45 protein-coding genes and 1 tRNA gene are annotated in these 50338 nt (G+C 33.2%); 20 read left to right on the top strand and 26 right to left on the bottom strand.

What is annotated here, in order from left to right:
• A partial coding sequence (locus LF845_RS09445) for a lytic murein transglycosylase (protein WP_242820769.1) occupies nt 1-268 on the top strand: 268 nt, incomplete at its 5' end.
• A 44-nt stretch (nt 269-312) separates the two neighbouring features.
• Here the strand turns inward: LF845_RS09445 and LF845_RS09440 are convergent.
• Nucleotides 313-2304 carry a S8 family serine peptidase gene (locus LF845_RS09440; RefSeq protein ID WP_242820768.1) on the bottom strand — a complete coding sequence of 664 codons (1992 nt, stop codon included), beginning with the start codon at nt 2302-2304 and terminating at the stop codon, nt 313-315.
• Nucleotides 2305-2578: 274 nt separating this feature from the next.
• On the opposite strand from LF845_RS09440, the gene LF845_RS09435 reads away from it, so the two are divergent.
• On the top strand, nt 2579-3289 hold the full coding sequence (locus tag LF845_RS09435) for a polysaccharide deacetylase family protein (RefSeq protein ID WP_242820767.1): 711 nt from the start codon (nt 2579-2581) through the stop codon (nt 3287-3289).
• Here the strand turns inward: LF845_RS09435 and LF845_RS09430 are convergent.
• From LF845_RS09430 to LF845_RS09410, 5 genes are read right to left on the bottom strand one after another with little or no spacing between them, the layout of a single operon-like run.
• Entirely contained in the window at nt 3286-4077 is a 792-nt protein-coding gene (locus LF845_RS09430; RefSeq protein WP_242820766.1) for an amidohydrolase family protein, read from the bottom strand. The two genes, LF845_RS09435 and LF845_RS09430, sit on opposite strands and share 4 nt — an antisense overlap.
• Nucleotides 4078-4079: 2 nt before the next feature.
• Complete coding sequence (locus LF845_RS09425) at nt 4080-5444, bottom strand: efflux transporter outer membrane subunit (protein WP_242820765.1); 1365 nt, start codon at nt 5442-5444, stop codon at nt 4080-4082.
• Nucleotides 5445-5448: 4 nt separating this feature from the next.
• The gene (locus tag LF845_RS09420) at nt 5449-8559 is read right to left on the bottom strand and encodes an efflux RND transporter permease subunit (RefSeq protein ID WP_242820764.1); all 3111 of its coding nucleotides are present in this window, start codon (nt 8557-8559) and stop codon (nt 5449-5451) included.
• 2 nt (nt 8560-8561) lie between these two features.
• Nucleotides 8562-9638: an efflux RND transporter periplasmic adaptor subunit gene (locus LF845_RS09415; RefSeq protein ID WP_242820763.1), complete on the bottom strand. Its 1077-nt coding sequence runs from the start codon at nt 9636-9638 to the stop codon at nt 8562-8564.
• Nucleotides 9639-9651: 13 nt separating this feature from the next.
• Complete coding sequence (locus tag LF845_RS09410) at nt 9652-10221, bottom strand: TetR/AcrR family transcriptional regulator (RefSeq protein WP_242820762.1); 570 nt, start codon at nt 10219-10221, stop codon at nt 9652-9654.
• 150 nt (nt 10222-10371) lie between these two features.
• Here LF845_RS09410 and LF845_RS09405 point away from each other — a divergent pair, with 150 nt between their 5' ends.
• Genes LF845_RS09405 through rsmI form a run of 13 tightly spaced genes read left to right on the top strand, consistent with a single transcriptional unit; the run spans nt 10372 to nt 20351 of the window.
• Entirely contained in the window at nt 10372-10557 is a 186-nt protein-coding gene (locus tag LF845_RS09405; RefSeq protein ID WP_242820761.1) for a Trm112 family protein, read from the top strand.
• 1 nt (nt 10558) lies between these two features.
• Nucleotides 10559-11542, top strand: coding sequence for a D-glycero-beta-D-manno-heptose-7-phosphate kinase (rfaE1, locus tag LF845_RS09400; protein WP_242820760.1), 984 nt, complete (start codon nt 10559-10561; stop codon nt 11540-11542).
• The gene (locus LF845_RS09395; RefSeq protein ID WP_242820759.1) at nt 11543-13048 is read left to right on the top strand and encodes an NAD(P)H-hydrate dehydratase; all 1506 of its coding nucleotides are present in this window, start codon (nt 11543-11545) and stop codon (nt 13046-13048) included.
• Nucleotides 13035-13463, top strand: a complete 429-nt coding sequence (gene tsaE, locus LF845_RS09390; protein ID WP_242820758.1) for a tRNA (adenosine(37)-N6)-threonylcarbamoyltransferase complex ATPase subunit type 1 TsaE — start codon at nt 13035-13037, stop codon at nt 13461-13463. The genes LF845_RS09395 and tsaE overlap by 14 nt, the downstream gene beginning before the upstream one ends.
• A gap of 11 nt (nt 13464-13474) precedes the next feature.
• The gene (locus LF845_RS09385; RefSeq protein ID WP_242820757.1) at nt 13475-13669 is read left to right on the top strand and encodes a hypothetical protein; all 195 of its coding nucleotides are present in this window, start codon (nt 13475-13477) and stop codon (nt 13667-13669) included.
• Between the two features lie 11 nt (nt 13670-13680).
• Nucleotides 13681-13917, top strand: a complete 237-nt coding sequence (locus tag LF845_RS09380; protein ID WP_242820756.1) for a hypothetical protein — start codon at nt 13681-13683, stop codon at nt 13915-13917.
• 12 nt (nt 13918-13929) lie between these two features.
• A complete protein-coding gene (locus LF845_RS09375) occupies nt 13930-16563 on the top strand; it encodes a valine--tRNA ligase (RefSeq protein WP_242820755.1) in 2634 nt (877 codons plus the stop codon).
• On the top strand, nt 16557-17408 hold the full coding sequence (gene nadC / locus LF845_RS09370; protein WP_242820754.1) for a carboxylating nicotinate-nucleotide diphosphorylase: 852 nt from the start codon (nt 16557-16559) through the stop codon (nt 17406-17408). The genes LF845_RS09375 and nadC overlap by 7 nt, the downstream gene beginning before the upstream one ends.
• The gene (locus LF845_RS09365; RefSeq protein ID WP_242820753.1) at nt 17395-17658 is read left to right on the top strand and encodes a hypothetical protein; all 264 of its coding nucleotides are present in this window, start codon (nt 17395-17397) and stop codon (nt 17656-17658) included. The genes nadC and LF845_RS09365 overlap by 14 nt, the downstream gene beginning before the upstream one ends.
• 9 nt (nt 17659-17667) lie before the next feature.
• Nucleotides 17668-18186 carry a TlpA family protein disulfide reductase gene (locus tag LF845_RS09360; protein WP_242820752.1) on the top strand — a complete coding sequence of 173 codons (519 nt, stop codon included), beginning with the start codon at nt 17668-17670 and terminating at the stop codon, nt 18184-18186.
• A complete protein-coding gene (gene trxB, locus LF845_RS09355; protein ID WP_242820751.1) occupies nt 18186-19136 on the top strand; it encodes a thioredoxin-disulfide reductase in 951 nt (316 codons plus the stop codon). Before LF845_RS09360 ends, trxB begins: the two co-directional genes overlap by 1 nt.
• Nucleotides 19137-19147: 11 nt before the next feature.
• On the top strand, nt 19148-19525 hold the full coding sequence (locus tag LF845_RS09350; protein WP_242820750.1) for a DUF2914 domain-containing protein: 378 nt from the start codon (nt 19148-19150) through the stop codon (nt 19523-19525).
• 7 nt (nt 19526-19532) lie between these two features.
• Entirely contained in the window at nt 19533-20351 is an 819-nt protein-coding gene (gene rsmI / locus LF845_RS09345) for a 16S rRNA (cytidine(1402)-2'-O)-methyltransferase (protein WP_242820749.1), read from the top strand.
• Here rsmI and LF845_RS09340 read toward each other — a convergent pair.
• From LF845_RS09340 to LF845_RS09295, 10 genes are all read right to left on the bottom strand, one after another.
• Nucleotides 20341-20856: a hypothetical protein gene (locus LF845_RS09340; RefSeq protein ID WP_242820748.1), complete on the bottom strand. Its 516-nt coding sequence runs from the start codon at nt 20854-20856 to the stop codon at nt 20341-20343. The two genes, rsmI and LF845_RS09340, sit on opposite strands and share 11 nt — an antisense overlap.
• Nucleotides 20843-23581, bottom strand: a complete 2739-nt coding sequence (locus tag LF845_RS09335; RefSeq protein WP_242820747.1) for a tetratricopeptide repeat protein — start codon at nt 23579-23581, stop codon at nt 20843-20845. Before LF845_RS09335 ends, LF845_RS09340 begins: the two co-directional genes overlap by 14 nt.
• Before the next feature lie 35 nt (nt 23582-23616).
• The gene (locus tag LF845_RS09330) at nt 23617-24897 is read right to left on the bottom strand and encodes a GAF domain-containing protein (RefSeq protein ID WP_242820746.1); all 1281 of its coding nucleotides are present in this window, start codon (nt 24895-24897) and stop codon (nt 23617-23619) included.
• Nucleotides 24898-25296 carry a ribonuclease HI family protein gene (locus LF845_RS09325; RefSeq protein WP_242820745.1) on the bottom strand — a complete coding sequence of 133 codons (399 nt, stop codon included), beginning with the start codon at nt 25294-25296 and terminating at the stop codon, nt 24898-24900.
• Nucleotides 25297-25298: 2 nt separating this feature from the next.
• The gene (locus tag LF845_RS09320) at nt 25299-26012 is read right to left on the bottom strand and encodes a zinc ribbon domain-containing protein (RefSeq protein ID WP_242820744.1); all 714 of its coding nucleotides are present in this window, start codon (nt 26010-26012) and stop codon (nt 25299-25301) included.
• Nucleotides 26013-26014: 2 nt separating this feature from the next.
• Entirely contained in the window at nt 26015-27118 is a 1104-nt protein-coding gene (locus LF845_RS09315; RefSeq protein WP_242820743.1) for a Nif3-like dinuclear metal center hexameric protein, read from the bottom strand.
• Between the two features lie 41 nt (nt 27119-27159).
• Nucleotides 27160-27233 (bottom strand) — tRNA-Ile (locus tag LF845_RS09310).
• A gap of 100 nt (nt 27234-27333) precedes the next feature.
• Nucleotides 27334-29136 (bottom strand): RNA polymerase sigma factor RpoD, encoded by a 1803-nt coding sequence (gene rpoD / locus LF845_RS09305; protein WP_242820742.1) that lies wholly within the window; start codon nt 29134-29136, stop codon nt 27334-27336.
• Nucleotides 29137-29139: 3 nt separating this feature from the next.
• Nucleotides 29140-30843 (bottom strand): DNA primase, encoded by a 1704-nt coding sequence (gene dnaG / locus LF845_RS09300; protein ID WP_242820741.1) that lies wholly within the window; start codon nt 30841-30843, stop codon nt 29140-29142.
• Nucleotides 30840-31385 carry a hypothetical protein gene (locus LF845_RS09295; protein ID WP_242820740.1) on the bottom strand — a complete coding sequence of 182 codons (546 nt, stop codon included), beginning with the start codon at nt 31383-31385 and terminating at the stop codon, nt 30840-30842. The genes dnaG and LF845_RS09295 overlap by 4 nt, the downstream gene beginning before the upstream one ends.
• 50 nt (nt 31386-31435) lie before the next feature.
• Here LF845_RS09295 and LF845_RS09290 point away from each other — a divergent pair, with 50 nt between their 5' ends.
• Nucleotides 31436-32380 carry an ABC transporter ATP-binding protein gene (locus tag LF845_RS09290; protein ID WP_242820739.1) on the top strand — a complete coding sequence of 315 codons (945 nt, stop codon included), beginning with the start codon at nt 31436-31438 and terminating at the stop codon, nt 32378-32380.
• Here LF845_RS09290 and LF845_RS09285 read toward each other — a convergent pair.
• Nucleotides 32361-33467, bottom strand: coding sequence for a YihY/virulence factor BrkB family protein (locus LF845_RS09285; RefSeq protein WP_242820738.1), 1107 nt, complete (start codon nt 33465-33467; stop codon nt 32361-32363). The genes LF845_RS09290 and LF845_RS09285 overlap by 20 nt on opposite strands.
• 172 nt (nt 33468-33639) lie before the next feature.
• Here LF845_RS09285 and LF845_RS09280 point away from each other — a divergent pair, with 172 nt between their 5' ends.
• Nucleotides 33640-34491 carry a DUF4405 domain-containing protein gene (locus tag LF845_RS09280; protein ID WP_242820737.1) on the top strand — a complete coding sequence of 284 codons (852 nt, stop codon included), beginning with the start codon at nt 33640-33642 and terminating at the stop codon, nt 34489-34491.
• 11 nt (nt 34492-34502) lie between these two features.
• On the opposite strand, the gene LF845_RS09275 is transcribed toward LF845_RS09280, so the two are convergent.
• Nucleotides 34503-35126 (bottom strand): hypothetical protein, encoded by a 624-nt coding sequence (locus LF845_RS09275; protein WP_242820736.1) that lies wholly within the window; start codon nt 35124-35126, stop codon nt 34503-34505.
• 187 nt (nt 35127-35313) lie between these two features.
• Between LF845_RS09275 and LF845_RS09270 the strand changes: the two genes are divergently transcribed.
• Nucleotides 35314-36141 carry a class I SAM-dependent methyltransferase gene (locus LF845_RS09270; protein WP_242820735.1) on the top strand — a complete coding sequence of 276 codons (828 nt, stop codon included), beginning with the start codon at nt 35314-35316 and terminating at the stop codon, nt 36139-36141.
• Entirely contained in the window at nt 36138-36809 is a 672-nt protein-coding gene (locus LF845_RS09265) for an RluA family pseudouridine synthase (RefSeq protein ID WP_242820734.1), read from the top strand. The genes LF845_RS09270 and LF845_RS09265 overlap by 4 nt, the downstream gene beginning before the upstream one ends.
• Here the strand turns inward: LF845_RS09265 and LF845_RS09260 are convergent.
• Nucleotides 36806-37903: a hypothetical protein gene (locus tag LF845_RS09260; RefSeq protein ID WP_242820733.1), complete on the bottom strand. Its 1098-nt coding sequence runs from the start codon at nt 37901-37903 to the stop codon at nt 36806-36808. The genes LF845_RS09265 and LF845_RS09260 overlap by 4 nt on opposite strands.
• On the bottom strand, nt 37903-39180 hold the full coding sequence (locus LF845_RS09255; RefSeq protein ID WP_242820732.1) for a cytochrome ubiquinol oxidase subunit I: 1278 nt from the start codon (nt 39178-39180) through the stop codon (nt 37903-37905). The genes LF845_RS09260 and LF845_RS09255 overlap by 1 nt, the downstream gene beginning before the upstream one ends.
• 264 nt (nt 39181-39444) lie before the next feature.
• Between LF845_RS09255 and LF845_RS09250 the strand changes: the two genes are divergently transcribed.
• Nucleotides 39445-40230: an IclR family transcriptional regulator gene (locus LF845_RS09250; protein ID WP_242820731.1), complete on the top strand. Its 786-nt coding sequence runs from the start codon at nt 39445-39447 to the stop codon at nt 40228-40230.
• On the opposite strand, the gene LF845_RS09245 is transcribed toward LF845_RS09250, so the two are convergent.
• From LF845_RS09245 to LF845_RS09220, 6 genes are all read right to left on the bottom strand, one after another.
• On the bottom strand, nt 40227-40781 hold the full coding sequence (locus LF845_RS09245; RefSeq protein WP_242820730.1) for a thiamine phosphate synthase: 555 nt from the start codon (nt 40779-40781) through the stop codon (nt 40227-40229). The genes LF845_RS09250 and LF845_RS09245 overlap by 4 nt on opposite strands.
• 2 nt (nt 40782-40783) lie before the next feature.
• Nucleotides 40784-43597 (bottom strand): bifunctional [glutamate--ammonia ligase]-adenylyl-L-tyrosine phosphorylase/[glutamate--ammonia-ligase] adenylyltransferase, encoded by a 2814-nt coding sequence (gene glnE, locus LF845_RS09240; RefSeq protein ID WP_242820729.1) that lies wholly within the window; start codon nt 43595-43597, stop codon nt 40784-40786.
• The gene (locus LF845_RS09235; protein ID WP_242820728.1) at nt 43567-44697 is read right to left on the bottom strand and encodes a two-component system sensor histidine kinase NtrB; all 1131 of its coding nucleotides are present in this window, start codon (nt 44695-44697) and stop codon (nt 43567-43569) included. The genes glnE and LF845_RS09235 overlap by 31 nt, the downstream gene beginning before the upstream one ends.
• A 91-nt stretch (nt 44698-44788) precedes the next feature.
• Nucleotides 44789-47296 (bottom strand): ATP-binding protein, encoded by a 2508-nt coding sequence (locus tag LF845_RS09230; protein WP_242820727.1) that lies wholly within the window; start codon nt 47294-47296, stop codon nt 44789-44791.
• 115 nt (nt 47297-47411) lie between these two features.
• Nucleotides 47412-49547 carry an L-lactate dehydrogenase (quinone) large subunit LdhH gene (gene ldhH, locus LF845_RS09225; protein ID WP_242820726.1) on the bottom strand — a complete coding sequence of 712 codons (2136 nt, stop codon included), beginning with the start codon at nt 49545-49547 and terminating at the stop codon, nt 47412-47414.
• Between the two features lie 12 nt (nt 49548-49559).
• Nucleotides 49560-50051: a LutC/YkgG family protein gene (locus tag LF845_RS09220; RefSeq protein ID WP_242820725.1), complete on the bottom strand. Its 492-nt coding sequence runs from the start codon at nt 50049-50051 to the stop codon at nt 49560-49562.
• Nucleotides 50052-50338 lie beyond the last annotated feature (287 nt).

The following is a 50338-nucleotide window of genomic DNA, read 5'->3' as shown; positions in this document are numbered from 1 at the left end:
TTTAAGTAAAAATGGCTGGGATTATGGCAAACCTAAGGCTGTTGTGGTGAAAAATGTAAACAGCGCTATTACTACTTATACAAAAATATCGTTTTTAAGAAAAAGAGGTGTGATTTTTCCTTTTAATATCAAACGGGGTGAGGTTAAAATAAACAAAATCGGTCAGGATTATTGGGCAACTTTTAAAAATTTTGACGTGCTTAGAAAGTATAATCCAAGTGACAATTATGCGCTATCTGTCTTACTGCTTTCTAAAATGGTAAAGTGATGACATCTTGAAAGTCATTTTAATCAAGATTCTATCTAAAGAAGTTATCTATTTAACTTAAAAAGTCTTTGATATTTCATCCTCAAAATAAAAGATACCAAAACTGCAAGTGCAAATATAATTGTATATATAGGATATTTTATGGCCAAAACAATAGGGGTCAATATCAAGATAGATATAAATTTTAATGTACTGTTACTTCTTATTATATTGGCATATTTTGGAGAATATTTGTAATAAATTTTCACAAGTTTTTTACCTATTTCATATTTGAGCAAGAAATTATCTCTAAATTGTCTTAAGACTACAACTTCAGGGGCTAAGTAACTACCATAAGTAGCTGTTGCGATAAAGCATCCGCCACCTCCTCCACCTGAGTCATTATTTGAAGGTATATTTTGTGGAGTGTTGACTCTCAATAATGAATACAAATTGAGTTTTTTTATCTCACCTGCTTTTATGTCATATAATGCATCGCCTGACTTTGACAAATCTTCGGGGTCAAAAAATCCGTTATCAAGATAAGATAGTGCGGCAGCAGCTGTTACAAAGGGGGTAGCCATCGATGTCCCTGATTCAAATAAAAATGCATCCGGTGTATCGCTTAGACTTACTCTTATGGCATCCACAAAAGCTTTATCCCCAGTATTTCCTTCAAAGCAAAATTTAAATGATATATTATCTGAATTTAATAGTTGAGAAGGTAGTGTGGATTCAAAGTAAAAATAATCTGAATTATTAAAGCCGGATTGATTAGTCATAATGTTCCAATCGACGCCATCATCTGACCAATAAATATTTAGTTTGCTCCCGCTTGAAGGTAGATTTATTCTCGTAACAAATTTATTATACCTGTAAATTTTATCAGGGGTAGTCTTAAATGGAGTAGTGATAAAAGTATTTTTTGTAGAAGAAGTTGCGCAACTACTTGTGTTATCAAGTGTGATTGAAAAGCTTCCACTGTCAAAGCTCCATGAACTTGAAAATTGAATTTTGCTTAAATCTTCTAAACCGTTAAACTCATTTCTATAAAAATCCAGATAGTTATCTAAAAGGTTTAAACTTTCAGGTTTTGCCAGATAATCGTTGTATGTGGAGATAATATATTCTCCCGGCGCGTAGATATCTACCCAATCACCAAAGTTGCTGAAATCTGAAAGTTGTCCGTCCATGCTTACCGCACCGACTGATACTACATTGTTTAATGCGGCCGGGTAATTTTTTTCATTTACTCCATCATTGCCAGCAGCTGCGAATACAAATACACCCTTATTTATTAATTCTTGTATGGCTACATACTCCTCACTATCGTAATATGTGCCTCCAAAGCTCATATTGACAAATTTGATATTGTAGCCTTTATTCACGAGCTCTAAAATTTTTGATATTGCTCTTAATTCAGGGATATAATCGACAGTTTCTTCATTGCTGCAGGTAACTTTTAGATTTAATATTTTTACTCTGTTATCTGTGATGCCTGCAATTCCAAAATTATTATCGGTAAGAGCAGAAATAATCCCCGCTACATGTGTGCCATGGTCCACATAGTCATATGTATCAGTGATATTATCAGAAGGGCAAAAGTTAAACCCATAATTGCCGAAATCTCCTCCTGTCAAAATATTCCCTTTCAAATCCGGATGATTCCATGCAACACCTGTATCAAGTATTGCCACAATAACATCTTCAGGAGATATTGAATTATAAATATCTATTGCTTCCGGCCAATCTATATCAAAATCTGTTACGTAGCCATACTGCCCCGTGTTATTGAGCCCCCACTGCTCATCAAAAAAAGTGTCATTTGGAATATAAAAAATACTTCGCTTAAACGGGGTAATTTTTTTAACTGAAGAATTATTATCAAGGTAATTGTCTTTGCTGTATAGATATGTTTTTTTACCTATTGTGAATGTGCTCAAGTTATTGTTGGATGCAAATATTTTTGTTTGATTATCTAATATATAAAGATTGTCGGCAAAAGCTATACTGCTAAAAAATAATATTGCCAAGAATATATGTATAATTTTTAACATATCAAATTCTATCAAATTTATAAAAATTGTAAACTTGAACTTGAAATTTATTTTTTTTTGTGGGTAAATGCTAAAATTGAATGAAATGCTAAGGAGTCATCTTGTTTAACTACAACTTATTCATTTTTATTTTCGCCATCTGTTATAGTGTATTTTTTACAATACTGACTATTTTTTTAAGAAATACAAAATATAAAAAGATACTGAGATATGCCTCAATTGTGTATAAAGGTTATGACTACTACACAGTGAAAGGGATATTGAAGGGGGCAGCTTGGGCGTTTGTAGATGGCATTATTACAGGGGTAGTAATAGCATTTATTTTGCGATTTTTACATTCGTAATAATTTTGGGTTTCCCTTTATTTTTGAATGCTGAAGTAATAAAAAAATTTAATAGCGCTGATGCGGTAGCGCTTACTTTTGATGCGTGTGAAACAAAAACCCCTGCTTATTTTGATGAAGAAATATTAAATTTTATAATAAAAAATAAGATACCTGTTACAATCTTTGTAAACAAAAAATTTGCCGAAAGAAATATAGACAGGCTGAAAGAGATTAGTAAATATGACTTTATAGAAATAGAAAACCATTCCGCAAATCATTATCAATATATGCAAAAACTTGATAATCAAACTATTGTAAATGAAGTAAAGGATAATGAAAAATATCTTATAGAAATTTTGGGAGTAAAAACAAAGTTTTTTAGATTTCCGGGTTTTAATTATGACAATAGAAGCCTAACGGTTGTAGAAAGTATTGGCTATAAAGTTGTTCATGCAAATTTAATTAGTGGCGACCCTGACAAAAATGTTTCGGCTGAAAAGATGTATAAGTATATATCAAAGAAAGTAAGACCCGGCGATATTATTATATTTCACATTAACGGCAGAGGGTACAATACGCATGAAGCCTTGCCTAAAATATATGAGTCATTAAAAAATAAGGGTTTAAGGCCTGCACTCTTAAGTGAGTTAATAAATTAAATTTTTAAGAGTTCTTTTGCATTCTTATAAAATATCTTTTCCTTATCTTCTTCTTTTAGAAAATTAAAAGATGATAGTATGTTGACATACTCTTTCTGGCTACACCAGGGTGAGTCTGTGGCAAAGAGGAAACGCTCAATAGGGTGTTTTTTGAAAAATTTTTCCATTAAGTTTAGCGGCATTTTATCAAGACAATATGCAGTGTCAAAATATATATCTTCTCCAAACAGGTATTCTTCAACTTCATCATACATTTCATAACTTCCCATGTGTGCTGCAATAATTTTTAATTTTGGAAAATTATCCATGACCTTTTTTATCCTTTCAGGTGTTGCGCGGTAGGGTGGCGGGTAGCCGATATCAACACCTGCATGAAAGAGTATAAAAATGTCAAGCTCACTACATATTTCATAAATCTTATAGACATTTTTATCATCTATATAAAAATTTTGATAGTCAGGGTGAAGTTTTAGCCCTTTTACCCCTTCAGATTTATATTTCTTTAAGTATTCTTCGATATTTTCAGACTCTGGGTGAATACTTCCAAGCGGCAGTATTTTGTCCGACCTGATTTTTTTACAAAAATTAAAAATGTTGTCAGATTGTTTTGGGTTTGTAGCAATGTTGCAAATTACTGAGACATCCACACCTGATTTTTCCATTGATTCCAAAAGACCATTTAATGTCCCGTCGGTGAAAGGAGATATCTTCCCTTTTTCAGACAGGAAGTTAAGAGCATTTTCAGCCAAATGATCAGGGAAAATATGAGTGTGGAAGTCTATAATCATACTTAGTTTATCCCCATAGCTTTATATAAAAAGACCTGCTGTTTGAGATATTCTTTATTCAAGTTTATTATCTCAATATTTAAGTTCTCAATATTTCTTTCGGCATCAATTACATTTATGTAATCAATAAGGCCGTTTTCATATTGACTTTTTGCAATATTTAAAATTTCGTAGTAATCCTGAAGCAATCTTTTTTGTATCTGAATTTTTTTGCTTATATTTTCAAGCTGTATAAATGCTTCATGGATTTCCTTAAATGCATTTTTTACTGTATAAATGTAGTTTATTAATGCCTGTTTTTGCCTGGAGTTTGCTACCTTGACATTTGCCTTTATTCTGCCAAAGTCAAATATTGGAGCTGTTAGACTGCCTCCAATATTCCAGAATTTTGCCGAGGACTGCATGAGATTTGAAAGCTCGTAACTTTCAAGACCTAAAGAGCCGGTGAGAGAAATTGAGGGGAAATATGCTGCTTTTGCCACACCTATTTCAAAGTTTGTTGACTTCAAATTTTCCTCAGCGCTGATAATATCAGGTCTGTTTTGAATGATTTCCGATGGCAACATTGGTGGAAGTTGTATCGGGGAAGGTAAATTTGAACAGCTTATTTCCTTTGAATTGAATATTTCATCAGGCTGTTTGCCTGTAATAAATGAGATGGTGTTTTCAAGCACTTTTTTGCTTCCGAGAATATTTTCAAGTGTGAGGTAGGAGCTATTTAATTTTGCTTCTTCCTGCTTGAGAATGAGGTTGCTTACAATTCCATTTCTAAACTGTTTTTGTCTGTATTCATAACTTTTTTTGTAATTATCAACTATACTGTTAAGTTTGTTTATCTGCAGGTTTAATGCACATATTTCAAGATACGTGGAGATGGTATCGGAAATAAGTTTAAGTTTTACTGTATCAGCATAACTTTTTTGAGCAAGAAGCAGTGATAACTGAGATTTGCTTTTATTTTTTAGCTTTCCAAATATGTCTACTTCAAAGACAGCAGATGCTGAAAGTTTGTAATCGTTTGTGTTTAATCCTTTTCCGGTCACGGATGCCTCATCACTTGTCTGAAATCTGCTTACGGAGCCACTGCCATTTATTGACGGGTAGAGATTTGCTTTTGATAGATTAAAGGCTGCTTCAAGCTCATTTATCTTTTCATAGGCAATTAAAAGATTATCATTATTTTTCAGCGATTCTTCTACAAGTTTTTCAAGATTTTTATCTTTAAAATCTTCCCACCATTTTTTATTAATCATTGTATTCGTTTTGTTGTCTGCTTCAGGCAGATTTATTACGGGCCTTGAATATTTCGGCGCAAAAGAACAGGATATTATTGTAAGTGATAATATTATAATTGAGATTCTTTTCATCATATTACTTCCTTTTAAATATCATTTTTGTTTTTATTACAAGGTAGTAAAGCAGAGGAATGAAAAATGTGCCAATGAATGTTGCTGCTACCATCCCCCACACTACTGTATGACCGATAATGTGTCTGCTGTTGGCACCGGCGCCACTGCTTAAAATGAGCGGTACAGTCCCTGCAATAAATGCAAATGATGTCATCACAATAGGTCTGAATCTGATTTTTGATGCTTCAATAACTGCATCTAAAATATTCATTCCCATCTTTTTGTATCTTTCTTCGGCAAACTCTACAATTAGAATTGCATTTTTAGCTGCAAGCCCGATAAGTGTAATAATACCTACCTGCAGATAGATATCATTTTCCAATCTAAACAAAAATACACCAAGCAGTGCTCCAAAAATAGCAAATGGGATAGATAGTATAATGGAAAGAGGTGCCATCCAACTTTCATAAAGTGCTACCAATATTAAAAGTACAAATATGACAGAAAATATATAAGCAGTGCTGCCTGACTGTTTTACCCTTACCTCTTGAAAAGAAGTCCCTGCCCAGGCAGTAGTGTAGCCTTCAGGCAACACCTCATTTGCAACTTCTTGGATAGCTCTCATAGCATCTCCGGAAGAAAACCCTGGCTTTGGGTCACCTAAAATTTTTGCAGCGGGAAACATATTAAATCTTTCCACTACTGATGCAGAGACTATTCTTTTTAACGATATGAGTGAGCTTAGAGGGACAAGTTTACCTGTGTTTGATCTTACAAAAATATTTCTGTAATCGTCAATATTATCTCTAAACTCTTCGCTTGCTTGAATATTAACGTGGTATGTCTTTCCAAAAAGGTTGTAGTCATTTACATACCCTTTTGCAAAAGTCAGCTGTATTGTAGAGTAAATGTCAGAAATAGAAACACCGAGTGCTTTTGCCTTTTCTCTGTCTACTTCTATCTTGTATTGAGGTACATTAGTATTTAGCGTAGAACGTACCCCCATTAACTCTTTTCGCTGATTGGCTTTTGCAACAATTTCCTGAACATATTTATTTAATACTTGTATGTCAGCACCTGTTCTATCCTGGACATAAAGCTCAAACCCACCTGTCATACTCATCCCTATTATCGGGGGAGGGTTTACTGTAAAGATTAAAGCTTCTTTACTTGCAGAAAACTGCCTCATAAAATTTGCTGCAAGTGCCATTGACGATTCATCTTTATTTTTCCTTTCGCTCCAATCTGTCAATTGGGAAAAAGTAATGGCTGCATCTGTCTTGTATGAGAAGGAGGATAAATCAAGACCTACAATAGATACTTCTTCTTTTACATATTTGTTTGCCAAAAGCTGTTTTTCTACCTCATTGTTAATTACATCACTTGTCCTTTTTAGAGAGGAGCCCGGCATAAGATAAGTTAATGTAAATATTGAGCCTTTGTCTTCTATAGGGACAAGACCTGTTGGCAGGAGTTTGTATATTTTATATGAGGCAAAAATAACAATTCCAAAAACAAGTACGTTTATTATTGCCATCTTTATGATGAGTTTTACACCTTTAGTAAATCCATTTGTAGCTTTTTGGAAAAATGCTTGAAACAGCCTGATAGGTAAAATCGGTTTTTTTTCTGTTTCCCTCAAAAACATTGCACAAAGTGCAGGGGTAAGTGTCAAGGCGACAATACCGCTTAATATCATTGATATTGATATAGTGATGGCAAACTGTTTAAACATCTCACCGCTAAACCCTTGTATGAAGGAAGCAGGGATAAAAACAGCAGATAATACGAGCACAATTGCAATTATTGGTGTAGTGATTTCTTCCATTGCCTTAATTGTAGCCTCTTTTCTGCCCAATTTTTCTTCACGCATAACTCGCTCTACGTTTTCGACAACAACAATTGCATCATCCACTACAAGTCCAATAGCAAGAATAAGTCCGAAAAGGGTGAGTAGGTTAATAGAAAAACCGAGAGCGTAAAGTCCTGCAAATGTACCGATAATTGAAACAGGTATCGCAAGGAGAGGGATAAATGTAGCTCTGAAACTACCAAGGAAAATGTAAATTACAAATACTACCAATACTACAGCTATCAAAAGTGTCAAAATTACTTCATGTATGGATTCATTTATAAAAACCGTAGGATCGTAAGGCACATGAAATTTTATATCTGCTGGGAATGATTTTGACAGCTCATTAATTTTTTCATCTACCGCTTTTGCAACCTCAAGAGCATTTGCTCCCGGGGCAAGAAATATACCCATTGGAATAGCCGGTTGATTGTTGTAATAAGCATTTACATAATAGTTTTCAGATTCAAGCTTTATATCTGCCAAATCTTTTAACCTGATAGATGAGCCGTCAGGGTTTGAGCGGATGATGATATTTTCAAAATCTTTTATTGTTTTAAGTCTGCCTTCCCCTTTTACTGTGTAGCTAAATGATGATTCTTTGGATAAAGGCTCTTGAGATATACCTCCTCCTGGATTTTCTTCATTTTGGGATGAAATTGCTTGATATACTTCTAATGGTGTCAGGTTATAAGATGCAAGTTTATCAGGTTTTATCCAAACCCTTACGGCATATTTTTTTTCACCAAATATTACCGCATCGCCGACACCTTTAATCCTTTTGATATCATCAAGAACGTTTATCTGGATATAATTGCTGATTTCCGTATCTGACCTTTTTCCCCCTTCTGACACAAAAGCATATGCTTTCAAAAGGTCAGGCGTCCTTTCTCTTACCTCTATCCCCTGTCTTCTGACCGCTTCAGGCAAAAGGTTTAGCGCCGTTTGAATCCTGTTATTTATGTCAACTTTTGCAATTTCAGGGTCTGTTCCTATTTCAAAGTATGCACTTATCGATAAAATCCCTGAGGATGCAGTACTTGTCATATAAATTAAATCATTAACACCGTTTATAGCCTCTTCAAGGGGGGCAGCAACTGTTTTTGAAATAGTATCGGCATCTGCTCCCGGGTAAATTGCTGAAATATTTATCAGTGGCGGGGTTAGGGTGGGATATTCTTTAACCGGTAGATTTTTCAAAGCTATAAGCCCTAACAAAATTATTGTTATTGCAATAACAGTTGAAAACCTTGGCCTTTCTATAAAAAATTTAGAAAACATAGTTAGTTAACCTCTTTAATTACTTTGTCAATTACGACTTTTGTTCCGGGTTTTACCTTGAAAAAGTTATTTGTAATTACCTTGTCATTCGGTTTGAAAGGACCTTGCACGAAATAAAAATCATCTTTACTTTCTATAATTTGAAGCGGCCTTACCCCTACGACATCATTTTCAACCACAAAGCAGATTGTCCCCATAGGATTTTGCAAAACTGCTTTTTGAGGGATTTTGACAAGATTTTTGGAAGTGACACTTTTAAAGTTTACCCTTACAAATATACCCGGAGTTAATAATTTGTCTTTGTTGTCAATCAAACCTCTGAATTTTACCGTAGATGTAGCTTCATCGACTTTTGAATCCACAAAGGTAATTTTACCGTTTAAGTTTTCAAACCCGGATAATGTTAGATTAACATTAGAAAAATCCCCAAGGTCATTTTTAAGGTTGGAAAAATCTTTGTCGGGTAATGAAAATTCCACATATACCTTTGTGCTGTCCGTAATGGTTACTACAGGTGTCCCCGGTGTGACAAAGTCGCCTATATTTACCATTTTCAGCCCCAAATATCCTTTTTCGGTAGCCAATATGTTGGTATAATCAAGGTTAATTTGAGCTTTTTTAAGCTGGCTGTTTATTAGTGCTATATTTGATTTTGCCTGCTCAAGAGCAAATTTGGCATTGTCAAAATCTTGTTTACTTACAACGTTTTCTTTGAAAGATTGACTTACCCTTTCAAAATCTGCTTTTGCTTTTTCAAGCTGAACTTTTGCAACATCAAGTTGTGATTTGATAATTTCCACATCACTTTTGTAAATTTCATCGTCGATTTTAAAAAGGGGTGCACCCTTTTCAACAAATTCACCCTCTTTGAAGGATTGATTTAAAATAGTGCCTGATACTTTTGCAACGACTGTTGCCACATTATATGCTTTGACTTTTGCGGGGTAAGTAGCCTCAAAAACATATGGCTTAAACCCGCTGATTTCAAAGACATCCACGTGTGGTGCTGGCATCTCTTGTGCGTTTGCAGCCACTAAAAAAAGTAGTAAAAAGCTTGTGATGAATAATTTTTTTAACATATATCCTCCATTTTTATAAAATTCCATTTAGGAAAAAATCTATTTTTCTGTCAAAAATTTTTCTTAATAGGTCAAAGTCTGAAACTTCGTTTTTAATTATTTCATTTTCAAGAAAATAGCCGAAAATTATATACCAAAACATTTTTGTGATTAATTTCATATCTTTGTCTGAATATTTTGTCAGTTTGGACATTAAAAATTTGGTCAAAATTCTGACCATTTCATCCACCATGGCATTATGGCTTTCTCTTACTCTCTCCGGATATCTGTCTACTTCCGAGAAGAAAATTTTTATTGCACCTTTTTTCATAATGAGTTTTTTGATATTTTCAGTTGCTATCTCAAGAAGGGTATCTTTTAAACTGAGATTCTCGAGTTTTGGAATCAAGTTTTTTAAATCCGGCAAAAAGGATTTACTCTGTATGACCTCTTCAAAAATGCTCTCCTTTGAAACAAAATGCCTGAAAAGTGTGACTTCAGAGACACCTGCGTGAAGGGCAATCTCTTTTGTTGTTGTGCCGAGGTAGCCTTTTTGTGAAAAAAGACCAAATGCCGCATCGATTATTTTTTCCTTTGTACTCAAATATACCTCCATAGTGTAAGTAAGCACTTACATACAAAAAACGTGCACAAAAAGTCAAGCTGAAAATCGTATGTATCAAACTTCAAGTATACATTTGACTTATAATAAAAAAATATATATTTTAGGCTCATTAATCAAAAGGGGTGTATTATGTCTGTAAATAAAGAGTTGCTTGATATTTTGGCTTGCCCAAAGTGTAAAGGGGATGTCAGGCTTTCAAAAGACGAGAAATATATTGTCTGTGATTCATGCAAGTTGCTTTATGAGATAAAGGAAGATATCCCGGTTATGCTTATCGACGAAGCAAAAGAGGTAGAAAACAGCCTTGAGTATTAGCATGGACAATTATATTAAAATCATTGAAAGTTTTAAAAATCTCAAAATACTTGTAATTGGCGATTTGATGCTGGATGTTTTTCTCTATGGTGATGTTGAGAGAATATCTCCGGAAGCTCCTGTGCCTGTAGTTAAGGTCTCAAATATGCTTCATGTCCCCGGTGGAGCTGCCAATGTATCTTCAAACTTAAAGTCTCTCGGTGTAGATGTTACATTGTGCGGTGTTGTGGGGGATGATGAAACCGGTAAAAAATTTAGAAATATTATATCTTCTCAAAAGATAAATGCTTTTTTTCTTAATGACGGCAGGCGTACAAGTATTAAGACGAGAGTCATTGCGTCAAATCAGCAGGTTGTCAGATATGATGTAGAAGATAATAAAAAGCTTTCGGGTAAACATATAAAAGAGATTGAAAGTTTTTTAAAAAACAGAATCAAAGAATTTAAAGCAATTATTATCTCTGATTACGGAAAAGGGGTGGTTACCAAGAAATTGATTGAGATGGTGAGTAAACTTGCAAATGAGAATAAAATTCCGTTGACCGTTGACCCGAAGATTGAAAATTTCAAATTTTATAAAGGGGTGACATGTATCACTCCTAATACTAAAGAGGCTTCGGAAGGCTCAGGGGTAAATATAAAAGATAACGTTACTTTGCTTAAGGCTGCAAAGAAAATTATGAATAGGCTTAACCCCGAAACCCTTTTAATTACGAGAGGGAGCAAAGGGATGGCTTTTTTTGATAGTGTTGGCAATGTGGTAAAAGTCCCTGCACTGGCGAAAGAGGTGTTTGATGTTACCGGGGCAGGGGATACGGTTATATCAGTATTTACGGCTGCTATTGCTGCCGGTGCAAACTATATAGATGCTATGAAGCTGTCAAATCTTGCAGGCTCTATTGTTGTAGGCAAAATGGGGACTGCGACCGTAACACCCAATGAGCTGGCCGATAAACTTAATCTTATGGCAGAAATGGAGAGATAGGTGGAAATACTTTTATCCAAACAGATGGAAGCTGCTGATAAACACGCCATAGAGGTGTTAAAGATTCCTTCCATTGTGCTTATGGAAAATGCGGCTATTGCAGTGGCAGAAGAGATTGCCAAAGACCTGGATAGTTCTTTGAAAATATGTGTGGTGTGTGGTTCGGGAAACAATGGCGGGGACGGCTATGCAGTGGCAAGGCAGCTTGTAAACCGAGGATATTTTGTAGATGTTGTTGCATTAAATTCTGATAATTTAAAAGGGGATGCAAAAACAAACTACGAAATACTTTTAAAGTTGCCGGTGAGGATTTATCAAGATGATTTCTTAAGTTTGGAATTTTTAGAATATGATGCAATTATCGATGCTATTTTTGGAACGGGACTTAATAGACGGGTGGAAGGTGAAATTGAAACCCTTATACAAAAAATTAATTCTTCAAATAGACGTATTTATTCCATAGATATTCCGAGTGGACTTAGTGGTAGCTCTTCTGAAATTTTGGGTACAAATATAAATACATTTAAAACAATTACTTTTTGTAGACCCAAGTTGCCACATGTGATGTATCCCGCAAAGTCATATTGTGGAGAAGTAATCGTTAAAAATATATCAATTCCTGACAGCTCTGTTGCTTTCACAAAGCCGGATAATTTTTTACTGAACAAAGAGACAGTCCCAAGAATTTTACCAAGAAAACCTGACTCACATAAAGGGAGTTACGGGCATACCGTTATTATTGCCGGCTCAATCGGTAAAATAGGTGCTGGTATTTTATCTGCGAAGGCCTGTATCAATTCCGGCAGCGGCCTTACTACCGTTGTTACACCAAAAAATTTTATTAATGCGTTTCATGGACATTTACCGGAAGCTATGTGTTTTAATACTGTTTCAGAGGATTTTTTAACATTGAAAGACTTGGATGCCGTAATTGATTTTACGGCTGATAAAAGCTGCCTGGCAATAGGCCCTGGTCTTGGCACAAGAACTGAAACAGCCAAGTTTATAGAAAATATAATTAAGAAGACAAAAAATAAACTTGTCATAGATGCAGACGGTATCAATCTGATTAAGCCTGAATGGTTTGAATATTTGGCATTCAGAACAGTATTAACTCCTCATATCGGTGAGTTTTGCAGACTGATAGGTTTTACAAAGGAAGATTTAATAAAAGACAGATTGAACATTTGTAAAGATTTTGCAATTAGGCATTCCGTTTGTTTGGTGTTAAAAAGTGCTGATACAATAATTACTACCCCTGATGGTAAGTCTTATATATTTAATGAAGGGAGTGCAGCTCTTGCCAAAGGGGGAAGTGGTGATGTGTTGACAGGGTTAATAGCTTCTTTTATTTCCCAAGGTTACAGTGTAGAAGATGCTTGTAAAATAGGTGTTTATATACATGGTAAAACAGGAAAATATATCGAGACCAAATATAACTGTATGTTTCCTAAAGCTTCTGATTTATGCGACAATCTGTGGGTGGCAATGAATGAATTATTGTAAAAAATCTTTAAGCCTTGAAGATACGAAAGAGATTGCAAAATGGGTTTATAACCTTTTGGTTTCAGAAAAAAGGGGTACAATCTTTTTAAATGGGGAGATGGGGGCAGGCAAGACTACTTTTACGAAATATTTGGCTGAATATTTTGGATGTGCTGATGGGTCATCAAGCCCGACATTTACAATACTAAATACTTACGAATCAAAAAAAGGAAAAAGGCTTTTGCACTTTGATTTGTATCGTATTGAAAGCATAGAAGAGTTAGAGCAGACAGGTTTTTTTGAATACATTGAAGATGATGCTATTGCGGTTATAGAGTGGGCTGATAAATTGGATTTGAGAGAGTATTTTGACGATATAGTTGAAATTAAAATAGAAAAAGATAAAAATGCAAGAATTTTTAACGTAATATATTAAATGAGGTAGAGATGGAACCTATTTTTTGCCCGTACTGTGGGAAACAAAGTCTTGAAGAGCTTGAGCCTACTGAACTTATAGTGGATAATGATGTTTGGTATATTATGCACTACGAGTGCAAAGAGTGCTCTGAAATGTTTGACAAAGTACTTTTGAAGGACGTAGATATAGATGAAATTAATGATGATGAAGGGTTTTGGAGTTAATATAAGTGAGAATGGATAACAGTGATGAATTTAAAACTTTGGTTTTAAAGGAAAGTCTTGAAGACATAAATCTATTTGTAGCTGAACTTGAGCATACCATTGAAAAGCTTAGTGAAGATGTGGATGACGAAACATATTTGATGCTTCAATATCGATTACAGGTACTTGAATTTAAAATGGCAGAAATTAATAATTTGCTGTCAAATACGTTAAACTTGGAAAATATAAGTAAAAATACAATTTCATAAAGGAGTAAGTAAATGTGCAATTGTAACAAGGAGATACCTACCAGAATCGATACCAAGGAGTTTGAAAAGGATATTTACTCAAACTGGCTTGAAAAAAAATATTTTCACGCAGACGAGAATTCCAAAAAACCAAAATATTCAATAGTAATACCACCGCCAAATGTTACAGGCTCTCTTCATATGGGGCATGCCTTAAACAATACATTGCAGGATATACTTGCAAGATTTCACAGATTAAAAGGTTTTGAGGTGCTTTGGTTGCCGGGGACTGACCATGCAGGTATTGCTACTCAGAATGTGGTTGAAAAGATGTTGGCAAAAGAGGGCTTAAGCAGACATGACCTTGGAAGAGAAAAGTTTATTGAAAGGGTATGGCAGTGGAGAGAAGAATCAGGCGGCCAGATAATAAATCAGTTAAAAAGGCTTGGGGCAAGTTGTGATTGGGATAGAGAAAGGTTTACCATGGATGAGGGGTTGTCAAAGGCAGTAAGAAAAGTCTTTGTTCAGCTTTATCAGGAAGGACTTATCTACAGGTCTAATTATATAGTAAATTGGTGTCCGAGGTGTCATACTGCGTTAAGTGATTTGGAAGTGGAGCATGAAGAAAAGGATAGTTTTCTTTATCATATACTTTACCCTGTGAAAGGTTCTGAAGAAAAGATATGCATTGCTACCACCAGACCTGAAACTATGCTTGGTGATACTGCAGTTGCTGTTCACCCTGATGATGAAAGGTATAAACATCTTGTGGGCAAGACAGTAATATTGCCGATTTTAAACAGAGAAATTCCAATAATTGCCGATGAGTATGTGCAAATGGATTTTGGGACGGGTGCTCTTAAGGTTACCCCCGCTCACGACCCGAATGACTTTGAGCTGGGTAAGAAACACAACCTTAAAGAGATAAATGTGCTTACCGATTCGGGGAAAATAAATGAAAATGGTGGTAAGTTCAACGGATTCGATAGGTTTGAAGCGAGAAAGAAAATTGTTGAAGAATTGACTAAGCTCGGACTTTTTGAAAAACAAGAGCCTTTAAAGCACAGTGTTGGGAGCTGTTACAGATGTAAATCGGTAGTTGAGCCAAGAATATCTATGCAATGGTTTGTAAAGATAAAACCTTTGGCAGAGAAGGCTATTGAAGCCGTAAAAGAGAAAAGGATTAAAATATTACCTGAAAATTGGGAGAAAACATACTTTGAATGGATGTACAATATCAGAGATTGGTGTATTTCAAGACAGATATGGTGGGGGCATAGGATTCCTGCTTGGTATTGTAATGATTGCGAACATATTACCGTTTCTTTTGAAGATGCGACTAAGTGTGAAAAATGCCACTCAAGGTCGCTAACTCAAGAGACCGATGTCCTCGACACATGGTTTTCATCTGCTCTTTGGCCATTTTCTACTATGGGCTGGCCTGAAAAAACTAAAACTTTGGAAAAATTTTACCCTACATCTTGCCTTGTCACAGGTTTTGATATTCTGTTTTTCTGGGTGGCGAGGATGATAATGATGGGCTTGAAGTTTATGGATGATATTCCATTTGAAGATGTTTATATTCATGCCCTTGTCAGAGACCAATTTGGTCAAAAGATGAGCAAGTCAAAAGGGAATGTTATAGATCCTCTGATTATCATTGATAAATATGGTGCAGATGCCTTTAGGTTTACTTTGGCTGCATTTGCCGCACAGGGGAGAGATATAAAATTATCTGAAGATAGAATAGAAGGTTATTACACATTTATTAATAAAATATGGAATGCATCAAGATTTATTTTGATAAATTCCGAAGAAAAAGAGTACAAAGATATCAGCGATTACAATCTTGAAGATGAAGACAAATGGATATTACAAGAATTGCGCAACACTTCTGAAAATGTTGAAAAATTTATTAAATCTTATGATTTTAACGAAGCTGCCGGAAGCGTTTATCATTTCTTTTGGAATAAATTTTGTGACTGGTATATCGAGTTTATAAAAGACAGAATCTTTAACGATAACAACAAAGAGGCTGCTGTGGCGGTTGCCAGGTATGTTTTGGAAAAATCTTTAATAATTCTTCATCCATTTATGCCGTTTATCACGGAATATATCTACAATTTCGTGGGTAAAAAAGAGAGTATTATGTTAGAGGTTTATCCTGAAGTTAACTTCGTTTTTGAAAATGAATATTATAATATTGAAAAGGTTATTGAGCTGATTTCAAAAGTCAGAAATATTAGGGGGGAATACAATGTCCCACCTTCTAAAGAGCTTGATTTATCTGTTAAAGTTGTTGAGAGCAATCTAAAAAAACTTTTTGATGATAATAAAAACTTGATAAAGAGGATAGCCAGGGTAACTGATATTCAATTTATTGAAAATGATATGGATAATGCTGCAATGAATGTTGCAAAAGATTACACTGTATTTATACCTCTTGGCGGCCTTGTGGATATTTCTGCCGAGATTAAAAGGCTGGAAAAAGAAAAGGCTGCTTTGGAAAAAGATTATAAAATTTATGGCGGAAAACTGCAAAATGAAAACTATCTGAAAAAAGCTCCGGCAGAAGTTGTCGAAAAAGATAAACAAAAATTTGAAGAAATTGTGGTAAAATTGAAAGAGATAGAAAACTCAATAAAGAGATTGGAAAAGTTATGCTAAATTTTTTGATACTCGATGATTTGATAAGATTGGCTTTGAAGGAAGACTTAGGGCATGGAGATATTACCACTGAAGCTATATCTGAGTTTTTGGGTAACGGTGAATACTACTTTTTGGCAAAAGATAATTTTATCCTTTGCGGTACTGAAATTGTCAAAAGGGTTTTTTGGCATTTTAATCAAGATATAGAAGTAGATTTTGTCAAGAAGGATGGCGACTTTGTTAAAAAAGGGGAAAAGTTTGGATTTGTAAGGGGTGATTCCAAATATATTTTGTCAGGCGAAAGGGTTTCTTTAAATTTTTTGCAAAGGCTTTCGGCTATAGCTACCGAGACAAACAGATATGTTAAAAAGCTTGAAGGCTCAAAAATTAAAATTTTGGACACGAGAAAAACTACTCCCGGGCACAGGGTTTTGGAAAAATATGCGGTTAAGATTGGCGGAGGGAGCAACCATAGGTTTGGGCTTTTTGACGGGGTTATGCTTAAGGATAATCATATAGATGCGGCAGGGGGAATAAAAAATGCCGTTGAAACTGTCAGAAGTAAAATTCCCTCAACTATTAAAATTGAGGTTGAGACAAGGAATCTAAAAGAGGTAGCTGAGGCGGCTGCTGCTGAAGTAGATATCATAATGCTTGATAATTTTGAAATTGATGATATCCCCAAGGCAAGAGAAATTGCAGGCAAAAAGATTAAGCTTGAGGTATCCGGAGGGGTAACGCTTAAAAATATTGATAACTATATAAATTATGATATTGATTACATTTCTGTAGGTAGTCTTACTCATGGGATTAAAAGTGTAGATATAAGCCTTAAATATGGGGGTAAATATGAAAATAAATGATATTGAAAGGGCCAAGAGACTTGCAAGGACTATAGCTACCGATATTTTTTTGTATAATCAGGAAAAGGTAAAAGAAGGGATTGAGAATGACAATTTGTTTGAAGTGTTGGAGGAAGAGATTGAAAACGGGAGAAAACTTTTTTTGGAAAAGGTAGATACTTCAATCATAAAACCCAAAATTTTTGATATCACTGTAAACGATATATTAGTGGCTAAATACTGCAAGGATATCGAATCAGATATATGGTAATTGACTGCAATGTCTAGGCCTAGACTTTTTGGCGGGAAAAACTTACTGGTTTATCTTATAGTTGGATACCTTTTTTATTTTTTGTATTCTTATAGGTTAAATAATCCGTTACCTGTATCGGTTATTATCCCTGAAACAAAATTGTACACTTTGGATGGGAAAGAGTTTTTATTAAACGACTATAAGAATAGTAAATTTCTTATTTTTTTTGACAAAGGGAGTGTTTATTCCCCCTATTATTTAAAGATTATTCCGGACTTAAAGTTAATTGCTCAACACATGGGTATTGAAATATTTGTTTTGATTAAGAAGCCAAAAAGTGTAGAAGAATTGAAACAACTTTTTACAAAGAGTAAATATAAATTACTTGAAAATATAACTTATAGTGCTAATATAAATGGGGTTGCCAAAAGCTATGGGATAAGAAGTTGGCCTCATTTTTATATGATTGACGCATCCAACAGGGTGATTTACGAGGCTAAAATCCCTTCGGTAAGAAAGATTAATGAGATTTTAAGGAGATTTTGATGGAGCAGTTTTTTAATTATGACGATTTGAAAGAAGTTTACGATATAGTTATTATAGGAGGAGGGCCTGCAGGGCTTACTGCTGGCATCTATGCGGCTCGCGATAATCTTGACACATTGGTTATAGAGAAAAATTTCCCCGGTGGTCAGGTTGGAATTACAGAGATGGTAGAAAATTACCCTGGTTTTCCTGACGGCATTTTGGGTGGGGATTTATCTGAAAAAATGTTTCAACACGCCAGAAAATTTGGAGTTCAGGTAAAAAATGGCATTTGCAGCAAAATTGAATCTGACGGGAAGTATAAAATAGTTTCATTTAACGATATGCAAATTAAAGCAAAAGCGGTTATTATGGCAAGTGGGGCAAAGCCTTTACATTTAAATGTGCCTGGTGAGAATAAATTTTTGGGTAGAGGGATATCATTTTGTGCAACCTGTGATGGTGCTTTTTATAAGGATAAAGTAGTAGCAGTCATTGGCGGGGGTGACTCTGCTGTTGAAGAAGGGCATTACCTGACAAAATTTGCAAAAAAGGTTTATGTAGTCCATAGAAGAGATAAGCTTAGAGCTGCAAAAATATTGCAGGAGAGAGCTTTTGCAAATCCAAAAATGGAGTTTGTTTATAATTGTGTGGTAAAAGAAGTTAAAGGTGAACAAAAGATAGAGGCAATAACTCTTTATAATAAGGTAGAGGATAAAGAGTTTGATTTGACTGTGGATGGTGTATTTGTCTTTATCGGTTGGACAGCTGATACTGAGATTTTGAAGGGTATTGTTGAAATGGATGATTCAGGTTTTATAAAGACAGATGAGCATATGGCTACAAATATTCCCGGTATATTTTCTGCGGGTGACAATAGATTGAAAGAACTAAGGCAGATTGTAACGGCAGTTGCAGATGGTGCTATAGCTGCAAAATCAGCTGAAAAATATATTGAAGATAATTTTTAGAGGGGGTTTGTATGAAGAGAATAATTTTTACTGTATTAATGCTTATAGTGGCATTAAATTTATTTGCAGAAACTACCATAAGCAGAATGGCAATTGCTACGGATATAGTTGACAGAGAGCCTGTTGGTGTATCCGAAACTTTTTCAGCAAATATTGGTAAACTATACTGTTTTACCGAAGTACAGACAGATAAATTCCCTACCAAAGTTGTACATATATGGCTATATGACAATAATATAATCGCCGAAGTACCACTTGAGGTAAACAGTAACAAATGGAGGACTTACAGCTCAAAGAGGATTCTTCCTAATTGGGAAGGGGATTGGAAAGTTGAGATTTATGCTGAAGATGGGAAATTGATAGGTTCAAAAAGCTTTACCGTAAAGTAGCAGCAGCTTGGAAAACAAAGGTACTATATATTTTGTCCCGACACCAATAGGTAATCTTGGGGATATAACTTTAAGGGCACTTGATGTTCTTAAAGGAGTAGATGTTATATTTTCCGAAGATACCCGTTCAACGCTTAAGCTGTTGACACATTACGGTATTAAGAATCAGGTCAAGTCTTTTCATAAAGATAATGAGAAAAAGAGTGTTGATGTTGTCTTAAAACTTTTTTTCGAAGGTAAAAGTATTGCAGTGGTAAGTGAGGCAGGTATGCCTTGCATATCTGACCCAGGCTCAATGTTAGTGAGAAGGTTGTGTGACGAGGGGATAGAATTTCAAGTGCTTCCCGGTGCCACGGCGTCTGTTGTGGCACTTATCAAGTCAGGTTTTCCGGCTGATAATTTTTATTTTAAAGGATTTTTAAGTCATAAAAAGGGTGAGAAGTTAAAAGAGATAAATAAGTTAAAAGATATTAATTCAACTATAGTATTATACGAATCACCTCACAGAATTGTTGATACACTTAGTTTATTAGTTGATAAATTTGAAAAAATATGTGTTGTCAGGGAGCTTACTAAAATTTTTGAAGAGAAAATCTATATAAGTTCACTTAAAGATATTGAAAAAATTACCTTGAAAGGGGAGTTTGTTATAGTAATTGATAATAATTTTGACAAAAACGAATCTGAAAAGTTACCTGAGGTTCAAGATTTGATAAAAAAATTAAAAAATACGAATTTTAACAGTAAACAGATTATGGAAATATTAAAGGTATTAGGATTTAAGAGGAATGAGGTATACCCTCTCTTAAGTAAATCTAATGAGTAAAAAGGTTATAAATTGAAGCCAACAGTAAAAAAAGATTTGCCATTAGCATAAATATTACAAAGACCAATTTCCTTGATTTAAAATCTTTTTCGGTGATGCTTGACAACTTTTCTCGTATTTCACTGTTTGCTTTTTCTTTAATAATCTGAAATATTTCTTGAAAATTATCAAACATTGAGGATAAAAATCCGTACTTCTCATTATCTGCTATTATAAAGATATAGCGACCTTTAAGTTTTAACGGGGTGATATCTTCAATTTTCGCGAAGTTAAGTTTACGAACGCCGGTAAGTGATTTGATACTAATAAATTCATCTGTAATTTCTACTTCTTTTGCCAAGAGATTTATAAGGTTGAATATGATAAACAGTATGAGAAATCCAATTATAAAATATTTAATATTATTACCACCAATCAGAGTATGTGAATATCCGAAGAAAAATGACAAAACTAAAAGTGATACAAGCAAAAAAATGTATATTTTATCAATTTTATAAATCTTCAATTTCTATCTCCACTGATAATTTCTTTAAAAACTCCGGCTCAATGGTTGACATATTTATAATATCATTTCTCAAGTTTTTAAAGTTTGAATTTCTAAAAGACAATATTGCATTGGCAGCTATCCCTCTAAAGTCATAAGGGTAACTTTCAATAAAGCTATTTACCTGTTTTATTAAACGTTTTTCGTTGAAATATTTTAGAAAATAAAGAATCTTATAATATTCCGTATATATATCCTTTTTACCAAGCTTTTCGAGTGCTGTCATTGATGCTTCTGCATTTGTTTTGTCGTTTATAGTCATAAAGTAATACATTGATGTCTTGTAAAGGTCAAAATTTTTAAAATATTTTCTTGAAAATACTTGAAGTAATTTAAATGCATTTTGGTAATCTTTAAATAGTATATTTCTGTAAATTTCCTCTTTCAGAGATGGCGCATTCTCCGGGAATTTAAATTCGTATTTTTGACCATATGATGCTTGTATGTTTGCAAGCATTGTATTGTAAGTTATATCATTTGTCTGAATCTTAAATGTATTATTGCTTTCACTCACAATTTTAAGTAGGCCGTAAATCTCTTCATTTCTAAAAGTGCTAAGCCCTTTTATTTTGTCTAAGTATTTTGTATCTCTGCTTTTAAAGTAAGATGCGAGGTTAATTACGTAATTATAAAATTCCACCTTATCTTCCGAAGTAATTAAATCATCAAGCACGGTGTCGTATCTACCAAGCCCAATTTGAGCATAATATTTAGAGAATTCAAAATATGGTAAAAGCTTTTCGGCGTTAGCAAGCATTATGTCGTAGTTTGTCAGCAATAGCCCGTATTGGTTTGAGCTTCTGGTAATGTCCCCGTCAATCTTTAATAGAATCGCTTTACCAAGGTATGCCTGCAAAGTAAATCTGTTAAATATTGTAGCCCTGTCAAAATAGTCAAAAGCAAGTTGTTTTTCACCTAAATTAAGATATGTAAGACCAATGTTATATAGTATGATTGAATTGTTTTTTAAATTTTCTTCCGCATTTTTAAAATGTTTTAAGGCGTTTAAAAAGTCGTATTCTATAAAAGCTTTAAAACCTTTATTATTTTCATCAATAGCAGTGGCAAAATTTACTGATTTTTTAAGCTCTTCGAGTGCTTTTTTGCTTTCTTTCTCTTGCAGAAGTTTATACCCGAGGGCAATAAAATCAAGCATCTCATCAGGATTTATAATAATCGGCGTAAGGGATAATCTTAGAATATCTTCAAAAGTACCGTTAAAAGGAAATGAAAGGTCAAAATCATTTAGCACAGGGGAGATTGTAATGGAAACTTTTGGTTTTTTCTTGAATATTCTCAAGTTATCAAGAAATTTTTCAGATAACTCAATTACCTTAGCTTGATTCTTAATATTCCAGTTAGCAATAAATTCGTACCATAACTTTTCGGGTGTGTCTTCATCCATATTTGTTAATGTATTAAGTGCAGAATTATAATTTTTTGATTTCATATAATAGTATGTAAGTAGATGGTAATAATCCCTTGTCTTGGTGGTGGTTACTTTATCCAAGTATATTTTTGCATTATTTAGATTGTTGATTTTCAAGTAATACAGGCTCATTAGAAGATTCTTAAGGTCATTGTCAAAGTTGTTATTGAAAATAATTTTTTTTGCAAAATCTATCTTTTCCAGCCTAACAAGATAATGCCATACGAATTTGTAAATTATTTCGTTATCTTTTATATTTTTAAATGCCTCACTTATAGTTTTGGTGCTGTTTTCGGTATCACCCAATTCATCATAGATTTTGTATTTAAGAAGGTAAGAGGCTTTGTCTGCAGGATAGTCTTTAATAATTGCATTTAAAATACCAATTGCTCTGTTATAATCTCCACCTTTGTATAGTGCGTGAGCATATTTGTGTTTGTAACCGACGTCATCTGTAAGTCTTAAAAGATTTCTATATGTTTCAGCTGCCAAAATATAGTCGTTCATAGCCTCGAAGTTTTTTGCAAGGATATCATAAGCTTCAACTGTATTTTTTATTTCCAGTGCATTTTTAGCACTTGTTATGGATTTGTTGTGGTCATTCAGATTGTAGTAGTTTAGTGCGAGATTGAAGTAATCAGTATATTCTTTATTCTTTATGCTTTCAATAACTTGTATGCTTTTTGAATATTCTCCTATACTTAAAAGATAGGCTCCATAGGAGCTTTTATAAAATTGTGTATCAGGAACAACTTTGGAAGCCTTATCAAGATAATAGTATGCTTTTGCAGTATTACCGGTCTTTAGATAAATATTTGCTGCATTTATCAAAAGTTTTGATGAATCAGTATCATTTTCAAGCTCTTTGATTATTTTTTCAGCTTCGTCAAGCTCTCCAAGTTGAATAAGGGAAGCTGCCAAGTTGATATATGCCTCTTTGAAAGTATTGTCCAATTCATAAGCCATCTTAAAATATTTTTTACTCTCTTCATAATTTTCAAGAAGAAAAAAACTGACCCCCATATTATAAAAAGCGGCAGCTTTATTTTCTTGTAAGCCCTGCTCAAAATACTTGATAGCTTCATCATACTTGCCGTTTAAAAATAATTCATTACCTTTGGAAAGGGTGGGCGTTTTTGCAATTACGATTGATTCTATATTTTTTTGCTCAGAAACGTTGTCCTTGGCAATCTCTTTTTTATTTGAGCAGCTTAATAAAATAGCAAGCGATATAAATATAAGTATAAGTTTTTTCATAATTATCCTTTCGGCAGAAAAATTAAAAAATTTAGTTAATTGTTGTCAAAATCCAACATTTCTATGCCGGGGAGATACTCTTTAGTGACAATTTTTTTCATGTTATTAATCTTGTTTGTAATGCTACTTATCTTGTCTATGTTTTTCTCTATTGCTTCAAAGATTTTTTTAACTTGTTCATTATTTAAGTCGCAAAAACTTCTCTTTAATATTTCAATATTTAGCGATATAGAGCAAAGAGGATTGTTTATCTCATGATTTACACTAACAGCTAATTTACCCAAAGTGGTAATTTTTTCTTGCTCAATGAGTTGCTCTTGAGTCTTTTTAAGATTGTCAATAGTATCAAGGAGTTCTTTATGTAGCTTAAGGTTATCGATTGCTATGGCAGCATGCTCCGAAAGAAAGAATATAAATGTTTCATCATTTTCCAATTCCTTTTTATCTCCGGCCTTAAGTGCTATTGTAATTGTACCGAAAACTTTACCTCTTGAAACAAGAGGGTATTTTGCAAACCCGTATGGGAAAAAAGGGATTATTTTAGACTCCCTATACCATTCGTCTTCAAGAGGTGCTTCAATATAAATGTTAGACTTTTGCTCCAAGATAATGGTTGCCCACGGTGAAGCCTTTAAATCTTTTAAGTCGAATGTAATATTTTCCACCACACTTTTACTGATATTACAAGTGCCTGCAATGGTTTCAGTGAAGTCTTCGATAAGGGTAAAAAATATTATTCTGTCACAGAATTTTTCATTTAGATATTTAAGTGTTATAGAAACGATTTGATTAATGTCCTTATTTATACTGATTTCTTTAACAAATTTTTGTATTTTGCTTAATGTTTCAATATGAGAGCTGAGATTTTTCTTTTCATTTTCAAGCTCTTGGGTCTTTCTTACGAGATCCTTATTTGTTTGTTCGAGATTTTCACTAAGGCTTTTAATCTTTTCAAAAGCGAATACATTTTCCACTGCCTCATTTATAGAGCTTTCAAGCTCATTTACTTCGTAATCGTGAGGTAAATAATCATAAAATCCGGCTTTCAATAGAAGTCTTGCCTTTTCAAATGATTTATCTCCAATGTATATGAATGAAGTATTACAGCCGGACTCTCTTAAGTCTTCAATTAATTTTTTAGGCTCTTTACTCAACGAAGAGTTTACTATAGAAACTATAATTTTTTCATTCAAGAGTATATTTCTAAACTGCTCTTCATTATCAACGAAGATAAACATTAAGTTATTTTTTTGACATATTTTTGAAACTGTCTTTATCTCGTCAATATTATTTGACAAGAGTAAGATAGGAATCATTTAAATATTTTCCTCACAAGCCTTTTTTGCAAGTTTGTCAGCATATTTATTCATTTCCCTCGGGATATGCTTTATTTCATATTTAAGATTTTTCAGCAAATTATTTATCTCGTCGTAATACTCTTTTAGTATAAGGTTCTTAACTTTATATTCCCCTTTAATTTGCTTAACAATAAGCTCAGAGTCAAGGTAAATTTCAATTGAGTCAGGGTTTAATGTCAAAACCTTTTGAATGGCGTATAAAAGTCCGGAATATTCGGCGACATTATTAGTGGCTATACCAAGTGATTTTGACTCGTCTGCAACTATATTGTTATTTTCGTCATAAATAACATACCCACATCCTGCAGGACCAGGATTACCACTTGATGCACCGTCAGAAAAAATTTTGTACTTCACTGTTATTCGCTTTCTTCAATAAAGTATAAAAATCTCTGACAGTTAGGACACTGCTGAATATTAATGTTTTTCTTTACTTCAACGAAAAGCTGAGGTGGTACTTTCATATAACAACCCGTACATGTTTCATTTTCCACACGGACAATTGCAAGATTATTTCTAACTTTTCTGATAGTTTCATACTTTGAAAGGAGCTGTTTTTTTATATTCCCTGCAGCTTCAGCTCTCTCTTCCTTTAGTCTGCTGAGCTCATTTATTTTGTCTTTATTTGCTTCATCCTTTTCAGTTTTTAATTTATTAAGCTCTTCTTCTATTTTTGATATCTCTGCTTTTAACTCTTCTGTTTGCTTTGTATATTTTTCAAGGTTATCAGATAGTTCTAATATTTTATATTCAAGATTATTTATTTCTTTTTTAAGAGTATCAAGCTCTTTTAATACAGCTTCATATTCCTTATTATTTTTTACAGTTGATAGTTTTTTTTGAGCATTTGAGAGAAGATTCTTTTTCTCTTCATACTCCTTTTCAGACATTAATTTTTCCTCTTTTGAAGAAACCATCTGATTATTGATTTCTTCAAATTGGCTACTTTTTTCTTCAAATGCCTTTTGTAAATCAAGGATTGATTTAGGTACTACGGATAAAAATACCTCTATATCGTTGATTTGATTGTCAATCTTTTGCAGTATTCTTAGATTTTCAAGCTCTTGCAGCATACCTACCTCCAAATTTTTATGCTTTCTTCTTCATCGATTGTTATAACTTCTATTCCAAATTTCGTTTCTAATACCTTTTGTATGTATTCCATAAATATTTTTTCAGTAGAATAGTGCCCTGCATCAAGTATTACAACCCCTTCCTCCTTTGCGTCGAGTGCATCATGGTGCTTTAAATCTCCTGTCAAAAATACCTTTATACCTTTTTGTTTGCAATGTTTCCAAAGTGATGCTCCGCTACCTGTTACAACGGCAAATTCATCAAAAATTAAATTATCATCTAAAAAATTGTATTTAATTGCACATCCCAACTTTTGCGAAATGTGACTGATAAAGCTCTTTAAGTCAGTTTTTGTGTTGAGTTTACAGATCCTTCCGAGACTATAAGTTTTACTGATTTCTATAGGATAAATATCATATGCAACCTCTTCGTAAGGGTGGGCATTGATAACGTTTTTGACAAGTCTGCTTAAGTTTTTTTCAGGGACTATTGTTTCAATTCGTGCTTCCTTTACCTCTTCAAAAACACCGTGCTCCCCTATAAAAGGCTTTGTATTATTACCCGGCTCAAATGTCCCAGTGCCGATTGTTGAAAATGTACATTTTTTATAGTTTCCTATTTGCCCTGCACCTGATAAGTCAAATGCTTCGATTATTTTATTTTCGTAGCCTACAGGAGTATAAACGACAAATTTATAGTATTTTTCGCTCCCTTCTTTTATAAACCCATCTATCACTTGCGCGTCTAACTTTTCTGCAAGATAATCGTTTAGACTGAAATCAGCCAAGTCGAGGTTTGTATGGTATGAGGCTATATTAAGCTTGTTTTGAATGGCAACAATTATTTTGTCGGAAAGTAAGTTACCTTTTGTTATCGAGTTGATTTTGCCAAAAAAAAGGGGGTGATGAGTTATAAGCAACTCACACCCCTTATCTATTGCTTTTTTAATTACCTGTTTAGTAGGGTCTAAAGCCAAAGCAACTTTTTTGACCTTGCCGTAATCAACAATAATCTGTCGATTACTGTTATCCCATTCGTATTGCCTTGTAATATCCGAGAAACTTTTTTCAAAGAAATTTAATATATTTATAATATCAACTGACATATCAATCCAAAATGAGTCGACTTTATTTGTGACTCAAAAAATGGGCCAACCAGGAATCGAACCTGGGACCTACCGGTTATGAGCCGGTGGCTCTAGCCAACTGAGCTATTGGCCCTTCCGAAAAACGGAGTGTTATATTAATATTTTTTTTATAATTGTCAACTGATTTTTGTCTAAATTATAATATTTTTTAGTCATAAATTTCAACATTTACTCTATTCAAAAAAAGTCTTTAATATTCTACTTCTTGTAGGATGTCTCAGCTTTCTAAGAGCTTTTGCCTCAATCTGTCTTATTCTTTCCCTTGTTACGTTAAACCTTTTACCTACCTCTTCCAAAGTATGGTCTGATGGACAGTCGATGCCAAATCTGAGCCTTAATACACTCGCCTCTCTTGGTGAAAGGGTATCTAATATATGTTTTGTGTTTTCTTTCAGTTTTAGGTATGTAACTTCATCAAGAGGGTTTTTTGCCTTTTTATCTTCAATAAAATCCCCAAGGTTACTATCTTCATCTTCACCAATAGGTGTCTCAAGGGATACAGGTTCTTTTGCAATCTTTAAAACTTTCTTTACCTTATCAACAGGTATTTCCATTTTTTCTGCAATTTCTTCAGGTGTTGGTTCTCTACCTGTCTCTATATGAAGTTGTCTCTGTATTTTAAGCATTTTATTGATAGTTTCAATCATATGCACAGGTATTCTGATAGTTCTTGCCTGATCTGCAATAGCCCTTGTGATTGCCTGTCTTATCCACCATGTAGCGTATGTAGAAAATTTGTAACCTCTCTGGTACTCAAACTTTTCAACAGCTTTCATAAGACCTATATTTCCTTCCTGAATCAGGTCTAAAAATTGCAAACCTCTATTAGTATATTTTTTAGCAATACTTACAACCAATCTCAAGTTTGCTTCAATTAATTTAGATTTTGCTTCAGCAGCATCTCTTTCACCTTCTACAAGACTTTCATAGATCACTTCGAGCTCTGTCTTGTCAAAGCCAAGACTTTTTAGTTTGTTGTCTATAGTCTTTTTTGATTCTTCCAGTTTTTTCAATAGGAGATCAATGTCCCTTTTTGAAAGTCCCATACTTTTAGCTTTTTCTTGTATAGCCTCAGTAGTTATTGCCGTAATATCATCATCCTTTGAAAATTTTAATATACTCAAAACTCTTACCGCTGAAGATTCAGCATCTTTTATATCTTCATAGGTTGATTTTATTTGGTTGGCTATTTCACATATTCTATTATAATTTACTTTAATATTTAGCAGATTAGTTGCAATTTCCTCAATGGATTCATTTACTTCCTGTTTTAGAGTGAGAATATTGTCTATACTGATATTTGAAGACTTCATTTTTTTGATTTTTACCATATTGGCTCTAAGCTTTTCTACTATATCTTCTAAGATGGTGACATATTGGGCTCTTATTTGAGCCTCTTTCTCATCCTTGTAAAGCTTTATTTCATCTTCCTCCATCTCTTCAAAGTCTATGTCAGAGCTTTCAAGGTCTAAATCATCATCAAGATTTATAATATCTTTTAGTCTCATTTCGCCGTTTTTAATATTTTCGGCTATGTCCATAATTTCTTGGGCAGTCATAGGGAATGACAAAACACTTTTTATTACCTTTTTTTGCCCTTCTTCTATCTCTTTAGCTACTTCTACCTCTTCCTCTCTGCTTAACAGCGGAATATTTCCCATCTCTCTTAAGTAAAGTCTTACAGGGTCATCAGTGGCAAGTGATTCTTTCTCAACTTCTTCATCATCACTTACCAAATCAGAATCAGCATCATCGTCATCTTCATCGGGAGGAGTGAATATAGAACTTTTTTTATTTTTGTTATCGATTACATCAATTTTAAGCTGTGCAAGAAGCATCATTACTTCATCCAAAAGCTCAGAGGTTAATACATCTTCAGGTAAAATTTCATTAATTTCATCAAATGTTATAAATCCGTTCTCTTTCCCCAAAGCTATTAATTGCTTTACCTCAGGGATTTTAATCTTTTTTGCCATAAGTTAAACCTCCGAAAGTTTGGCATTTATGTGTTTTTGTCTTGCCAAGATATCTTGTATATTTTTAAGAATTTTTATTGACTCTTCTTCATTCAATTTGTTTGTGGAGATGTGATTAATGAGTCTTTTTCTTTCACGGTCAAGGAAGTTATTAATTATTTTATATTTATTTATCAAAGCATTTTTGTAGGAATCAGTATTACTGTCCACTCTTGCAGTCATATTGGCTAATGTTTCCCCGTGTTCAATATCATTGAAAAGAACAGCGATATTACCATCTTTGTGTAAAATTTCAACAACTTTTTTAAAAATAATTCGGTTTTTTTGATTTGCAAACATCTCTTCGGTGATATCACTGACTAGGTTATCAATAATATCTTCGGAAAGATTAAATAGTGAAGTTATAAATTCTTCTTCGCAAATATATGACATGTTAGTATTTTTGTGGTCACTTTGTTTTTTGAATAATGTTTTTGATTTTACTTCGGCATCAAGGATATTTTTGTCAATGTTAAATACTTTAGCCAGTTGTTCTTCATAATGATTGCGATTGTAAGGGTCATTAATCTTTTGAATCTTTTTGTATAAATCCATTAAGTTTTGCCTTTTTTGGTTATTGGTGGTCGATTTTTTATACATTTGCGTAAAGAGAAAAATTAGGATATCTTTCTTTTTTTGCAATAGTTTTTTAAATTCATCTTCGTTTTTATTAAGCATAGAGTCAGGGTCTTCCCCTCTTGGTAAAAATACTACATTTGGGAAAAAATTAGATGCAATACAGTTATCTATAGCTCTGAATGAGGCATTTATTCCCGCTTCATCTCCGTCAAATATTATTACCCCTTCATCTGAGAATCTTTTTAAGATTGCCGTTTGTTCCTTCGTAAAGGAAGTACCCATAGGGGAAACCACATTTTTAAATCCATGTTTATAAAGCCTTATAACGTCAAAAAAACCTTCTACTATTATTGACTGATTTTTTTCTTTTATATACTGTTTAGCAAGATTCAAGTTGTAAAGAAGCTCCCGTTTTTTAAAAAATTTTGACTCGGGTGAGTTGACATATTTTGGCATTGTACCGTCAAGACTTCTGCCTGAAAATCCCACAACCTTTCCTGATTCATTTTTTATTGGAATTATTAATCTCCCTTCAAACCTTAATCTAAAATTCCCCTGTTTATTAAAGAAGTTTCCGCTGTCAAACAGTTCATTTTTTGAGAAATTTCTCAAAAGGCAATTTATGTCAAAATCTTCAGGGATGTAACCAATGTCAAATTCATCCACGGTGTCCGTATCGAAATTTCTGCCGAGAAGATAATCGAGAGCAATTTTATTTTTTGAGCTAAAAAGTGCTTTTTTTGCTTCTTTGACAATGAATTCATTTATACTCAGAAACTCTTTTCTCCCTTTTACCTCTTCCTTTCTGATCTCAATCCCATATTTTTCACCTAAAAATTCCAAGGCTTCTACAAAATCAAAATTGTGAATTTTCATTATGAATCCTATGGAATTTCCGGAAGCTCCGCAACCAAAGCAATGAAACAGTCCTTTTTCTTCACTTACACTAAAAGAAGGTGTTTTTTCATGATGAAATGGGCATAACCCCATATAATTTTTACCACTTTTTTTAAGCTCTACATATTGGCTTATAAGCTCTAATATATTTACTCTTTCTAAAATTTCTTCCCTAACACTGTCAGGAATCATTCTTTACACTCCCCTAAAATCAGATTTGAGATGTACTCCGGAAATTTTAAGATAGGTGCAAACCCGCCTTCTTCAAAGATGTGCAGTCTTGGGTAATCTATTAAATCAACAATCTTTAAGGCATCATTTGTATCAAACATTTTATTATCAAGGCTGTAAATCAAATGAAATTTGCATTCAAATTTATTCTTATTAAGAAAATATTTTTTACCTGCAAGCTCTGATAAAGAGTATTCTTTGTTGATAGTTTCATCATCAATACCTATCTTTTGGGAAATCTCTTTATTGTTTGCTTTCAGTGTCCAATGTAAGAATCTGTCAAAATCCAGATAGCATGAAATCAGAAAGATATCCTTTTTAAACTTATTTTTTTCAGCTTTTTCAAGTAGTTGAAAACAACCGCTCCCGATTCCTATCAAACATGAAAAGCTGTTTATGTCGTCGTGCCTTTCATAGATTTCAAACTTAAAATAAGGTGACAAAGTTTTTGCCAATTTATTGTTATTTATGAATATATCATTAAAAATCAGTGCTTTTGTCATGTAATTTAATCTATGGACATTCTTATTTTTTTCAAATATTATTTTCTACTATGTTGGAAATAAGAAATCTAAATGTAATTTTGGAAAATATCAATAAAAGAATTTATATTTTGAGAAATATTTCCTTAACTATCGACGGTGGAGAGATTTTAGGTCTTGTAGGGGAATCGGGGAGTGGGAAAACTGTTCTCGGGAAAACTGTTTTAGGGTTAACTGCTTTTCCAATTAAAAAGTTATCAGGAGACATAATTTTTGAGAAGACAGTGATTGATGAAGATAATGTCCATAAGTTTCGCGGTAAAAAAATTTCCATGATATTTCAAAACCCTACATCTTGTCTTAATCCTGTCTTTACAATAAAAAATCAAATAATCGAAACTATAAGAAATTCAAATCCTGATATAAATGCAAGTCAAGCAAAGAGGATAGCAATCGAGTTGCTTAAAAAGGTTGAAATTGACCATCCTGACCAGCGCCTTGACAGTTATCCCCACAATTTAAGTGGGGGGATGAATCAGAGGGTAATGATAGCACTTGCACTTGCTACTAATCCTGAAATTTTAATAGCAGATGAGCCTACCACTGCTCTTGATGTAACTGTTCAGTCAAGTATTATAGATTTGTTGAAAAATCTTAACAAAAATTACAATTTGAGCATACTTTTTATAACGCATGATCTAAATCTTATCATTAATATTGCTGACAGAGTTGCTGTGATTTACGCAGGGGAAATTTTAGAGATTGTCAGCAAGGAAGATTTGAAAATAAAAAGATTCAAACATCCCTACACTGAGCTTTTAAATAGATGTATTCCTACACTTGAAGAAAAGAAGGATATACTGACAACTATTCCCGGTGAAATTACAAATAATACGGAAATTTATGAAAATAGGTGTATTTTTTATGACAGGTGCCCAAGAAAACTTGAAATATGCAAAAATAAAAAGCCGGTATTTGAAAATAATTACAAATGTTTTAATCCTTTAAACTTATAACCTGTAAATTAGCTATATCTGCTATTTTGTCTATATTATCATCATCTATTTTCACTAAATCTCCGGCCTGTTTGAGTATTGTTTTGCCGTTGTTTTTAATCTTAATGTACCCTTCAACTATTAACAGATTGGAATTCTTAAGCTTTAATATATCCTCTCTTTCTTCTATCGATAAAAAGTTTTTATCTAAGTTTTCGGGAAAAATCTTATTGTATAGTTTGTTTAATTTTCTCCCCTTTTGTATCCAAAATTTGGTAGTATAAATTTTGAAATCTGTCAGACAAGCTCCAAACTGTGCGAAAAAAAGATATAAAATAAATATAAAGTAAAGCCAGTAAAGACTAAAAATCACGAGCCCTATTTGCCCGTAGACTGCTTTATAATAGTTTATACTTATGAAGACAAAATAAAGTCTGTTAAGCAAATAAATTGAAAAGGAGAATAGTAAAGCCATAAAAAATGAGGTTTTAAAAGAAAACTTCCTTCCGGACAAAAAATAGTAGCTTAGAAAAATTATCAAAAATACCAGTAGCTTTGGTGCCAAAAGAAGGTTGCTTAAGATTGTAACAATATAGCTCAAATCAATGTTTACATACTTAAATAATAATTTGTGGACAAACAAAAGTCCGACTTTTAGTAATAGAGCCGTTAATAAGATTATAAGCCCAGATATGTTTAGCAAAAAAGGGAGCAATATCCCTACTAATTTTTTCTGCTTTATGTCCATAATATTTACAAAAGAGATATTCAAACTCTTAGAAAACAGCAAGGATGTTAACAAAATTGAAATAATGCCCGAAATTCCAAAAGAGAAAATATTTATACTTTTAGAATTCGATATTATTTTGTAAAAGAATGAAACAGCTTCTTCATTTAAATTTTTCATTGAGTTTAGGATATTGAAAATAACTTCTGCATTTGAGATGGCAATAATGTTTGAGATTGTCAAAATTAATAAAAACACAGGGACAAGTGATATGATAAAGTAAAATGTAAGTGCTCCGGCGTTGAGTATGAGATTGTTTTTATTGAAGTAATGAATTGAGAGCAAAAAAGATGTTAGTATTTTTTTTAAAGTAGACTTCATATTAAAGTAATAGCTAATAAAACTGAATAAAGCTATAATTTTTTGTGTAACTTTGTTACTCATTGTGTAATATTTATACGGTAAAGATAGAAAAACTATGGTAAATTAAGGTTATATATCTGGTATGTGATTTGCTTATTGTTTGATTAATTAATATTAAGGAGGCAGTAGAATGAGTTTTAGAAAAATTGTATCATTGACAACCTTGTTGTCATTTTTAGTCATGTGCTACACAGGACTTATTTTAATTATAGTTCCTGAAGGTAGAGTTGCATATTGGGGAGGGTGGCAGCTTCTTGGACTTAACAAAAGTCAATACGGTGAGCTTCATACCGCTACTTCATTATTGTTTCTTATTGTTTCTATTTTACACATATACCTTAACTGGAAGGCAATAATGCAGTACCTGAAAAACAGAGCAAAGAATTTTGTATTGTTTACCCCAAATTTTGTTGTGGCTTTAATAATAACTACGGCAGTTTTTATGGGTGCTTATTACAAGGTTTCCCCTTTTAGCGACCTTTTTATATGGCAGTCCGATGTAGATGACTATTGGGCTGACAAATATGGGGAGCCCCCTTTTGGGCATGCTGAGCTTGTAGGGCTTAAAAACTTTTCCAAAAAGATGGATTTGGATTTTACAAAGGTAAAAGAAATTTTAAATAAAAATGGCATTAAGTATGACAATGAAAACGAAACTTTGCTGCAGATTGCAAAGAAAAACAATAAAACACCTCAGGATATTTATCTGTTAATTAAAGATGCTGAAATTGGGGCAGATATTAATGAAGTAAAGCCTGAAACTTCTAAAGTTGAAGAAAAGATGCCTGCTGAAGGTTCGGGGCTCGGTAAAAAGAATATATTGAGTGTAATTGAGGAATATGGACTTGATAAAAATTTAGCTTTTTCCAACCTCAAAAAGGCTGGGATAAAGTTTGATGAAAAAAGTCTTATGAAGGATATGGCTGCTCAAATTGGAGTAACGCCAATAGATTTGTTTAAAATTATGAAAGAAGGCCGATAAGGCCTTCTTTTTTAAAATATTTTTTCGTAGTTTTTGCTACCAAACTTTGCTGCATAACCTTGTGAATAATTTAAAATTTCATTTAAGGACAGGGTATTGTTTTTGTATTGAATGAGTGTAATTTTAGGGATATACACATCTACTGTCTCAAAATCTTTGGGTTTGATCCTTTCATTGATGCTTTTATATATTCCGTATGTCCCGCTGATTAAAAAACCTTTAAAACTTTTTTCCGCCAAAAGTTTGTTTAAATCGATATCCTTTAGTGCAAAAAAGGTGTCTTTTACAACTTTTTGGGCAACATTAATCCCTCTGATTTTTATATTTATGTTTTTATTTGCATCTACAGAAGCATGCTCAAGGGAGATAAACATCCAAAAATCACCTTCATCATAAATACAATCTTTGCATGTAGAGCCTTTTGTAAATCCTAAACCGTCCTGTTGGACTTTTAGTCCATACTCAGATAGTTTTTGAGCTATCTGATTCAACTCGTTTGTGTATTTCGCTTTCAATTCTCTGGAAAAACTGTTTTGAGGGTTAAAGACAATGTCGGAATAGTTGGCATTATTTACATTTTTCATGCATCCGTAAAATAATTGAACGATAAGAGCAATGATTATTATTTTTTTCATATATCACCTCATTTCAAGTATGATAAAATGTTTAATCTGTGAAATCAACTAAATAGTTTTAAACCATGAAGCAGTTTGTTTTTATAGCGGTTTGTTGTTTACACAATAATGCAAATGAAATAAAAATTATTTGCCCATTATTTTATTACATGTTAGAAGTTATTGAAAAATTATAAGAGGAATATGTATGGAAAATATTTATAAAGTTTTGGATTCGGGGGATGAGAGGAAGCTTGAGCAGCTTGGAGATTTGATAATAGATAGACCTTGTGCCCAAGCATTTTGGCCGAAAAGAAAGGATAATAGAGTATGGAGTAGTGCCGATGCTACTTTTGACAGAGGTGAAAAAAATGTTTGGCATTTTAGTGGGAAAAAAGTTGAGTATAAGGTCGTTAAATATCACAATTATTTTTTCAAATTAAAATTTACAGACTTTGGACATATTGGTATTTTCCCTGAGCATATCTCTACGTGGAATCTGATGGAGAAAAACTCAAAAAAAGATGATAAGATTTTAAATCTATTTGGCTATACTGGCGGTGCTACAATTGCAGGAATTGCTACAGGTGCTATTGTTACACATGTTGATGCTTCTCAAAAGATAAATGACTGGGCAAAAGAGAATGTAAACTTAAACAGGCTTGATATTAACAGGGTCAGATGGATTACGGATGATGTTATTAAATTTTTAAAGAGAGAAGTAAAACGTGGAAATAAATATAACGGTTTTGTAATGGACCCTCCCACGTTTGGCAGGGGGAGTAAGGGTGAAGTATTCAAAATAGAGAAGGATATGGGCAAAATTATGGAGCTTGTTGTTCAGCTTATGTCCGATAATTGTAGGTATGTGATTCTTTCTTGCCATACACCCGGATTTACACCAAAAGTCCTGGAAAATATACTTTGTTCTTACATTGATACTAAAAAAGGCAGCTTCTATAGTCATGAGCTTTTGATAAGTTCAGATACCCTTCCAATACCATCTGGAGCTGTTTCTTACTGGCTTTCAAAGTGAAGATTATATATTTTGACAATCATTTGATTGTTGCGTTCAAACCTTTTGGGGTTGCCACTCAAAAATCTCTGGAACATAAAGATAACCTGGAAGATCAAGTTAAAGAATGGTTAAAAAAGAAATATGATAAGCCGGGGAACGTGTTTCTACATGCAGTTCATAGATTGGATTTGATGACTGCCGGAATCGTTGTTTTGGCAAAAACAGAAAAAGCACTGAAAAGAATGAATGAGAGTATTAAGAAAGGGGAATTTAATAAAATATATTTTGCTGTGGTTGAGGGTAGTTTGAAAGAGCCGAAAGGGGAGTTAGTACATTACCTTAAACACAAGGATTTTAAGACGGATATTTCCGAAACTCAAAAAGATGGTTATAAAAAGTGCGAACTTGAATACGAGGTTTTGGAAAGAGTAAAAGGGGTGAGTCTTGTAAAGATAAAGCTTTTAACAGGCAGATATCATCAGATAAGAGGGCAGTTTTCATATATCGGAAACCCTGTGGTGGGGGATGCTAAATATGGCAGTAAAACCAAATATGGTAAAAACAAAATAGCACTGATTCATAAAGAGGTGGAGCTTGTCCACCCCATAAAAAAAGAAAAAATGACTTTTAGCGTTGATTTGCCAAAAGAATGGCCATGGGACATTTTTAAAGGAAGCGGAAGCTAAGCTCCCGCTTTATCTTTAATATCTTTTCCAATTCTAACAAGGGAATAGTAAATTACAGCTAAAAGTAAAATTAAAAGTATCACAAAAATTGCAAAAATTCCCCAATATGGCTCGGCGTTTAACTCGCTTAATTTAAAATATTTTTCAAAAAAACCCGTTTCAACTACTCTTCTTACTATTACCATCGAGCCTATTATTAGAAGCACAAGAGCACTAAGTGAGAAGATATTTTCTTTGTTTTTGTATACATAAAAAAGTGCAATAACTGTAAGAATAATTGAGATTAAAAGGAAAAATGTTCCGATAATATTTTTACCCATAAGAAGCATATAGATATTTTTGTCATGAGAAAATAGAAACCATACCCCCACTATAATTTGAGCAAGTGTTGTATAGAAGAAAGTTTTTTTACCAAAATTATACATTGTTTCTTTAAGCGTTGCTGAGTAGTTTTTTCTAAATTTAGAATACACCATTAGAAATAAACCGCTAAATGCTATTGTTGCCAACACAAAGTGAATAAGTCTTGGTACCAATGTCTTGGCACTGAAGGCGGATATTTTACCGGAATATACTTCAGTCCAAAGCTCAGGTTGCATTGAGAGGGTGGTATTTGTCACAAATATAAGTGCAACGTAAAGAAACATAATTGCAGCAAATACTATGAAGATTATCCCTTTTCCACCGGAAAATTTTATATACCAAGGTTTAAACTTATAGAGGTAGTAAAAATAGTATGCAAAAATAATAGCAACAAGTACTAAAAGCCATTTCCATGACAGCAATATTGATGATGTGTAAAAGAAGTTTTCATACATAGTTTGTAAAAAAAGCAAAGGTGCTACACCTAAGGTGACTGCAAAAGATATGTTAAATGTGTTAAGATAGCCGATCTCTTCGGCTATTTCGTCATATGTATTGTCTCCAAAAACTTTGCTGATGTATTTTGATATTAAAAGTAGAATTGTTCCGCCAAGAGTAAGGTTTACAAAGAGTATGTGTAAGAAGAAAGTGAATACGAGGAAAAATACAAACAGCCATGTTGGTGAAGATAAAGGAACGGATGAGAAAGCAGGGATTAATATATTTTCCATTATTTACCTCCTTGACCTATTTTTTCAAGATACTTTGAAAGTGCCATTTTGTCCTCATCATTTCCGGCAAATGGAGGCATAAGCGGATTTGCATCCAAATCATCAAGCATACCGTAAAGGTCTTCAGCTGTGAGCCCCTCCACCTTTGAGTACATTTCGTTAAATCCTTTCGGCATATGGCAAACTCTACACTGAGAGTTGTATATCCCTCGCCCTTTACCTATTTCGTCGTTAGGTTGCCCGACTGTTGCCCATTTATCATAATTTAAAAAACCAACATCTTTAATCTTTTCAACTTCACTTTTCAATATACCGTTAGAGTACATAAAATCTCTAATGACATATGGCTTTCTTACTCTTTCCCTTGTAAATTCATAATAGCCAAAGCTAATCTGACCTAATATGAGAAGCACTAATGCAAATGCAATGTTCATGTATTTTGGTATAGCAAGCGTGAAAATAGCTGCAAGACCTATAAGGGCTACTGTAAGATAGATAGAGTTATTGTAGAAGCTTGATAAAATCTCATTGCCGCCCAAAAATTGTTCTCTGACGTTTTCAGGTATTGCCTGCACCCACCAATACATCCCCAAAAATGTCAAAACAGCTCCGGCAATTATAAAATATCCCGTAAATCTGCCATATTTTACCTTTATCTCTTTATTTTTGGTAAATGAAAGCACAAGTGTGGCATATATCCCCGCCAATACAAATGATATCCCTGTTCTACCTATTACTGACGGAAAGTAGGTTTGATTAAAAAATGCTCCCCAGAAGCTCTTGTTTTCAAGGTAAGTTCCGGGTGTTAATTGAAATGCAATAATTCCGGCTATTATAGCAAGGCTCATCCATGCCCCGATAAAATATAGCCACCCTAAAAAGACGTGTGTATTGTCAGAGACCTTATTCCACGTGTAGTAGTAAGCAAGGATTGCAAATATTTCAAGGACAAAGAATACCCATTCGGTTGCCCAACCCCATACAAAGATATGTATTAATGCAGCAGTTCCTGCAGGGGAAACAAGAGCTATACTAAACCATATTCCTACCCCAGTAAGTGCACCTAACACTGCAGAAATCAGCAGAATTAATGCACTGCTCTTTTTGACAAATATTTTTTCTTCTAAGTTACCTGATTTGATGGCAATTTTTTCAGCTATTACAACATATAGCCCCATACCTACTGCAAAATGTGAGATAAATACGTGAAAAACAGCTATAATTGCAATTAACTGAGCTCCTGATAAAGCTTCACTTATCCAGATGGGATAATTCATATTTGCCTCCTTGAATATTCTATAAATATATTGTATATGTGAAAGGTAAAATATGCAAGGTTTTTAATATATATTCTTTATTTGTGTATGTTTTGTTAAATTATAACACTCATTTTAAAAAAATTTATTGGTGTACTGAATAAAATAGATTTTTTTAATTTTTTTGCAATTTTATGCTATTTAAAATTTGACAGTGTTCTATTTTGATGCTATATTTTGTTAACAAATTTTATTGATTATAAATTATAGTTATGGAGAGAAATAATGGCTAATAAACAAAACGTAAAGCTTGTTCAGTCAGTTTATCATGCCCTTCAGCTTTTTGAAGTTTTCAGGACTTCAGAAAAGAGGGAAGAATACGGAGTAACTGAGCTTAGTAAGACTTTGGGGTTGCATAAAAATAACGTTTTTAGGCTTCTTGCTACTCTTGAATCTCGCGGTTATATTGAACAAAACCAGTTTACCGAAAACTACAGACTTGGCATCGGTATTTTTAATCTCGGGCAGAAGTTTGTTAATAAACTTGGCCTACTAAAGCTTGCCAAACCTTTTATGGAAAAGATTGTAGCTGAGACAAAGGAGTCTGTTTATATAGGTATTTTGCGTGAAGGTGCCGTAATATATCTTGATATAGTTGAAGCTGACCAGACAGTAAGGATTGTATCAAGGGTAGGAAAAGATGCACCTGCTTATTGCACTGCTATTGGTAAGATTCAGCTTGCCTACGCTTCAGAAGAGGAAATTAATAAGGTTTATATGGGGGCAAGACTTAAGAGGTATACAGATAATACTATTACTTCTTTGCCAGAATTAAAAAAGCATCTTAAAACTGTATCTGAAAAGGACTACGCTTTTGATGATGAGGAGTTTGAAGAGTCTGTCAGATGTATCGCTGTGCCTGTAAAGGATTATTTGGGTGTCCCTGTTGCAGCTCTTAGCGTTACTGGCCCTGCTTGCAGGATGAGTTATGAGAGAATGAATAACGAAATCCTACCTGTTGTACAGAAGTATGCAAGGGAGATTTCAAAGAGGCTCGGTTTTCACGGTTAGGTTAACAATTTTTTGATACTTTCAAGATACTTATAAAGGGATATTCCGGCAATGCCTGAGTATCCCTTATTTTTTAAGCTATTTACGTTTGAAATGTTAATACCACCGAGCGCATAAATTTTTTTGTTTATACTACTCACATCTATTACCCCTAAAGGTTTTACTTCGTATGGTTTATCTGTCATAAAAATGGGACTCAATGTAAAGTAATCAAACTCTTGTTTTTCTTTAATTTCAGCAATAGTGTGGGCAGAATAGCCAAAATCCAATTTGGTAAATATCTTTTTTAGACAAATCAGTTTTGAACAGGTGTGATTAAGATGGACTGCATTATAGTTTAAAATATGCGCTATTTCCGGTCTCTCTGAGAGGATAAGATACTTATCAGGTAAAATATTTCTAAGTTCTTTTGCCAATTTGAAGATTACAGCCGCACTTTCGGACTTGATTCTAAACCAAATCTTATCGGCGTAAGGCGCTGTTTTGAGTGCAGTATCAAAGAGTCTATCTTTAAATGACTCATAGTTAAGAATAAAAATAACTTCATTCATAATCATTTGCTAAATAGCCTATTAAATGCCGCTCTGACAGATTTTCTCGCCGTGAGATATTCGTTCATTAACTTTTCTGCTCCATTTTGCTTATAACCGAAAAATGTACTTAATTTTTCAAGTGTTTCATCATCTTTGGGTAATACAGAGGAAGATGAATTTTTATAAACTCTTATCAAATTTTCAAGATTTCTAAAAAATAAGTAGCTGTTATGAAGTGCATAAAAATCTCTACTTTTTATAAGTTCAGCTTTTTTTAGCTCATGCAACGCGCTATGTGTATTCGTTTTTCGTATTTGAGGGAAGGTGTAACCATATTTTAAAAGTAGCATTTGAACAGAAAACTCAATATCAATCAATCCACCATAGCCTGACTTTATGTCGTTTTTTGTGACAGGTGAGCCTTTTTCCCTTTCTATTCTGAGTCTCATGTCGTATATTTCTTCGATTTGCTCGCTTGTGATACTACCACTGTAAAGGGTCTCATTTTTTATCTGTTTGAAAGTATTGGAAATTGCAGAATCTTCATTGATTATACTGGCTCGAATAAGTGCCTGTTTTTCCCACAACATAGCTTTATTTTTTTGGTATTCTCTAAAAGAGTCCAATGTCGTTACCAACGTCCCTGAAGAGCCGCTTGGACGCAATCTCATATCTATTTTGTATAAATATCCGAACACTGTCTGAGTGCTCAGGTATGAAATTGCTCTTTGAATAAGCTTTGAGTAAAACTCTTGATTGGTGATAGATATTTTTCCGTCAGTGTAGCCTTTATCTTCATAAAGTACGATAATATCAAGGTCAGAACCAAAGCTCATTTCATAGCTTCCAAGTTTCCCCATCCCTATGACCAAGAAATCACAAAATTTATCATTTATGGCAGGGTTGCCGTACTTTTCCTTAAGGATATCAAACTCCCTTCTTAAAGCCAGGCATATGCAGGCTTTTGCAAGGTTTGTAAGGTTTGTTGTCAGCTGAATTACGTTTACATCTTTATTTATGTAAGCATATCCGAGATTAAAGACAAGCTCTTGGTGTGCTCTTCTTATTAGTTCATATTCATACTCAATATTTCCGGCATTTTCCGCTATTTGGAAAAGTTGGTTGCATAGTTCATGGTGATTGTATGTGTAAGGTTTAGGATCGTATATATAATCAAGAACATTGTTATTTCGTATAATAGTATTAGAAAGGTAGGGGCTTAGGGAAAAGATATTAACAAGCTTCTTTAAAAAGGTACCTGACTCTGAAAAAATATCATAAAAAAGATATATTGAAGTGGTGACTGAAAAAAATCTTTCAAAATTTTTTAAGGTCTCTACCGGGTCTTTTATATCTGGAAGTTCTTTTACAAGTAGGCTCAATATCTTCTTTAGTAATTCTCTATCTTTTGCAAATCTTTTTTTTCTCCCTTTACCTTTAATTATATTATCTAATATTTCAGCACATTCTTGAGGTTTATTAATATTTAATCCTTTTAAAATAGCCGCCATATCGGAAAGCTGTAACTCTTCATCAAATAAAAATAAATCATCCGAGTCACTTGATTCACTTTTTAAAATATTTTCAAAGATACTATTTACTCTCGAAGTTATTTCTGAATATTTTTTCTCAAACTCATCCTTATTTTTAAAACCGCATCTTTCAAGATAGTTTTGATAATTTTCTGATTTCTCAGGGACTATATGTGTTTGTTGCTCAAGCTCAATTTGAGCCATGTGCTCAAGTTTTCTTAAAAAGTTGTAACTAATGATTAAATCATCTATATCTTTGTCAGGGAATACTTTTTTCTCTTTAAATATCTCAAGGGAAGTGAGTGTGTTGCGATTAAAGATGTCATTGTCTTTAGGGTAATATAATATTTGCGTACTCTGGACAACAAACTCTATCTCTCTTATCCCGCCATAGCCCAATTTTACATTTTTATCTTGTTTTTTAAGTTTTACTCTGCTGTTAATTTTTGATTTAATGTTGATAAGGTCATCTATCAGTCTTGTGTCTATACTTCTTCTGAAAACAAAAGGCTTCACACTTTCAAGAAACTTTAAGCCCAATTCCGCATTTCCCGCTACAGGCAAAGCTTTTAGTAGCATCATCCTTTCCCAGCTTTGCCCATATGTTTCATAATATATTTCATAGCTTCTCAAAGGGAGAGCTATATCTCCGATATCACCGTCTGGCCTCAATCTCAAATCGACCCTATAGACAATACCATCTTCAGTCCTTTCATTAAGGAGATATTTTATCTTTTCACCGAGCTTACAGAAAAATTCGTGAACTGATATCTTGGACTTGCTGCATTCCCCTTTTTCTGTTTCATAAACATAAATAATGTCAATATCAGAGCTAAAGTTCAGCTCCCATCCTCCAAACTTTCCAAGGGCAATTATACAAAATCCAATTTCATCGCCGTTTTCATCAAGAGGGTTTCCATATTCACGTTTCAGTTGGTTGAGAGCATATTCATAGGCTACTTCTACCGCAGCTTTTGCAAATGATGAGATATGTGCCGTTAAATCTTTTATGGGACATGAAAGACATAAATCTTTAATGGCAATAATAAGGTATTCCTGATACTTCATTTTTCTAATAAAACTGAGAAATTCTTTTTCATCCAAATTCAAGTAATCTACACTTTTGAAGTTTTCTAAAATCTCTTTTACGGATCTTTGTTTGAGAAGATTATTAATGATTGATTTATTATCTAACTTATTTTTGTTATAAAAGTTTTTTAGAAAAAGTGAATGTTTGAAAACTGTATTGAGATAATTGTTAAAGTTTGCTTCTAACGTATCGGCAGATATATTGAAAAACATGTCCACTCTCCAACATGGCTGTCAGCCTCGATAAATCCCCCAAGCTCTTTTATTAAAATTTTTGCCATTGTAAGACCAAGCCCTGTGCCTGATATTTTATTTGTAGTATAAAATGGGCTGAAAATTTTATCAAGGTCACACTTTTTAATTCCTTTACCGTTATCTTTCAAATCAATTTTTATAAAATCAATCAGTTTTATGCTTATCTTTTCAGCAGTAATGCTTATCACCCCTGAGTTTGAATCTTTCAGAGCTTCAATGGCATTTTGAGAAAGATTGATAAGTATCTGTCTGAGCATAGAAGGGATGGTAGTGATAGCAACTTCAGTAGCAAAGTTCATATAAGAAATTGTTAATTTTGAGGTTGAAGTTTTTTCAATAATCGAAACCGTTTCTTTTAAAAAATTATCTAAATTTATTTTTTCAAACTCTTTATTTTGGTTTTTTGAAAGGTTCAAAATATTTTTTATAAAAGCATTAGAGTCATCTACTAATTGCTTTATTGTGTTGCAATATGCAGCAATATCATCATGGTTTTTACTTTGTTTAATTAGAGATAGATATATGTTTATATTTTGGAGTATATTTTTAAAATCATGACTCAGTCCGGATGTCAAGAGTCCTATTGCAGCCTGATTTTGGGACAGATAAAGTTGCTTTTTTAACTCGTTAAGCTCTGTAATATCTATGAAGTAGCTAAGTAATTTGTCTTCTTCAATTAATACAGTATCTACACTAAACTTCCTCAATCCTTTTTGAGTGCTCACCTCTACAACTTTTGGCGTTTGAGTTTTACCCGAAGAAGTATTAATTGCTTGGTTTATAACTTTCTCATCAATAATGGAGCTGGCAGCATTATTTGACGATATAATTTTACCATTGTGACGGTGGATAATAATTGGGATTTTAAAATATCCTATAAAATTATTAATGCTTGAATTTTTTTTTGCTTTTTCCTCTAAAATTATAATGAAAAGTATCGCAGTAATCGTAGCCAGATTAAAAATAATGATAGCTTTTGAAATTTCGTATGAGTAGAGAGTGTAAAGAAGTGTGGCACAGAGCAGTATGAATATAATGATATGCTTGCTTAATTTCATATTTATTATTAATTTATTAATGAAAAGATGTCAATTTGTAATAAATCAAAGTATTAATTACTTTAAGGGTACTTTAGGGGATAGTATCTTTTTACATATCTTTTAATATCTTTGTTATATCTTCAATTTTAAACGGCTTTTGTAGCGAGTTGTAAAATCCATATTTTTGAGGATGTGCCATTACCTCATCATCTGAGTAACCGCTTGAAACAATAGCTTTGACGTTTTTATCGATTTCAATTAACTTTTCGATTGTTTCCTTTCCACCCATACCACCTTTTATGGTAATATCGAGTATGCATAGGTCTATTTTATCCCCTTGCTCTTTGTATCTTTTAAAAATATCAATAGCTTCTTCACCATTTTTGGCACGGATAGTATTATACCCCAATAAATTTATAAGTTGAGAAAGGGAATCAAGTATCTCCTCTTCGTCATCCATAATGAGAATATTTAATTTTTTGTCTGATTTTGGTTCAATCTTGATATCCTGTTTCGGGCATTTTTCATTTGTAGCCTTAATAGCTATATAAAATGTTGTCCCCTCATTAGGTTGTGACTTTACAGTTATATCACCATTGTGTTTTTTGATAATGTTGTATGCTATAGAAAGTCCAAGCCCATGCCCCTTAGATTTTGTAGTGAAAAAAGGTTGAAAAATTTTGTCTAAATTTTCCTCATTTATCCCTTTGCCATTGTCTGAAATAGTAATTAGGACATAATTGTCATTTTTAAGCCCAGTATTATGAAAAAATCTTACCGCTTCATCGTTAGAGATATTTTTTAGCTCAATTTTGATTTCACCATTTGACTCAACAGCTTGTCTTGCATTAATCAAAATATTTTCAATAACCTGTCCTATTTGATTTTCATCCCCCAAAGAGCATAGTAAATTATCGTCACTCGTGATTGTATATTTCAGGCTTGAGCCGCTTAATGCAAAATCAGCAATATTTTCTACTAATTTTTTAATATTGAATATTTTTATAACAGGCTCTCCACCCTTTGAAAATGTCAAAAGCTGAGTAGTAAGGCTTTTAGCTCTACTTAAAGAGCCGATTATCTTTCCAGTAATTGAATCAATTTTCGGGTCTTGGCAACTGAGCCTTAAAACTTCAAGGTAGTTGTAAATGCCTGATAGATAATTGTTAAAATCGTGGGCTATCCCTCCGGCCAAAATCCCTATCGCCTCCAACTGTTGTGCACGTTTTAAATGCTCTTCCATTGCAATTTTTTCAGTAATATCTTTCATTACGCCAAAGATATGACGCTCCGTATCAAAATGGACAAATGTAGCTTCATCTTGAAAAGTTGCAAAGCTGCCGTCTTTTCTTTTCAATCTGTAAGTAATATGCCCCTTGCTACCTTTATCTGCAATGCTGTTGATAAATTTATTAACACTTTCAATATCTTCAGGGTGGTAAAACTGTTTAAAATTTGCATATATTCCGGATGAAAATTCTTCTTCAGAATAGCCCAGAGTCTCTTTTATTGCCCCATATCCTTTTATCTCTCCAGTATCAAGATTATAATCATAAATAATTTGACCGCTAGTTTTTATTACTATTTCAAATTTTTTATTTATATTTTCCAAATCATTTTGGACTTTCTTTCTTAATGTTATCTCTTTTGAGAGTTTTTTATTTCTTAATATTACAAATATTATAAAGGCAGTTACAAAGATAAAAATAGTAGATGATGAAACTATTTTATAGTAGAAATCCCTTTTTATTACTCTAAGTTCGGGTGAGTCTATGTGTTTGACAATATGTCCTATATAATGCCCGTCAACCCCATTTAGGGGGATAAAAATAAGTGAACACATTTTTTTATCCTCTTCAAAGTTTATGGCAAAAGGCTTTATATGGGCATCCCCCTTATAAAGGTCTTTTTTTATAATCTCCAAAGCATATTTATCGAGAATACTATTTGGCAGATTAATATCAAAGTAAAGGTCATTATTATCCGATATTTTTCTAAACTTTTTCTTGAATAATTGTTTGTCTATAGGCTTAAGTGCTTCTCCATGATATATAACCGTAAATCGGCTTTTTAGCTCATTTGAAAGATATTGGAGATAGTTTTCTATCGGGACACTTGTTTCTACACTGCCAATATATATATTGTTATAAAAAAGAGGGAAGATAAATCTGAATCCCCCTTCGTGCGCACCTACTTCATAGCCCGAAATAAATTTTTGCTCTTTGGTAATTTTTTTTATTAATGGCCTTATATCTGCGAGATAATCTCCATATTTGTTAGGCATGTGCATTCTTAAAAAGCTGTAGCCGTCGTGTGTGTGAAAATGGATTTGGGTAAAGCCGATTTTTTTTAATTCCTCATATATGCTGCTGAATTTTGTCTCTAAAAGTTTTCTGTATTTATCTTCATCCTTTTTTAAATACATCCCTTTATACAACATCTCAAGAATTTCATTGTTTGTAATATAAGCGGAGTATAGAGTTTTGCTTGTATTTTCAAATACTTTGTAAATGCTGTTGTATCCTGTCTCAAATTCATTGATAATTTTTGAGTTGTAATTGTTTATAAGATTATCATAGGATTGTTTATCAAAATAAAAATATGTCATAATTGACATGGATAACAGAAACAATACGGTTAAAAATAAATTAAAAATAAATTTTTGCAAAATGCTACCCCTATCTCTTTTATTAAATAATAGCACAAAAATAGAGTAACAGGAATATTTTTTGTTACTTTTTTTGGATTTTTAGGTTGCTTAAAACTTCGCTTAAATGTTTTACCTTTACATTGACACCTTTTTGTTTGAGACCGCCGTCAATCTGCATTACACATCCGGGGCAGTCGGTCAATAGACAGTCTGCCTTAGTGTTAATTATATTTTCAATCTTTTTATCAAGGATTCCTGCCGAGATACCTGGATAATCTACTGAAAATGAGCCTCCAAAGCCGCAGCAAACATCACTATCCTTTAAAGGTATAAAATTTTCTCCGAATGTTTCCTTTAAAAATTCTTCCGGCACAAATCCTAAGCCTCTGCCTTGATGACAAGGTGTGTGGTAGGTATACTTTTTATCATCTTCATTTTGAAAGCGGATATTGTTTATCTTTAAAAAATTGGCAAATGACATTACCTTTTTACCAATTTTTTCCGATTTTTTAAATTCTGCAATATAGTCGAGGGTATATTTTTTAAAATCTTCCTTGATAGCCATTCCACAGCTTGGACACAATACCAAAAATGCTTCATAATCGTCAGGGTTGCCCATATGTTTTATATTTTTCAATATTGTTTTTTTCCCGCTTTCTCCATCCCCTGCGTGTATTGCCGGCAGTCCGCAACAGACTTGAGCTTTAGGAATATCCACCTGATAACCTGTTTTTTGTAAAACCTCTACCATAGATACCCCCATATCAGGGAAAAAATATTCTACGGCACATCCTGGGTAGAAAAATACTTTTTTTGAAGATTTAAACTCACCAAATTTTTTTTCTGTGAAAAGCTCGCTAAATGTTTTTGTCTTAATTGAAGGTAATTTTCTAAAATTATGCTCTTTAGGGATGTAAGGAATGTTTTTAATATTTTCTTTGGTCTCATCAAGCATAGGTTTTTGTAAAAATGAGGCTGTCTTCATTGCTGTTTTGAAAACTGCAGGATTTTTCATTACAGCAGAGTAAATAAATTTTTTAACGGGGTTAACTGAATATTTTTTACCCATATAAACATTTAAATCTGAGATAATCGATTGTAAATCTATCCCGGCGGGGCAGTTGAAAGAGCAGGCTTTGCAGCCGATACAAAGGCTTAGTATTTCTTTTGCTTTCTTTTCATCATGAAGCATCGAAGTCAAAATAAGTCCAATTGCACCAATATAAATATCTCCAAAGACATGACCTCCCACCATTTCATAAGCAGGGCATACGTTTGCACATGAGCCGCATCTTATACATTTTAATGCATCTTTTAAAAAAGGATGTTCAAAGAAGCTCAACCTGCCATTATCCAGAAATATATAGTAAGTGTGTTTATTTCCTGTATCGCTTTTAAATGAAGGGTTTGAGCCTTTTATCCATGTCACGTATGTGCTTATGTTTTGACCGGTGGCGCTTTTAGGTAAAAGTCTTATTATTTTCATTGCATCGGAAAAGTTTTTAACAAGTTTTTCATATCCTACCAATACTATATGTACAGGAGGGACAGTAGAGGATAGTCTTGCATTCCCCTCATTTGTAACTATTCCGATTGTGCCTGAAGATGCAACTGCTACATTTGCACCGGTTATCCCTACTGCAGCCTTGAAATAGTATTCTCTCAGATATTTTCTTGCTATTTTGACCATCTTGTCTATGTCATCGGGGTTAATCTTTTCCCCTGTATGTTTTTCAAAAATTTTTGCTACCTGCTGTCTTGTTTTGTGTATTGCAGGCATAACCATATGTGAGGGATGCTCTCCTGCAATTTGTAAAATCCACTCTCCAAGGTCAGTTTCAATCGGTTTAAGCCCCTGTTTTTCAAGATAATGATTGAGCTTTATCTCTTCGCTTGTCATAGATTTTGATTTAACAATATATTCTGCATTATGTTTTTTACAGATTTCAGTAATAAGTTTATTTGCAGTTAAAGCATCTTCTGCGTGTAAAACCGTACATCCAGATTTTTCAACATGCTGCTTAAACTCTTCAAACAGGGCTATAATCTCTTCTTTACTGAAATCTTTTGATTTGTAGATGTCATTTCTCAGTTTAAAAAAGTCAAGTCCCGTAAGGGCATTTTGCCTTGATACTTTGTAATTGGATGCAAAATTTTTAAGATTTGTATAAAGTACTTTATCATTTAATTTCTTTTTAACTTCCTGCTTTATTTTCATATTTGTTGACTCCTATAAATCTTCTATAATGTAGCAAGTAAGGGAGACAGGCCCATGAACACCTATCGTCAAGACCCTTTCAATGTCTGCTGTCCTGCTTGCACCTGTAATAAATGCGATATATGCATTGTCGGCACTGTTTTTATCGTTCATATATGAAACTATATTTTCAAGTTTTGCAACCATATTTGAAGCATAAATTACGAGAGATAGATTTTCAGCCAAAGTAGTAGCCAATCTGATTTTTTCTTCAGTGCTGTCTACTACAAGCGTCCCTGTTTCTGCTATTGCAAAGTCAGCATTAACAATTGCATCTTTAATTCCTGACTCATCAAACTCACACTCTTTGTTAAAAGATTTAAAAGGGGTATTAAGACTTACAAAAGCAAAATTTTTCTCTTTTAAAATATTTTTAAAAGCCTCTTTATCAGTTTTTATGCAGATAGTTTGGACATCTTTAGCTTTTTCTATGAATTTTTCCAAAAGTGTATCGGTATTGGTCATAAATTACTCCATTGAAATTGGTTATACCAATATTAACAAAAAGGCACTGTGTATGTCAACAATTTTTTATAAATACGATGATTAAACTTTTAGGTTATTCTTGTTGTTAGTTTATTATAAAAAAAGATATTAAAAATAGTCAAATTTTTGAATAAATTTTATAAAAAAGTTAAATTTTTACATAGCGTTATCTTTATTGTGGATGAATTAATATTTGATTGTTTGTTTTATGGTTTGTAATAATGCAGTTAGAACAATGTTTGTTAAATTTAATAGTTTAATAAAAA

Origin of the sequence: Deferrivibrio essentukiensis (assembly GCF_020480685.1) — a bacterium.
GTDB classification, from domain to species: domain Bacteria; phylum Chrysiogenota; class Deferribacteres; order Deferribacterales; family Deferrivibrionaceae; genus Deferrivibrio; species Deferrivibrio essentukiensis.
This window is presented reverse-complemented; position numbering and strand designations above follow the sequence as displayed.

What these genes read in the sequence shown, in the direction of transcription:
- LF845_RS09440 (WP_242820768.1), bottom strand. Translation starts at nt 2,304, where the DNA reads ATGTTAAAAATTATACATATATTCTTGGCAATATTATTTTTTAGCAGT.
- LF845_RS09430 (WP_242820766.1), bottom strand. Translation starts at nt 4,077, where the DNA reads ATGATTATAGACTTCCACACTCATATTTTCCCTGATCATTTGGCTGAA.
- LF845_RS09425 (WP_242820765.1), bottom strand. Translation starts at nt 5,444, where the DNA reads ATGAAAAGAATCTCAATTATAATATTATCACTTACAATAATATCCTGT.
- LF845_RS09420 (WP_242820764.1), bottom strand. Translation starts at nt 8,559, where the DNA reads ATGTTTTCTAAATTTTTTATAGAAAGGCCAAGGTTTTCAACTGTTATT.
- LF845_RS09415 (WP_242820763.1), bottom strand. Translation starts at nt 9,638, where the DNA reads ATGTTAAAAAAATTATTCATCACAAGCTTTTTACTACTTTTTTTAGTG.
- LF845_RS09405 (WP_242820761.1), top strand. Translation starts at nt 10,372, where the DNA reads ATGTCTGTAAATAAAGAGTTGCTTGATATTTTGGCTTGCCCAAAGTGT.
- rfaE1 (WP_242820760.1), top strand. Translation starts at nt 10,559, where the DNA reads ATGGACAATTATATTAAAATCATTGAAAGTTTTAAAAATCTCAAAATA.
- tsaE (WP_242820758.1), top strand. Translation starts at nt 13,035, where the DNA reads ATGAATTATTGTAAAAAATCTTTAAGCCTTGAAGATACGAAAGAGATT.
- LF845_RS09385 (WP_242820757.1), top strand. Translation starts at nt 13,475, where the DNA reads ATGGAACCTATTTTTTGCCCGTACTGTGGGAAACAAAGTCTTGAAGAG.
- LF845_RS09380 (WP_242820756.1), top strand. Translation starts at nt 13,681, where the DNA reads ATGGATAACAGTGATGAATTTAAAACTTTGGTTTTAAAGGAAAGTCTT.
- LF845_RS09375 (WP_242820755.1), top strand. Translation starts at nt 13,930, where the DNA reads ATGTGCAATTGTAACAAGGAGATACCTACCAGAATCGATACCAAGGAG.
- nadC (WP_242820754.1), top strand. Translation starts at nt 16,557, where the DNA reads ATGCTAAATTTTTTGATACTCGATGATTTGATAAGATTGGCTTTGAAG.
- LF845_RS09365 (WP_242820753.1), top strand. Translation starts at nt 17,395, where the DNA reads ATGAAAATAAATGATATTGAAAGGGCCAAGAGACTTGCAAGGACTATA.
- LF845_RS09360 (WP_242820752.1), top strand. Translation starts at nt 17,668, where the DNA reads ATGTCTAGGCCTAGACTTTTTGGCGGGAAAAACTTACTGGTTTATCTT.
- trxB (WP_242820751.1), top strand. Translation starts at nt 18,186, where the DNA reads ATGGAGCAGTTTTTTAATTATGACGATTTGAAAGAAGTTTACGATATA.
- LF845_RS09350 (WP_242820750.1), top strand. Translation starts at nt 19,148, where the DNA reads ATGAAGAGAATAATTTTTACTGTATTAATGCTTATAGTGGCATTAAAT.
- LF845_RS09335 (WP_242820747.1), bottom strand. Translation starts at nt 23,581, where the DNA reads ATGAAAAAACTTATACTTATATTTATATCGCTTGCTATTTTATTAAGC.
- LF845_RS09330 (WP_242820746.1), bottom strand. Translation starts at nt 24,897, where the DNA reads ATGATTCCTATCTTACTCTTGTCAAATAATATTGACGAGATAAAGACA.
- LF845_RS09320 (WP_242820744.1), bottom strand. Translation starts at nt 26,012, where the DNA reads ATGCTGCAAGAGCTTGAAAATCTAAGAATACTGCAAAAGATTGACAAT.
- LF845_RS09315 (WP_242820743.1), bottom strand. Translation starts at nt 27,118, where the DNA reads ATGTCAGTTGATATTATAAATATATTAAATTTCTTTGAAAAAAGTTTC.
- rpoD (WP_242820742.1), bottom strand. Translation starts at nt 29,136, where the DNA reads ATGGCAAAAAAGATTAAAATCCCTGAGGTAAAGCAATTAATAGCTTTG.
- dnaG (WP_242820741.1), bottom strand. Translation starts at nt 30,843, where the DNA reads ATGATTCCTGACAGTGTTAGGGAAGAAATTTTAGAAAGAGTAAATATA.
- LF845_RS09295 (WP_242820740.1), bottom strand. Translation starts at nt 31,385, where the DNA reads ATGACAAAAGCACTGATTTTTAATGATATATTCATAAATAACAATAAA.
- LF845_RS09290 (WP_242820739.1), top strand. Translation starts at nt 31,436, where the DNA reads ATGTTGGAAATAAGAAATCTAAATGTAATTTTGGAAAATATCAATAAA.
- LF845_RS09285 (WP_242820738.1), bottom strand. Translation starts at nt 33,467, where the DNA reads ATGAAGTCTACTTTAAAAAAAATACTAACATCTTTTTTGCTCTCAATT.
- LF845_RS09280 (WP_242820737.1), top strand. Translation starts at nt 33,640, where the DNA reads ATGAGTTTTAGAAAAATTGTATCATTGACAACCTTGTTGTCATTTTTA.
- LF845_RS09275 (WP_242820736.1), bottom strand. Translation starts at nt 35,126, where the DNA reads ATGAAAAAAATAATAATCATTGCTCTTATCGTTCAATTATTTTACGGA.
- LF845_RS09270 (WP_242820735.1), top strand. Translation starts at nt 35,314, where the DNA reads ATGGAAAATATTTATAAAGTTTTGGATTCGGGGGATGAGAGGAAGCTT.
- LF845_RS09260 (WP_242820733.1), bottom strand. Translation starts at nt 37,903, where the DNA reads ATGGAAAATATATTAATCCCTGCTTTCTCATCCGTTCCTTTATCTTCA.
- LF845_RS09255 (WP_242820732.1), bottom strand. Translation starts at nt 39,180, where the DNA reads ATGAATTATCCCATCTGGATAAGTGAAGCTTTATCAGGAGCTCAGTTA.
- LF845_RS09250 (WP_242820731.1), top strand. Translation starts at nt 39,445, where the DNA reads ATGGCTAATAAACAAAACGTAAAGCTTGTTCAGTCAGTTTATCATGCC.
- LF845_RS09245 (WP_242820730.1), bottom strand. Translation starts at nt 40,781, where the DNA reads ATGAATGAAGTTATTTTTATTCTTAACTATGAGTCATTTAAAGATAGA.
- glnE (WP_242820729.1), bottom strand. Translation starts at nt 43,597, where the DNA reads ATGTTTTTCAATATATCTGCCGATACGTTAGAAGCAAACTTTAACAAT.
- LF845_RS09235 (WP_242820728.1), bottom strand. Translation starts at nt 44,697, where the DNA reads ATGAAATTAAGCAAGCATATCATTATATTCATACTGCTCTGTGCCACA.
- LF845_RS09230 (WP_242820727.1), bottom strand. Translation starts at nt 47,296, where the DNA reads ATGTCAATTATGACATATTTTTATTTTGATAAACAATCCTATGATAAT.
- ldhH (WP_242820726.1), bottom strand. Translation starts at nt 49,547, where the DNA reads ATGAAAATAAAGCAGGAAGTTAAAAAGAAATTAAATGATAAAGTACTT.
- LF845_RS09220 (WP_242820725.1), bottom strand. Translation starts at nt 50,051, where the DNA reads ATGACCAATACCGATACACTTTTGGAAAAATTCATAGAAAAAGCTAAA.